Here is a 57,671-nt window from a genome sequence, read left to right as displayed (position 1 = left end):
AGCGCAAGTTAAGGGGCATTCATTAGGCTCTAAAGTGCCGGCAGGGAGTTCGAGTAACCACTTTTTTAATGAGGGGCGGTACTGGTCAACTAACACGATATGACCATCAGGGGTTATGGGTAAAATCACCGCTGCGCCGGGGTGTTGAATGTTGGTGTGTGTAATGGTTTTTCCATTGGGTAGGGTGACTTGCTCTTCTTCTAAGCGAATCGACTTCCATTGATGAATAAGGTGGCTCATGTCCTGTTGAACTCTTACTGCTAATGATGACTCGTTCAATGTATCTTCAATATTCAGTGAATTAAAGCTCGAAAATGAGATTTGGTCGTTGAATCAACGAATTGACCTCTATTAGATGAAATACTAGCCACAAGGTTGTTACCCTATCTATTCGTGACCCAAATCTCTTTCTTATCATTTTCTCAATCAAAGTTTTACTAGCACACAAATGACAGCACAATGTTATAACACAAGTAGTTATCTAACTTGTGCAACCCAGAGCTCTTAGTGCTTTCGGGTGCTTAGTCTACTTACTTGTGGCATGTCTATTCCTCGTCATCTTCACAAAAGCCCTAGGCTAACACTAAAGTTGTAATTACTTGGTTGCATTTGTGTATACAATGTTAAATATAAATAAAATGAAAACAACCTCTTAATCAAGGAATCTAGATGTTGAAGCCAGTATCTACATCTCACGCGAATAAAGCGTTGCTATCAGAGCGCATCAACAAGCTTTCTAAAGCACTATCCGACGGTGTTTATGAGCGTGAACGTACGATAAAAATGTGCTTGCTTGCGGCACTTTCTGGAGAAAGTGTATTTTTGCTTGGCCCTCCAGGCATCGCGAAGAGCCTGATTGCAAAACGCCTTATCCAAGCGTTTGAAGATTCCAGTTATTTTGAATATTTAATGACTCGCTTCTCAACACCTGAGGAGGTGTTCGGCCCACTAAGCATTCAAGAGCTCAAAGATAACGGCAAATATGTCCGCCTCACTCAAGGCTATCTACCCACTTCTCAAGTCGTTTTTCTTGATGAGATCTGGAAAGCAGGCCCAGCCATTCTCAATACGTTACTAACCGTGGTGAATGAAAAGACCTTCAAAAACGGGAGTGAAGTTGAACGTGTTCCTATGCGATTGTTGATATCGGCGTCGAATGAGCTGCCTGATGAAGACAGTGGCCTTGATGCCTTGTATGACCGAATGCTGGTTCGTATATTTGTGGATCGTATTCAGAACAAACATAACTTCCGCTCAATGTTAACAGTGGGAACGCCTCAGGAAGTTCAATTGCCTGAGGGTCTTGCAATCACTGATGATGAATATCACCAATGGCTGAAGGCGCTAGAAGAGATTCCTCTCGATGAGCGTACTTTCGATAAGCTATACACATTGAAAACCATGATTGAGGAGTCACCTGAAGCGCAGAAACTAGGCGATGAAGAGATGTATGTTTCAGATCGCCGTTGGAAGAAAGCCGTTAAATTATTGAAAGCAAGTGCTTTCTTTAATGGCCGTGATTCTATCAACCCGCTAGACCTTCTATTGCTCGAAGACTGTCTTTGGAACAGTCCGGGTTCACGTGATGTTGTACGCCAGATCATCAGAGACTTTGCCCTAAATTACACCTTCGACCAACGTGAAGTCGAGCTCCAAATCAACAGTTGTCGTGAAGATTTATCTGAAATCCAAACGGAACTGAACGAGCAGCTTAGTATGGCGTTAAGTCATGAGGTGGCATCGGGACTGCTAAAAAAATCAGGGATGTCGTATAACTTAAGTGCGGCCAAACTCTACAAAGTAGGGGTCATTGGGAACCTCGTTAAGCTCGTGCTTCTGCAAAGCAATATGTCGGTATCTGACGTTGATAAGGGCGACACCAAGTGGGTGTATGTTCCTAAAAATGATTTAGAAAAACTGATCAAAGATGGGGCGGGCGATATCTTTGGCTATGTGAATCAGAAATCACAAGTGACCAAGCTGCGTTTCGACTTGGATGCGGATGAAAGGCTCGTCATAAAAGATCTTGCCAACCGCTCGGTATTAGTGGGTTTGGCGACCGATACGGCACTAAAGGCTGACGTTCATGAAGGCTGGGTAAGCCGTTGTGCAGAGGTCGGTCAGCAGGTTAAAGATATGGAACATCATTTACGTCGCGTAAGCTCTGATTTCCACGGCGCTTTACCTCATAACTTCCTAGATCAAGATATCTTACTGGGTATGGAATCTGGGCTACAGACAATAACCGAACAAGTTGAAGCCTTTAGCCTTGAGTGTGAAAACACCGTCGCGAGAGTCAATGCGCTTGCAGAGTATTTTAGTTAAGGTGACCCATGCTAGGAGCTGATAGTGTAAACCTTGCCATTGCTGTCGCAGAATCAGGCATCATTGATACTGCGATTAATGACTTGATGGCTCGTTCACAAGTGATGATGATGTCTGAAAACCGAGGTGTATCAACCTCGGTTAAGAACCATCTATTGAAATGGCGTGGCACGGTAAAGAAACGCATTACTCGAGTATGTGAAACAGACCGTTTCAAACAAGAGCTTTCCTTGTACCAAGAAGTCATACATTGGGATGAAGCCTATTTTTTTGATCACATCGAAGATGTGGTAAAGAAGCTTGAATGGCATTCTGCTTTTTATGTCAAAGCGAGAAAGATGCTGAATGATAACAAAAGCCAGCACAACCCGATGTTTCCGCACTTTTTCTGTGACCAGTGGTATCAGCATTTAAAGACATCAATCAAGCAAGCGCAAGTCTCGGAATTAGAGGCAAACAAAGAAAAAGTACTGAGCGATCTCTATCACCGTATTGAAACGATCCAGGAGATGGACGGCATTACACAAGAGGGTGATGAAGAGAGCATGGGTCGCTTGTGGGACATGGCCTCTGCGCGATTGAAACGCAGTGACGTTACTCATTTAAAAGGCTACGCAGACTTCTTGAAGAAGCACCCGAAAATTCAGGAAATTGCGACACAACTTGGTCGTATGGCAGGGGAAGTGGATGATCCAAGTCTAACGACCATGCCCGATGAGCAGTTACAAGTCGTTGAAGAGAATACTGATGAAGTGGCTGACGATATTGTTGGTATCCACCAAAGCAACGATTTGAATCGTATGCTGCCTAACGAAACCATGTTCTTAGCGCACCCAGAATTGGAAGTGGTGTTTTACAAACACCTGGTCGACAAGCGTTTGATGAATTATCGCGTTAAGGGTAAATCACGCACAGTACGTAAAGTGGTTGCTCAAAAACCAGAGCATAAGTCAGGAGAGATCGAAAAAGGACCTTTTATTCTTTGTGTTGATGCTTCCGGGTCAATGAAAGGATTCCCAGAGAAGAGCGTTAAGGCGATGGCTTATGCTCTGATGCAAATTGCCCTTGCTGAAAATAGAGAGTGTTTTGTTATGCTCTATTCTACAGAGCAGATCACCTATGAGCTGACTAAGCAAGACGGTTTGCAAGAGGTAGCCGATTTTCTCAGCTACACTTTTTTCGGTGGAACGGATCTAGAACAAGCCCTGATCAATTCTATGGAGATGCTACAGACTGAACGCTATCGAAATGCTGATGTGTTGGTTCTCTCAGACTTTATCGCTCCGACTCAATCAAAAGAGCTTCAAAAGCAAGTGGATGAGTTGAAAAGTCGCCACTACCGCTTTCATGCGGTGTGTGTGTCGAAATACGGCAATCCAGAATTGACCGAGATGTTTGACCATTGCTGGCACTACTCACCTTCAATGTTTGAGCGCTTTACTAAGCGCCACTAACTCCTGGAATGTTTACTGCTCTAATTTTCAACGTGTGTGGTTGGTTTTTGTCGCACATTGTTTTGTGGTTGAGCATTTGAGCCAAAAGTCGCAAAAAACCATTGACTGTAAATGTGAGGACAGTAAAGTATCCACCATCGTTAGAGCAGAGATAAACATACTCAATGTTAAAGCGATGGCAAATCAAATGAGGCGTGTTGGCAGAGTGGCTATGCAGCGGATTGCAAATCCGTGGACCTCGGTTCGACTCCGGGACGCGCCTCCATTCTTTTGGAACTTCTTCCATTTTGTTCTTTTAAGCTTATCTTTCGTCGAAAAAGTCTTTGTTTCGAATGTACTTGCTCATTAGGTGATAGGAAAAAGGTCGCACGACCCAGCTCACGATTGAACGCCCAAACCTTATAATACTTGGTGTATTCTCGTAGATTTTCCCATTGTATAGCCAGAGCATTTTCCCACTGTGCCAATACAACAGCGGCAAAGGCGGCATAAAGGTCACGATATCTAAGTCACAACAAATGCGATAGGTCTTATGAGCGAGCTTATAGCGTCGTTTAAACTGCCAGTTGCCAATAGCAGGCTGACCAAATGTAACGATGCGCTTGATTGATTTAGGGTACTTTTGCTCAAAGTAATCGGCAAAAACACATCCTATCGCTCCGCCAGATGAATGACCCGTGATGGTAATTCGCTTACCTTGCTCTGTAAGAGGTATTAAACAAGTTTCTAGTCGTTCAAAGACACTCGCTCCCAGTTTGTCTTCGTTTCTCGTCGGTGCGCTCTCTTGAAACAACAGATGATAAAAACCGGCATGTATTCGATAGTAAAGACCTACCTTCTGACAACTGCGCGTCCATAATGCGAAATTGAGCAACCAGTCTGTGACGCTGTGGGACCCTTTGATCACCACAACGACTTCGTTACTATTTTTACTCCAAAGTACTCGGATCATCGTTTTACCAAACTGATTCTTTATGATCCGCTGTCCATTAGGGTCAAACCCATAACGTGTTTGCTTAAAAACGCGAGGATAGGCGAGGTTGCATAGAACAGCATAACGCTCATATTGATATCGTTTTAGTGGCTTCATAGCTGATATAGATGAACAAACGGCATTTATTCAGTGTATGAAATAGATATTGCAGTGAAGTTTCATACCGATGAATCGGTGCTAGCCAGTATTAAAAAACATCAATGTGCAGGTAATGCGATCAGATTGATGTGGTTTTAATCGTTTGATTATTTTATTTAAAATTTATTGTTGACGTGAAATCTCAATCCGTTAAAGTACGCCTCGTTCTCACGGCACAGGCCGAAAGAACAGATGGTGTCACCATCGCTTAATTGCGTTGCCCTGGTGGTGGAATTGGTAGACACAAGGGATTTAAAATCCCTCGACGTTCGCGTTGTGCCGGTTCAAGTCCGGCCCGGGGCACCATCAACTTGTATTAACTCATGTTAATCACCCAAAGGCGTGTTGGCAGAGTGGCTATGCAGCGGATTGCAAATCCGTGGACCTCGGTTCGACTCCGGGACGCGCCTCCATTCTCTTTTGCTTTATAGCAAATACAAAAATTAGATAATTAACCTCGTGTTAATCACTCAAAGGCGTGTTGGCAGAGTGGCTATGCAGCGGATTGCAAATCCGTGGACCTCGGTTCGACTCCGGGACGCGCCTCCATTTTCTCTTTTTCTCTTTCCATAATTCTAAGCAACCTATTTGCATCTTCGTTTTTCAACATTGAACGAAAAAAGCAGCCATGCTATTGACCGCTTTATATTGAATTTGACTAGTTCATCTAAGATTGTGATAGCCACTGCTCAAACTGTACTTTCGGCAGTGCACCATTAATTATGTTCACTCGCTCACCATTTTTGAACACCATAATCGTTGGGATGCTACGAATACCATATTGGGCGGCAAGTGCTTGTTGCGCTTCTGTATCGACTTTAATAAATCGAGCTTGAGATGACTGCTCGTTGGCAACTTGATCAAATACTGGTGCGAAATTAACGCAAGGCCCACACCAAGGCGCCCAGAAATCTACGACGACCGTTTTTTCACTGTTTAGTAGTGCATTAAAGTTGTCTGTAGTGCCTTCAACAGGTCGACCATCTAACAGCGGCTGTTGGCAACGACCACATTGGGCGGTTTCATTCAGTTTAGCTTGTGGAACGCGATTGACGCTATTGCAGTGTGGGCATCGGGTGTTGAACGTAGACATAGACTCTCTCTTATCTTGCTTAGACTCACCGCTGTTATTCAAAACAGTAGTTGCGTCATGCAAATTATTCTTGCTTGTGTATATACTTATTTGAGTCGCAAGCGAATTTCATCGCAAAGACCATCAAGTATAGCCTAGAGATTTTGGGCAATTAATCAATCGGCAAGTCAATGAAAAAACCGATTACAACAATAAGCAGGAACTATTGGATTATGCAGTATGCAGAGATCACTGGGTGGGGGAAGTGTTTGCCACCAGCCACTTTATCAAATGATGACTTAAGTACCTTTATGGAGACATCAGACGAATGGATCCGTTCTCGTACTGGTATTGAATCTCGCCGAATTAGCCACGTTAACACATCGGATCTTGCGACGGTCGCAGCGCAACGTGCGTTGGCCTGTGCAGGCATTGAGGCAGCGGACGTTGATCTGATTATCGTCGCAACGTGTTCGCCAGACTCTTTGATACCAAATACCGCTTCGCGTGTCGCACAGAATCTATCGATTCCGACAGCCGCCGCATTTGATTTGAATGCGGCTTGTACGGGCTTCCTCTATGGGTTAGAAACAGCGACTCGCATGATTCAGGCGGGGAGCTATGAAAATGCACTGATCATTGGTGCCGAGCGTTTATCATTCTTTATTGATTGGACTAAGCGCGATACAGCAGTGCTGTTTGGCGATGGCGCAGGTGCAGTTGTTGTATCAAAAACGGATCAGTGTGTTGGCCTGCAAAAAGCGAAGATCGGTTGTGATGCAAAAGGTCGTGATATTTTGGCGGTGCCTAAGTTCGGTACGTCGATGGATAGATTTGCGTCTGACAACGGACATTGGAGTTTCGAGTTTGTTGGTAAAGAGATTTTCAAACGTGCAGTAAAAGGCATGGGGGCGGCAACGGCAGAAGTCCTATCAACATCCGGTCTATCAAAAGAGGATATCGATGTCGTGGTACCGCATCAAGCGAACATACGCATCATCCAAACCTTGTGTGATTTATCTGGTATTCCTCAAGACAAAGCACTTGTAAATATTAACCATTACGGAAATACGTCTGCCGCGACAATCCCAATTGCTTTGTGTGAAGCCGTAGAGCAAGGTAAAGTTCAGCCTAACAATACATTACTATTGGCCGCTTTTGGCGCTGGCTTAACATGGGGAGCAGGCGTTATTAAATGGGGAGAGCGTGTCACGGCTAAACATAGCAGCGAGGCAGAACTGCCTACTTGTGATCAATCTGCATTAGAGTTACTTGAAAGAGCAATAAGTCACTGCAAGGCATATAACGAGGAGCGCTAGTCTCCTTTTAGTCTCCTCTCTTTTTATATCAGTGAAGCCCATGACATGCTCATGGGCTTTTTAGTTCAGCTTATCGAAAATAGGGGGCTACACACCAGATAGTAAAATGATTTGGTTAAATTATTGTAACTAAAATGGTTGTTTCAACCAATTTATCAACACCTTATGCGCTATTTTTGAGCTAAATGAATAATTAGTCGCAATGGCTGACTAAATGGTGATTGTGGTGTTTACAATATAAAAACATAAGTAAAACTAATCCGAAAATGGAATATTTGTCATTTTTCGAAGAGCAATTAATTGCCTATTATTTGTCTTAACAAAGTTACCGAATTTATAGAGAGATTAGTTATGGCACAAGCAATGCACATCGATACTATCGCAGTACCAACCTCTATGGACAAAAAAACCTACTCGGTTAGCTTCAAAGGATTGATCGCGCATCTTCTTGACATCTTGTTTGTTGACAACACTCCGCGCACTTACTATTCAAGCGATATGTCTGCTCACATGCAGAAGGACATAGGTCTATATCGTTAATAGGTCATAAAGAATTGATAAGAGCTCGCTTCGGCGAGCTTTTTTATTGCATGCAGATTCGTGTTTTAAGGGCACTGGTTTTTGAGAACATTCGTTTTCGAGGGCATTAAAAAAGCGCTAGAAAGCGCTTTTTTGGAATATCTTTTGGTTGCTGTAAAGCATTACTTTTTGCGACAGAACTCAGCAATAACATACATAGACTGACCACCGTTAGCTTTGCCAGAAACCAGTTTAGGGTCGCTGCCGATACTGATGCCGCGAATAACAGTGCCTTGTTTGATTACTTGGTTGGTACCTTTCACTGGAAGATCTTTAATAACTGTTACGTCGTCACCTTTTTTCAGTTCAACGCCGTTGCAGTCAAAAGGTTTGTCGTCTGCAGACATACCTTTCATTGCCCAAGTCTTCGTATCTTCTTCCATATACATCATGTCTAGCGCATCTTGTGCCCAAGATTCACTGTTTAAGCGAGTCAATTGACGCCATGCAAGTACCTGTACTTGCGGCACTTGGCTCCACATGCTGTCGTTTAGACAACGCCAGTGATTGATATCTTGTGGGTCTTCAATCTCTGCCAGACACTTGTCACACAGCATTGCCGCGTAGTCTACTGTAACCAGAGATTCAGGTGGGACAGGGTAAGCGTTTAGCTTGGTATCCGCTGCACATAGTTCACATTTTGAATCACAGCGTTCTAGTAGAGTTGCTTCTGTAGACATAATCAATTTACCTAACATTCAATTAAGGGACGAATTATAGCTGAAGCTGAACGATTTTGCTGAACAAAGTCGCACTTTCTAGCATAGAAATTGCCATGCATGTGACGCTGTAACCATGGTTTAACCCTTTTTATTACAGCGTCTTAACCTAGGTGTAACCAAATGTATTTAGCTGGGAGCTTTACAATTAGGCTTACCTGATTGAGCCTTTGGCACTCGCGGAATTTGATCTTGCAAATCCGAGATTCGAGTGTCGTGAGATGGGTGGGTGGAGAGCATTTCTGGCGGTTGTGCTCCTTTTGACGCCGCAGCCATGTTCATCCACAGAGCAACGCTAGCATTTGGATTGAAGCCTGCTTGGGCCATGAGATCTAATCCGATGATATCGGCTTCTGACTCTTGAGTTCGCCCATAAGGGAGAATGACACCGTACTGCACCCCTAAACCTAAAGCAGCCATGGTGGCTGAGCGATATTCAGCCGCGCCAGATGATGCCAGTGCGATATCAGTGATTTGCATCCCAACGTTGGCCAGCTGTGCTTGTGATAAACGCTCATTACTGTGGTCCGCCAGTACGTGAGCAATCTCGTGACCGATGACGGTCGCCAGTTGGTCTTGGTCGACAGCGACATTGAGCAACCCGGTATAAACACCAATTTTACCACCAGGTAGTGCAAAGGCGTTGACTTGTTCACTGTCAAATACAACCACTTCCCACTCATCGAACCCCGCTTGCGGTGGAACATGCGCGGTAACGGCATTGGATACACATTGAACGTAGGCGTTCAGGGCTTTATCGGTGCTGATTGGCTGTTCCTGCTTCATCTGCTCAAAAGACTGCGCCCCTAATGAACTCATATCAGAATCGGAAAAAAGAATGAGTTGGTTGCGCCCAGTCGGTGACGAGCTACAGGCGGCGACAATTAGAGCAGACGCTACAACAGAAAGACGACTCCAGTTTGACATTATCAATCTCCATATTGAGGTCAATCAGGTATATATTTTATTAACTTATTTTAATATTATGGCTAATGCCGAATCAATGGACAAGTTCTATGCCCATCAGACCCTTAGAAGAAAAAATGTCGCCTCAATCTATCTGGAAACGACCCATCAGTATTGAGGTTCTTAATAAAAGCTCAGCCAATACTCTGATTGAACATCTTCAAATTCAGTATACCGAGATCACAGAGACGACGATCAGTGCCACGATGCCGGTCTCAACGATTACTCATCAGCCGCTTGGTATGCTGCATGGTGGCGCATCTGTGGTTCTTGCCGAGACGCTTGGCTCAGTGGCGGCTAACTTTAGTGTAGAGTCACCAAGCTATTGTGTCGGCTTAGATATCAATGCGAATCATGTACGAGCAAAACGAAGTGGTGTCGTGACGGGTACGGCAAGCCCACTTCATTTGGGTCAGACGACTCAAGTTTGGGATATTCGTATCGAAGACGAGCAATCACGTCTGATTTGTACCAGTCGTTTAACGATCGCCGTGAAACAACGATAATTTTCCATTCCACCTTTAACTTAGCGTCGCAACTGTTAGCAACAACAGTGCACAACAACAGCGAATAAGAATAAAAAATGAGTAGTCCACGCTTAAGAGTACAGTTTGAGACCCTATTTGAACATTTTGATGGGCAGAACGCGCAGGTGCGTATTGAAGATATTACTGAAATACTGTTTTGTACGCGCCGTAACGCACGTATTGTTCTCAATAAAATGGATGAAGAGGGGTGGATAGAGTGGCACCCGGCGCCAGGACGTGGAAAGCTTTCTCAACTCAATTTCAAGCGTAGCCGGAGTGAGGTTAGCCAAAATATGGCACTTCGCTATCTTGAGGAAGGAAAAATCGAGCACGCACTGGGCGCGATGAATAACGATTCTGCCAAACTGGCCCAAGTCATTGAGGGCTACCTTGGGGTTCAGCATAGCGAAGGCGAACAGGTTATTAGGTTACCGTATTATCGACCGCTTTCTATGCTTAACCCGCGAATGCCAATGAGGCGTTCTGAGCAGCATATTGCCCACCAGATATTTAGTGGATTAACCAAGTTAGATGAGAAAGAGCAACTCACCGCAGACCTTGCCCATACTTGGGAAATGATTGACGAGCGTGTATGGCGGTTTTACTTGCGGCCTCATGTTCGTTTTCATAACGGCACCGTTTTAACGGTTAATCATGTTATTGAGAGTCTTGAAGATCTAAAGCAGCGCCCGCTGTTTGAAACAATAGAGCGAGTTGAGTCTCCATCGCCGCTCGTCGTAGACGTTTTTATGGTGACGCCAGATGCGCGTTTACCGCTCCTACTCGCCGAAACCTGCGCAAAGATACTTCCAACCAAAGAGGAGCGCAGCGATAATTTTGATGTTGTGCCCGTCGGTACAGGGCCGTATAAAATGGCTCGAAATGATGAACAGAAGCTGGTTCTTCATGCATTCGACAGCTACTTCGGCTACCGAGCTTTGGTAGACGTTGTTGAAGTGTGGGTCATTGATCAAGCACACTCTACACTGATTTATCCAAGTGTATCGAACCCGATGCAGCCGAAAAAGAGTGGTGTGGAGCAGGTAGAACTTGATCCTGGCTGTATATATTTGCTCCTTAATCAGAGAAGCGGAGTCGCAAAAGATCCCACTTGGGCCCACTATTTTTCTAACAAATTCAATGCACTCAGCGTCTTCAGGGATCTTCCATCGGACATAGTCACAAAGTTAGGTATCTTACCCGCGCACGGCCTAAAGCCCGGTTGGTTACACCATACGAACTGTAATTCAAATATAGCGCCGCCAAGTTATAGGACCATCACAGTGGCTTACCATGACAGGCATCCTACTTATCCCGATCTCGCAAGAGTACTGGAACAGCGCCTGAAAGAGGATGGTCTAACGGTTGAGTTGGTCGTGTTTGATATTGAACCAGACAATGTGGACGATATCGATATATGGATAAAGCCAATGGGCATTGCAAACCATCGAGAAGATGCTCTGGCTGGATGGCTACTGGACTCCGGTGACATTGAGAGACTCAGTAGCGAAGAACACTTTACCCAATACAAAGCCATTATTGCAAACTGGCGATCAAATGCAGAAACCTCATTTCCTTCGCACCAACTGGGCAAGGTGTTGACGGAGCAGAACCAGATTGTTCCCTTGTTCCATTGCTGGTTGGGAGTGAACAAAGAGCAATGTGGTTCTCTGCAAAACGCCCAGTGTAATGCGTTGGGCTGGTTTGATTTTTCTAATGTGTGGGTACGACCGGAAATTGACGGCTAAACTTAGCAACAGACTATTATTTAAAAGGAATTGATCATTGAGCAGCCCGATTACTTTAGAAGCGTTAACGATTTTAGATGCGATTGACCGCCGAGGTAGCTTTGCTGCAGCAGCCAATGAACTTGATCGTGCTCCTTCTTCTTTGAGCTATCAGATCCAAAAGCTAGAGCAAGATCTTGATATCAATATATTTGATCGCTCTGGTCACAAGGCGGCTTTTACTCAGGCGGGTAAGCTGATCCTTGAGCGAGGCAGATTAATGCTAGAACTGGCGGGTAGCATGGTCGAAGAGGCGAACATCATCGCCAATGGGTGGGAGTTAGACTTAACCATCGCCTTTGATGGGATCATCCCTTTATCCACCTTCTTCCCTATGGTTTCAGCTCTGGAGAAAGAGAGCCAAACACGGATCAAACTGCAAGAAGAGATTTTGGCAGGTTGTTGGGAGTCTTTGAATGATGATCGCAGCGATATTTTGATCTGTCCGCAAATTGATTCAATGTCTCAGGATCTAAAAATTGAAAAGATAGGGCAGCTGTCGATGATTTGGGTCGCCGCACCTGAACACTCAATACATAAGCGTAATGCTGACTTTAACGAAGAGACCCGTCAGAAACATCGTGTGATAGCGATATCAGATACTGCGAGAGAACAACCGACGATGAGCATTAACGTATTGGATAAGCAGTCTCGTTTAACCGTGACTAATTTCGCCGGGAAGGTTGAGGCGCTGAAGGCTGGTTTGGGCATTGGTACGCTTCCAGAGCACATCGCAATACAACTGGTTGAAGACGGTGTGCTGTCTTATATTGATGGCGCAGCTTCTCAACCACTCGATATTGTTATGGCATGGAAGCGAAATCAAATGGGCAAAGCTAAGTCTTGGGTCATCAAATATCTTACGAAACACTGGCTGCTGCGCTAGGGCTTCTAGCTCAAGTGAAGCCCTAAATTTATGAATCTGCTGTATAATTAAGAGCCGACAGCTTTAATACCATATCAGCGGTACCATCTTCAAAGTCAATCGCTGTCTTGAAACCCAGCCCTCGCGCTAGATTGAGCATGCCCTGATTGGAGGGCATCGTCATACCACTGATTTGTGATGTTTTCCGTTTGCGGCAATAGTCGATGACTTTCATCATTAGCTGCTTACCCAGCCCCATACCTTTTTGATCCGACCGAATCAACACAGCAAACTCGGCATCACTGTTATCTGGCGTGATCATCGCGCGTGCAACGCCAATGATGTCACCGGTGTTTTCTTGAGCAACAAATGCCATCTCACGGTCATAGTCGATTTGCGTAAAAGCGGCCAGCGCTTCATGGTTAAACTCACCGACATCAGTAAAGAAGCGTTTATAAAGATCTTCTTTGGAGACTTGGTGGATAAAATCTGCGTGTTTGGGCTCATCTTCCGGCCTAATTGGGCGGATTAATATTTCACGGCCATCCTTAGTCGTGGCGATTTGTTCAAGTTGGCTTGGATAGGGAGCGATGGCGAGCCTTTGAGCTGATTTCAGATTGGTTTGCTTAATCACTAAATCTGCATCAACGATTGTAATTTGGCGTCCTTTTACCATTACTGGATGGATGTCCAGTTCTTCAAGTTCAGGGTTGTCAACGACCATCTGTGACAGTGTCGCAAGAAAGTTTGCAAACGCATCAATATCGAAAGGTATTGGGCGCTTTTGCAATTTAACGACGCCCGCTTTTATCGCACGAATGATAAAGTATCTAGCCAACGCGCTATTTAATGGTGGCAACGCACACACTGAATCTGTCGCGGGATCCCATTCTGAGCCCCCTTGTCCCATTAGGAGTACAGGCCCAAACACCGAGTCACTGTGTATTTTTACACGTATCTCTTCTGCTCCAGCTGAATCGGCCATAGCTTGTACCAAAACGCCATCTATACGAGCGGAGGGAAAGGTGAGTTTTACACGGTCTAAAATGGCATTGGTTGCGCTAAAAACCTCTTCAGCAGTGCGCAGAGATAGCATGATTCCTTGAACATCTGACTTGTGGGGAATGTCATCCGAATGAAGCTTAACGGCGACAGGATAGCCAATGGTTTCGGCAATATGTGTGGCCTCACTGGCATCCGACGCTAACCATGTATCTAACATATCTAGGTTATAAAAAGCGAAAATATCACCCAAGTGGTAACTGTCCAAAGAGACCCGTTGATTGTCTTTTAGTTTGTTAGCAAACCACTGACGTGCTTGCTGCAATGAGACGTCACTGCGCATTTCGATAGACGTAGGTGTCTGCATCAGTTGTTTCTGATTTCGACGGTATTCCACCAAATGCATGAATGCAGTTACGGCACTTTCGGGAGTTCGGTAGGTTGGGATCTTGGCTTGAGTGAAAAGATCACGAGCTGGTTTCGCTGTTAATTCTCCGGTCCAGTTTGTGAATATATTGAGGCGGCGCAGTTTGTTCTTGTTTTGTTGGATAAGCCCGATTACCGCTTGTGCGGCTAATTCGCTGTCACAGGCGGCGGAGGGACTATGGATAATTAGAAGCGCATCAAGCTCGTGGCTATCGATGAGCACCTCAAGGACATTTTTTAAGCGCTGGACACTGGCGTCGCCGTGAATATCGATAGGATTGGCACCGTTCCATCCTGGAACATGCTTGTTCAAGCGTTCGACAATCGATGAATCGGTTATGTTTGCTAACTTACCACCAAGCAGCATGAGTTTGTCGGTTGCGATGATTGAAGGACCGCCGCTATTCGTTACGATGAGTAGTCTCTCTCCACGTAACGGAGTAGGGTGAGTGAGCGTTTCCACGGCAGCAAAAAGCTCGTGTGTACTATTCACGCGCAGCATGCCTGAGCGTTTGATAGCGGAGTCGTAAATGATATCTAATGATACATGCCCTTGGTTGTGGGCTTTAGCAAGCTCTAACCCTTCAGGCGTTTTTCCGCCTTTAAGAACCAGTATTCTACGGTTTCTTGAGGCCGCGCGAGCCGCAGAGATGAAACGGCGTGCATCAGTAATGCTATCGATATAGAGAATAATTGCCTGGGTTTTGCTATCAATCGACAGGGTATCAAGCAGTTCGTCAAATCCTATATCAGAGCCATTACCTAATGAGATAAATGCCGAAAATCCAATGGATTGTGCATTGGCCCAATCGAGAATCGTGGTACAAATCCCTGCAGATTGAGAGATAAATGCAATAGAGCCCCTTTGTGCTGGTATGGGGGAGAAGGACGCGTTGATGCCAAGCCAAGGTAGAATAATACCAAGGCTATTTGGACCAAGAACACGAATGTTATGTCGTTGAGTCTCTTTTTTAAGTGTCTCCACCAACGCTGAATCATTGTCATTAAAGCTGGTGGCCAGAATGACCATACACTTGGTGTTTTTTACTGCGAGTTTTGGGACAAGCTCTACGTTGATGCTGTTTTTTGTGCACATGATGGCGAGGTCAGGTTCAAAGGGCAGGTCGTCAATAGAGGAATAGGCGAGAACACCCTGCACAGATTTGTGCTTATTTGAAACCGGAAGAATAACGCCCTTAAATCCGGCTGAGAGCAGGTTACTCATAACAATATAACCAGCACGTCCTGGCGTGTTTGAAGCACCGATAACCGCAATGGTGTTTGGGCGTAATAAACTCTCCATTGAATGCATAATGACCTCTTATTTGCCCCATAGTTTGTATGAAGAATAAGCGCTAATGCGACCCCTCGCTATCATTACACTGAGCAATGTGTGTTAGTTCACAATCTATTGTTATTTAATAAAATAGTTTCCTTGATTCTGTCACGTTAGAGGGGCATGATTAGGGCACTGAAAAGGATAGTTATTCGAGTTTTCCCATGAAAAAAATTCTACTGATAAGTTTGACCTCTTTGCTAGCTGCGTGTGCATCTGATACTTATATGACGGATGTTAAGTCTGAGTCATTTAAAGAGGACTACACGGTATCCAAAGAAGTCGCGATCAAAGAAGTAGAAGCGAAGTCTGCCAACGAAGAGCGAGTGGTTAAAATGGCTCCGGCTCAGCAAGAGCAGAAGAAAGTTGTTAAAATGCAGCCTGAGCAGCAGAAAAAGCCAGTTGTGATTACAGCGCCAAGCGAAAAGCAAAAGGCGATGAACCCAAGATATGGTTTTACTATTCAAGTTGCAGCGGTGGGTACTCAGGCAAAAGTGGACGAATTTGCACGTCAACTTCCAGCAACGGGACAGCCTGTTTGGGAGAACTACAAAGTCGTAAACGGTACGAAGTGGTACACCGTGCTTTACGGTGACTACGCGACAAGAAAAGATGCAGCGAAAGCCGCGTCACAATTGCCGAGTGGTATTCGCTCACTAAAACCTTTCGTGAAAAGCATCGATGAGATTAAGAATTCCGCTTATCCGACATTGAACAAGTTAAACTGATACTGAGAGTTGAAAGATTAAGGGCCTGCGGGCCCTTTGTTGTATTTTAAGCCCGAGAAGTGGTGATAAAACAGCCACACTCTCAAGAGAGTTGGATTTTAATCACTATCTGACATACCTTTGGCCTAAAATCCCTATTATCATAGACGAACAATAGCATTGACTAGATTGAATTATGACTGAGCAGAAAACAATATTACTTTTATGCGGCGGTGACTCTTCGGAGCATGAGGTGTCGTTAGTTTCCGCAGCTTATCTTAAAGCACAGCTAAGCCAGAACGATAATTACACCATTTGTGTGGTAGAGATAAAAGATGGCGTTTGGATCAATGAGTCAAAAGAAATTGTCTATTTAGACACAGCAAACAAAACACTGGTGGGCGAGAATAAATGTTGGAACGTCGACTATGTCGTGCCATGTATTCACGGTTACCCAGGAGAAACGGGAGATATTCAGTCTCTATTTTCTATGGCAAACATTCCGTTCTTGGGTTGTGGCGCCGAAGCCAGCGCAAATAGTTTCAACAAAATCACCTCGAAATTGTGGTACGACGCATTAGGCGTACCAAACACACCCTATGTTTTCTTAACTGAAAATAGTGCCGATGCGGTGGAACATGCAGAGCAAGCATTTGACAAATGGGGCACTATCTTTGTCAAAGCCGCGTGCCAAGGTTCATCGATCGGATGTTACAAGGTAACATCAAGGCAAGAGGTGTCAAAGGCAGTTCAGGATGCATTCGGGTACTCGAAGCAGGTTTTGGTCGAGAAAGCGGTTAAACCTCGTGAGCTCGAAGTCGCCGCTTATGAATACAAGGGCGAGTTAGTGATCACAGTCCCTGGCGAGGTAAAAGCACCGAGCGATGTCTTCTACACTTACGAGGAAAAGTACGGTACTGATAGTCATTCGACCACAGATGTGGAAGCAACAGATCTTTCAAAGGATCAAATTGCAGCAATTAAAAAGTACTCTGCCACAGTATTTAAACATATGGGCCTAAGACACTTATCTAGAATCGATTTCTTTCTAACGGAAGATAATGAAATTTACCTCAATGAGGTCAACACGTTCCCAGGTATGACCCCAATTTCTATGTTCCCAAAAATGGTAGAACATTCAGGGGTGAGTTTTAGCGACTTTTTAACAGATTGCATTAATACTAGTTTTGCTTGAGTTGGGTAACCCATTGTTTCTTGAATGAGTAATCTTGGTCATTGAATTAGATGTCTCAAAACGGTAACAAAGAGGGCTATTTTCGCCGTTGAAAGGCTTCCATTTGGAGTTTGAGCTTGGTATAAACCTTGTTGGGAGCTATTTTGATCAAAATAGGTTGAAACTCTCCCTATAGTAGGGAGCAAGTGATAATAAAGCGGTGTTTTATGGCGTTTAGTAATTATCGAGGTTTTAATTTGAAACTCTTAAGTCGTGAGAACGATCAGTGGCAGGTTCAGATCAAGAATCGTGTTTTACAAGGCAAGCTTGCAGGAATAAAGAAGAGTGTTGATTGGTTTTGCGATACGGCCTCAATTATTGAACCATCCGAGTTTTCTTCGTTTGAGCCCAAACGACAAGTAGTAAAAGGCACAGCAGAGAAATTTAACGGATTTGTGATTCAAAATGATACAGGCGATGTTAACGGTTGGTATTGCATGTTTAATGGCCGGCTATTAAAAGGCGCGAAATCCGCAATTCAAAAACATATTGAGCAAACGTTGCTTGCGATGAAAAAGCATCAAGCAGCGCAGCAATTAAAGAAATAGATAATGACATTAGTATATTCAACAGAAACAGGTCGCATTAAACCTGAAGAAAAAAAAGTTGAACGCGTAAAAGGTGACGGCATCGTCCGTATCCAGCGAGAGACAAAAGGGCGTAAAGGTAAAGGTGTGTGTATTGTTAAAGGTTTAGATCTTGATGATGCGCCAATAAAGTTACTGGCCGCTGAACTTAAAAAAGTGTGTGGATGTGGTGGTTCTGTTAAAGATGGAATGATTGAAATTCAAGGTGATAATCGCGATAAAATCAAAGCACACCTTGAAAAGAAGGGAATGACTGTGAAGTTGGCTGGTGGTTAATCAACCGCAGCATTAAATGAAGAAAGCGACTTGTTATTCAAGTCGCTTTTTTATTTGGGCTAAAAGTTCTTTTATTGATGGTGTGCCGTTTGGACCCTGATGGCTTTGCATGATGTTTGATTATTGTTTGAGACTCAAGGTCCAAATTTAGGTTATATGCAGCTCAAAGAGTCTAGTCTGGTTTCAATATCAACGTGCGTTCAGGCCCAACTTAGTAAAAGTTCCATCGACTTTTTGTTATTGTGATCTGTATCACGCTAAGTTTTCGGGGAATGCTAAAAAGAGAAATAGTACGGATAATTAGTTAGTTAGAAAAAATTTCAACTGGCTTGCTAGAGTGAAATTGCATTTATTGACAAATTATTTACAAATGCCACATTTCTATTTTTCATATCACGACTAAGTTTAAGTTGTTCGTGGGTGTTTTAGTAATAATTACTAACACGGGCATGGCTTAACAACTAGTACGGATACAACATTATGAAAATAAAATTACTAACCTTAGCAGTGGCAACAACATTTGGCGCACCTTCCTTTGCAGTTCAAGTATATGAGGATAACTCTTCAACCTTTTCGATCGGTGGTTACGTTGATGTTGGTGTCGGTGAATATGGTGATAGCACTGAAGTTGAAGTTCATCAGGTTTCCCCAAGACTTAATATCGAAGGGACACACGATATCGGCAATGGTGTTACAGTCGATGCAAAGGGTGAATGGGCAATAAACTATTTGAATGGTGGCGATAATTCATTCACAACTCGATTAGGATATATCGGCGCAACACATGAAACTGCCGGTAGACTGGTGGTAGGTACGCAATGGACACCGTACTACGATATCTTAGGTGTGGCAGACCAGCCAATTGCATTTGCTAATGACTTTTTATATGCGAATCAGGGCAACCTTGGCGTAGCACGTGGTGACAAAATGGTCACTTATCGTAACGGGTTTAGCTTCGCCAACGATATGTCACTCGACTTTGGGTTGGGTTGGCAGGGTCAGAAAACTGACATGTTGGTTGATTATGACGACCGCGGGCAAATATCCATTGCTTTCTCAGCACTGGGAGCGACCTTAGGGTATGTATACAATGGCGGCGAAGTCGACAATGAAGATGCAGAATCACACGGCGTTGCACTGAGTTACGGTAAATATGCAGATGGAATATTTGGCGCACTTGTCTATGCAGACAATGATAACTTTTATCCTGGTTACTATGAATCTCAGCAATATGAAGCAATTATCGCTTACGGCCTAACTTCTGGTACAGTGTTCAGCGTTAACTATGAGTTTGTTGAAGGCAAGGTAACATCTGGGACACCGAAAACCACAGATTTCGAACAAAGCGCGATCCAAGTTGAACACAGTTTTACACAGAGATTTGTTGGGTTCGCAGGGTACCAGTTTGATATTGAAGATGATGATGACAAGTGGAGTATCGGTGGTCGTTTCTTCTTATAACATCGTTTCTTAGGTATCTCTCTAGATAACGAGAGTTATAGGTTAACTTAGTTCTCAATAGATCCACCCATTTACTACTAGTATTGGGTGGATTTTTTGTTTAAAGGTTTATGACTACAAAGTAGATAGTGTTTGAGACCATCATTAGACAATAAAATAAGCTTGCACCAAATCGTTTTCTGTTTAATAGGTAGAGTGACGATGTAGCTGATAATCAGTTAATGATCGTCAGATAATTAACTGATTATTAGGTATTTTATGGTAAATATAATTATGTTCAATCTGATTGAATGTCAGGGAAGGTTAGACACATCTTAGATGAATCCCCTGGTTTCAAAAAACTGGGTATTTAACATAACACATATAATGCGCACTGAATTTGTAAGAGCTATTTAGTAATGTCCGGTTTAGACCAGATTGAAATGTCCTCGTATTAAGTCTCGATGTTCGTTGCTGAGGACCTAAACCGATGTTAATCCCTATGAGTAACCAAGACCTAAACCGATTTAAAGTACTGCAAGATGTTCGTGATCGTCGTCTTCGTCAATCAGCCTCGTTATCGTAGAGATTGTTTTGGCGAACTGGTTCAAATTGACGGCTCTCATCATGACTGGTTTGAAGGACGCAGCGACAAGTGCTGCTTGCTTGTCTTCATTGATGATGCCGCGGGCCGCCTGATGAATCTCAGGTTCAGTGAGACCGAATCTGCGTTTGATTACATGGTCGCGACTCGAGAGTATGTGCGCGAGCACGGCAAGCCCGTGGCACTCTACAGTGATAAGCACTCGATATTTCGGGTCAATCAAGAGCAACGAAAACAAGTCGGACAAACGCAATATGGGCGTGTCTTACAGGAGCTGGGTATCGAACTGATTTGTGCGAACAGCTCGCAAGCCAAAGGCCGTGTTGAGCGAGCCAACTTAACGCTACAAGACCGCTTAGTCAAAGAGATGCGCTTGCAAGGGATCAGCACCATTGAAGAGGCCAATGCTTGGCTTCCCTACTTCATTGCTGACTTTAATCGACGCTTTGCCAAGCCGGCCAAATACCCGAAAGACATGCATCGAAACGTGCGAGAAACGGAGCAAGAGTTGGACGATATCTTTAGCTGGCAAGAGATCCGCAAGCTCTCAAAATCACTAACATTTCAATACGATAAAGTCATCTATATGATTGAAGATACGGAAGAAAATACCCGATTAATCCATGAAAATGTCAAGGTACTCGATTACCCCAATGGCGAGATTGCCATCCAATATGGGTATCGCAAACTCAACTTCAAAACCTTCGATAAGCTCGATAACGTCAACCAGGCTCAAGTGGTGGACAACAAGCGACTGGGCAATGTGTTGAAGTTCGCTCAGCAAAAACAGGAAGAATTTGAACAACAGCAGAAACGCACCCGAAGCAAAAAGGCCCCAAAACGCAAAGCCCAGCAACGCGCCCTGCAAGAGCAACTCCGAGCAATCAATCCTGTCCTCACCGACCCAGAATCATTTCAGTCATCCAGCTCGAAGACCTAACTCTCCTACTGTGTTAAGACACCCTTGAAAGGGACATTTCTACTTTGCTAAAGACAGGACACTTTTAACTGGGATTGACAGAGAGGCATAAGCGTTTGTACAAGCTAGTCGTATCTAAAATACTGAAAAAAGATGCGTTATTCGATTCGAACTTGGTTACTGGTTGCTTATATTTCATTCAGGCATCCATAACTAAAATGATCGGATTCAAGTCACAAAGCGGCTGTTATGGCACGCACCATAGATGAAAGTCATCCCTGCTGTTCAATTTAGTAAGCGAAACGTGAAATTGAATTTTGTTGAGCGATGCTCAGTCACGACTCGTAAAACTAGGAAGAGCTTTGACTTTCACTTTAAGCAATGAACCTGGTTGGGCCCAAACTTTAGCAAAAAGCGCCCAACCGATGCTTTGGTCCTAGAGAGATTCAACATCTGCATTCAAATTTCTTTTTTTGCTGGGGAATTTTGACTTTATCGTTTTTTACACAGAAACTTTGTGAAAACGCTCATAATTTAATCATCCTACGGTCTGACTTATGTAACCAATTGTGAAACATTGACAAACTAGACATTAACAAGTGACTTAAGTCACACCAACACAATGATAATTTGCGATATCAAACTACCCTAGCCTTTACACCTACATCCTATTCAATGTGTTGTTCTGTATAAATATCAATAACTTAACTTGAATGTAATCCATTACATTGATACCCTACATTTATCGACTCCAGTATGTAGTCGATATAGCCAACTGACGTTGTTAGTGAATACACTTGTTCACAGTATCTAGGGCCAGTCACTTTGATGTGATTGGTCTTTTTTTTAATGTAGGTGTATGGAATGCAGACTAGGGTCAGTTCAGCATATCAACGAGTTCACCTTCTGTCGGATGCGATGGGATTTATAGAGTTGGCAATTCAATCTAAGTTATTGATTAATAGTAAACGAACACAAGCGCTAACTCTTGGTATATGTCATGCTCTGATTAATCTGACCCTTATTAAGCCGAGGGTCACCTAGCCAATTGACGTTGTTAGTGAATTTTATTGTTCACACGTATAAGTCCCAGCCACACTGCTTTGTGGCTGGTTTTTTCTTTTTACAGTGAGGTAAACAAAACGATAGCTACAGAATGGCAGACCCTAAGTAGCAGGAACATTGGATTAATGTGGGCTGACAACGTATCCGTTGGTGTCACGTACTACGTAGTTTTTGGTCTTAGATGGGAGTTCTATGTTCGCCTCTTCGATATCATTTTCGCTAAGCATGATAGTAAGAGCTGACCCCATTAGGATCACATAGATAGCAAATATTGCTCGCGCCCAGCGCATCCAGATGTCCATATAGAGCCTTGTTAAAAAAGTTAAACTATTAAAATGAAGTTTAATCATCATACAATAGCATCATACCCCCCCTCAAACACGCGTCCAATAAGTGTGATCTACAGCAACTTTCTACCTATTTCATTACCCTGTAACTAATAGTCATAGTCCTTCCGAACGTAACTTGCCCTCACTTTCAACTTATTTGTGACAGCGTGCGTCGGTAGCATTAAACACCATCACTAATAGGTGCCAAGTTACAGTATGAGTTGGCGCATGTAATTTAATTACAAACCAAGACCTACTGAAAAGCTGCTAGATGAATTTACTAACATAAAGCATTGAAACATATGTGTATTATTGGTTTTCCTTTTATTTTGCCTAGGGCTAAATCTTGCTTTTCATTAAAAATAAAGTAACGTAAAAATTAAAAAACCAGCCGATTTTGTGCTGGTTTTTAGTGAGTGCTTACTTGATGCTTAAGGTACTGTGCTTATTGGTCTTCTCAGCTTTCGTATTCTTTGCGTATTTCATCAGCAACGATCTTTATCGCTTGTGCTGTACTGATACCCTGCTCCATCAACTTTTGAATTTTCTCGACTGCTTTCTGTTGCTCTTCGTGACTAAGTGGAGGTAATTGATCAAACATAAAAATGCCCCGTGGTTGAATGCGAGGCATTATAACGTCTATTTTACGTAATGAAATGTCTAATTCTATCGTGACGCTGTCACCTTAGTATGAGCTTAAGAAATTGAGGTAAACGCCCATTGCATTCTCATTAGTATAGCTAACACCAATGTCCATTTGTGTGATGTTTAATGGTGATATACCAAGGCCCGCTGTTACCGTACCTTCATCATCACTTGCGGCTAAGTTCGTGTAGTAACCTGCTCGGAATTTAAATTGGCGCATGAGATCAACTTCTCCACCAATTCGCAGCATTTGTTTATTATCATCAACGAAGGTGAAGTTTTTTGCTTCGTTTAGATCATAGTCTACGCTGACCTGCCAAAAATCCGCAATCAGGCCTGTACCTACCGTATATTGTGGGCGCATTTTATATGAATAATTGCCATCTGCTGTGGTAATGTCTCTCGACACCATGTTTTTTCCACTGAGACCTACTCTCAAGGGACCGTAGAACCAAAGTGCGCCTAAGTCATAATTGAAAGTAGTTTCAGCGTCTCCGTTGTCGCGAATGTCTGATAGGCTAAAGTCTTGCAGGCTTGAGCTGTAACTGTATGTATAAATCCGCTGAAGCTTTGGTGTTACACCAAATGACCAGTGATGGCCAAGTAACGTCATGTATTTTGCAATCGAGAGCCCCCCTTCTAGAACACCAATCGCGGCTCCCTCTATGGTTGAGTCATTGACGTTTGCTCCCACATTCGCCTGAGCGAAGCTTTCACTATACAATTTGCCGTATGCGTTCATTGAGACATATCGGTTAGGGATTGCAAACGCAGCAGCAGCACCAATAGTAACGCCTGCGGTATCACCATCAAGATCATCAAGTGCATCTTGTATATCACCGGGATCAGTAGCGCTAATCGCGCGATCGATATCATCCAGCATGTTATGTTGGTCGTTGTAGTTAAAACCGATGCTAGGTAAAAGCATACCCACATTATTACTACGTCGATAAATAGCGGTTAGCGCAGGGTTGTAAAAGGGTGCAGTAAGAAAGTCTCCTGAAACGACTCCCACTCCACCCATCGCGTCTCCTCGCGCGTCTATAGCATAGTTGCCTGCATGACTTGCGGTGGCAAAAAGAATTGCAATGGGTAGTAAGCGTAGCGTCGACGTTCTCATAGGTCATTTCCGTTGAAAATAGATTTACACGAAATATATCGACCAAGAATCTAAGGGCTTTAGGGAAAAGTTGCTTTATCGCTTACTCTTCAGTAAGTTGTCCTTCATCGGCAGAAACGTCGTAGGTTTTGGTAATGATCTGCGACTGCTCAATCATGATTGGACCTTGCCAACGTTGACTGTCTAAAGCAACGGACAGGACATATCGATCTGGTGGAATGTCGAGTTTATCCAATTTCGTCGGATAATTTGCTTGATAGGTACGTCCCCATATCTCTTTGTATTGCTCCTCTTGGTAGTTGTAGACACGGACCGAGAGTTTAGGTAGTGGGCAGAATTTATTGAGCAATTCATTCTTTTCTATACTCCACTGGTCTTTAGCAGACCAACGAACAATCTGTTTTGCCTTGTACTCCTCTATTATGACCCAAGTGGAATAACTTTGACTGTCTTTCGTTTCTACTTTGAGGTGGTATAGCCCCATAGGCAAGCGACTATTGAGGTTGTAGGTCTTACGATAATCTGAAGCCTGGTTAGCGTTTCGGGTTTTCTTGTCATTGATTTCGCCAAAAGCAGTATCTGCGGCGATATTTGAGCTAACCCAACGTTCTAGCGAGACATCTTTAAGAGGCTCAGCTGAGGTGACATCAACAAATAGACGATACGACTCTCTTCCGGGGCTTTGTATACTGGTCCTTTTAATAGAGACGTTGCGAAGCCACGCTGGTAGTGGATCATTGTGTAAGGATTTTCCACAATCAGCATCAAAGGACTGCACTAATAAATCGTTGATATGCTCTTTTAGTGCTTGATTTTGGTTACGCTGTAACACCTCAACCATTACAGAGTACATCTCAGACAAAGAGCCTTTCAGCAGGTGTTGGTGTGCTTGATTTAGAGGTGTCGTTTCCTCAAACCAATTGTCTGCGTGAGTTATGGGCGCTGTGATTAGCGCCCCCATCAATATCAGCGGGCGGATCATGCTTTCAGTTTGTACCCTACACCACGAAGCGTTTCTATTTCCAGTCCAGGAAGTTTTTGACGAAGTTGCAGAACGTGAGTGTCTACAGTTCTGGTTGTTGGGAAGTGGTTGTAGCCCCATACGTGGTCAAGCAGCTCGTCCCGAGTAAATACTCGTCCGATATTGCTCGCTAGGAATAGTAACAAGTCGAACTCAGTTCTTGTTAACGTGATTAACTCATCTTTGTATGTCACTTCACGTGTATTTTTATCGATACTCAGACATTCAGTGGTTACGATACTGTCGTCTTGGCCAGATGAGTCAGGAGTGCGCAGTTGAGCACGGATGCGAGCGAAAAGTTCCGCTTCAGCAAAGGGTTTGGTGAGATAATCGTCAGCGCCGGCATCAAGTCCCGTTACTTTGTCTTTCACTGTAACGAGTGCGGTTAGTGCGATCACAGGGACACTTTTGATCTGCTTCCACTCTGGCAGCATTGAGATTGAGTCGCCATCAGGTAGTTGGCGATCGAGAATAACGAGATCGGCTTGCTCCCATAACGGTGCAACGTCTGCGATCGTTTCAGAGTGTAAGCAGTCGTAGCCAGCCTGCTCTAAGCTAACCAGTAAGCCGTCAGCTAAGTTTTTGTCATCTTCAACGAGAAGCAGTGTCTGTTTCACAAGGTATCTCCAGTATAAATGTCGTCGGTGGACCAATAAGCTTCATAGAGCCGCCCATTCTAGCGACCATCGACTCTACAATTGTCAGCCCCAAGCCAAGACCTGCCTGGCTGACAAACGGTTTTCTGACATGGCTCCAGTCCTTGCTTGTCAGTTGGCCTTGGTCAATGACTCTGATGGTTAAACCAAGCTCGGTCGATTGAACATCAAGACTAACAGGAGCCACACCATACTTCAGTGCGTTGCGTATCAAATTGTCGATACAGCTACCTAACCAATATACGTTTAGTTTAGCAGCAACATCTTGGTTGAGTGTAAACTCAATAGGCTGAGAGAACTCCTCCTCGAGTTTAAAAGTAAGCCACTCCTCCACTGAAGGGACCCATTCAGTGGCGAGTGGTTGGTAGTCCGATTGCAGGTAGTCCTTACTTGCCTCTGCGAGCTGTCTTAAACGGCGTGAGTCTTGGCATAAGCGGCGGAACTCGTCGTAAACCGACTCTGGTAGGTTCTCAAACTCGCGTCTAAATCCCTCAACCGTTAAGGATAAACTAGCGATTGGCGTTCTAAGCTCATGAGTTAAAATTTGTAGGATGAGCATTCGGCTGCGCATCTCTTTACGTTTGCTATCCCAGCGGTAATAAAGCCAGCCAAGCACCAAGAGAATGTTGGCGATACCTAGACCAATCATGACACCACGCAGGATATCGCTGTGGTCTTGAAGCTCCCAGCAGATGTTGCCACGTTGAACCAGGCACTCGCCCCGTTTATCAGTGACTTGATAGGTTAAACCGGCTTTCTCTGCATTGCTTTTCCAAAGAGAAGGCGAAAATACGTAATAAACGTCGCCCTTTTTAAGCCACAGTTCATCTTCTTCTACCATCATCGATTCACCACGAATAAGTGAATGAACAACGGTGTGATTCATCGCTTGTATACGACCCAACAAGGTATCCGGATGGGCAAGCGGGCGCTCTTTGATGTGCATATAGCGCTCTAGCTGAAGATAGTATTCAGGATACTCTTTTGAATAACGGAACGCGTAACTACCACCGCCTGGGTGGATAAGGCTACTTCGTGCAAACCATCGCTCACTCAGTTGATTACCTTTACATAATGCCCTAACAAAGACCAATGGCTCAGTCACAAGTGGGCTCAGTGGTAGTGAGCCTCGACAGGTTTCAGCTAAACGATAGAGTTTTTGAATGTCTTTTAGCGGGTATGAAGACGTTTGCGGCAACATGTAGTCTGGATCAATCAGGCGATTTGGGAATTCACTTTGAATAATGCGAATGTCATACGATGCAGCAGTCTGGCTGAGATCGAACATCGCACTGAACTCCTCTAAGCGCTCGGGCAAAGAGTTTGCGTGGGCATTAAGGCTTACGAGGCTAGTGATCGATAGTAAAAGAGTTCGTAACAGCACGGTGTCTAAGTGTCAGTTTGCATGCGCTAACTATATAGCCTTTACATCTATTAATACACTCTCGCGTGTGAAATGTATGTCAAATTGGCCTAATTGATGCGCATCGCGATGTAATGGTCAGTTAAAAATTGTTTCCATAGTGTGAGTTGCAATTAACTTTAAATTAGCAAATGGGGTATTCAAAAACTTAAATGTTTTGGTAGTAATTTTTTGTCTTTTTTAACCTGTGTCCAATTTTGGATTAGTGTTTTGCTTTGTCGAAGCAGTTGGTTTTGAATTCACGTTAATAATGAACTTAATATGATTTCCAAAGGCTTATAATGACTTCTCGCAAACTCAAAATTGCTGTTGATGATGGCTCAACGAACGTAAAAGTGGCATGGCTAGAAAACAATGAAATTAAAACTATTGTTTCGCCAAACTCTTTTCGCAAAAACTGGAAAAGCGCAGCACTAAGAAAAGATAAAAAGATCTTCAACTACAGTATTGGCGACACCAAGTACACTTACGATGCGACCTCAGATAAAGCACTAGAAACAACGCATGTTGATTACCAATATGATGATTTGAATTTGCTAGCTGTACACCATGCTTTGCTGCAAACGGGTATTGCACCGCAGTCGGTCACTCTGGTTGTTACTCTGCCTATCACTGAATATTACAACCCTGAAGATTGCCAGAAGAATGAAATTAATATTGAGCGCAAACGACAGCATTTAATGCGCGACATCACTCTTAATAAGGGAGAGACGTTTGAGATTGTTGATGTCGAAGTCATGCCAGAAAGTTTACCAGCCGTTCTATCGACCTTGGTGAACTCAAATTGCAATGAGTTTACTCGCTCATTAGTGATCGATATCGGTGGTACAACTCTGGATATGGGCGTTGTCGTGGGCGAATTTGACGACGTATCTTCAATCTATGGTAACAACGAAATCGGTGTATCTATGGTGACAGATGCAGCCCGTAAAGCCCTCTCTTTCGCAGACAGTGATTCGAGCTATTTGGTGGCCAATGAGTTGATCAAGCGACGCAATGATGATCAGTTCATTTGTGATGTTGTGAACGATGAAAGCAAGATTGAGACTGTTAAAGAGAAGATTGAAGCGAAAATCGAAGAGCTTGGCGCACAAGTTGCTAATGAGGCGAAAAAGTTTGCCAAGAATCCAAACCGAGTTTACATCGTTGGTGGCGGTGCTCCATTGATCTACCCTGCTTTAAAGAAAGCTTATGATACGTTGGGCGAGCGAGTGGTTTTAGTCGAACAAGCGCAAGCAGCATTAGCAGAGGAGTTGTGTCTCTACTTTGCTGACGAGAGTGAGTCTATCGAAGCGGAAGTCGTCAATGGATAGTGCACTTAAAAAGGTCTCTTATTCGGTCTTTTTAGACCCAACGCAGAACGAGTCTGATTATTTTGCCTATAAGATCATGCAGCGTTGGGCACAGCAACAAAAGCAGTTTGCTCAAGACCCTAAAGCGGCGGTCCAATTGCATAATCAAATCCACGTTCATAAAGATATTTATCTGAGTGGATTGTATCTACATCAACTGAAACCCGAGCTAGCGAAAGCGTTGGCCTCTGGATTAACTCAGGACACGATCAATAACCAGACATTAACGTCGATGCTAGAAGCCCATCAAGTCATCGACCGTGCTCGACCACAGGCTGATAAGAGCGTTACAGATTCAGTTTCGATGATTACAGCGTCGGTTAATCGTCTTGACGAGATTTGTGGTGCAACAATAGAGCAAGTAGTGAAAGCAGAAGTCGATAGTGAGACGATCGTGAGCGCTTTGAAAACCGCTCTATCACCGCAGCATGACTCAATGATTTCCGAGCTACAAGGGCTAAGAGCACTCGTTAAAGATCAGCAAAAGCTTATTGAACAGCTTATCAACCAAGCGGGTTCTATTGAACACAAGCCAGTTGCTAATGTGAGCGAGATTAAACCCATCAGTGATGTCGATGCTCGAATGAGTAATGTACAGAAAGTGAAAAAGAAAGGCATTTTTTAGCCCTACTCGTCGTATTCAGCACAAAGAAAAGCCCGCAATATAAATGTATTGCGGGCTTTGACTTTTAAGCGTGTCTCTTACTGCTAAATACCGTTAAATTGCCTTGGAAATAGCATCAACGCTGTCTTTAGCATCACCGAACAACATAGATGTATTATCTTTGAAGAACAGTGGGTTTTGTACGCCAGCGTAGCCGGTGTTCATTGAACGTTTGAACACGATAACGTTCTTCGCATTCCAAACTTCAAGTACTGGCATACCAGCGATTGGGCTGTTTGGATCTTCTAGCGCTGCTGGGTTTACGGTGTCATTAGCACCGATAACCAAGACGGTATCTGTTTCAGGGAAGTCATCGTTCAACTCATCCATTTCCAGTACGATATCGTAAGGTACTTTGGCTTCGGCTAGAAGGACGTTCATATGCCCTGGAAGTCTACCCGCGACTGGGTGAATACCAAAGCGAACATCAATGCCTTTTGCTCGTAGTTTTTCTGTGATTTCATGCACAGGGTATTGAGCTTGCGCCACCGCCATGCCATATCCTGGAGTGATAATCACTGATTTTGACTCTTTGAGTAATTCAGCCACTTCTTCTGCGGTAATTTCGGTGTGTTCACCGTATTCAACGTCGGATGAAATCTCAACTTCTTGCCCGAAACCACCTGCAATCACACTGACAAATGAGCGGTTCATAGCTTTACACATGATGTACGACAGAATTGCGCCCGATGAACCGACTAATGCACCCGTCACAATCAATAGATCGTTCGCCAACATAAAACCGGCTGCTGCTGCTGCCCAACCAGAGTATGAGTTCAGCATTGAAACCACCACTGGCATATCAGCGCCACCAATTGATGCGACTAAGTGATAACCAAAGGCAAAGGCGATCAACGTCATCACAATCAGAGCAAACATGCTGCCATCAGCTTTAACGAAGTAAATCATCAACAGTGTAGATACAACCACAGCTGCGAGGTTCATTTTGTGCTTATGTGGCAGATTAAGTGGGGATGATGAGATAACGCCACGCAGTTTTCCGAAAGCAACCACTGAACCCGTGAAGGTGACAGCACCGATGAAGACGCCTAAAAAGACTTCAACTAAGTGGATCACGTGCTCTGCGTGTTGCTCTACTAGGTCAACAGATATTGGCGCTGGAGGCTCTATGTAGCTGTTATAGCCTACCAAGACGGCTGCCATACCCACAAAGCTGTGAAGGATCGCGACCAACTCTGGCATCTCTGTCATTTCTACTTTGCGAGCGTAGAAAATACCGATCGTACCACCAATCGCCATTGCAACAATGATCCAGCCAAAGCCTTGTGCTTCTGGGCTAAAGATCGTAGCGATCAAAGCGATCGCCATGCCGACGATACCGTAGTAGTTACCTTGACGTGCAGACTCTTGTTTAGAAAGACCCGCTAAGCTAAAGATGAAAAATATTGCAGCAATGATGTATGCCGCTTGTACTAGTCCTGCAGACATTATTAGCTCCCTATTATTTATCTTTACGGAACATCTCAAGCATACGCTTGGTCACGGTGAAGCCACCGAAGATGTTGATACTCGCGATGAGAATCGCGATGAATGCTAAGAATGACACGACACCATTCCCCTGTCCTACTTGCAGCAATGCGCCGACGATGATGATGCCGGAAATGGCGTTGGTCACAGACATGAGCGGAGTATGAAGTGCGTGTGTGACATTCCACACAACGTAGTAGCCCACAACACATGCAAGGACAAATACAGTAAAATGTGCTAGGAATGCAGCTGGCGCAACCGAAGCAATCCAACCAAAGGCAGCAAGGCCGGCACCAACAGCGACCAGTTTTTTAACTGGAGAGGTTGGTTCTTCAGGCTTTGGTTCCGCTTTTGGTTGAACTGGCTCAGGTTTCGCCTCTGGTTGTGCAGATACTTGGATTGGAGGTGCCGGCCAGGTGATTTCACCTTCTTTAACGACAGTGACCCCGCGCTGAACAACGTCTTCAAAATCAATATTGATATTACCGTCTTTCTCTTTACACAGCAGTTTTAGTAAGTTAACTAAATTGGTTGCGTAGAGTTGAGACGATTGAGTTGGTAGTCGCCCTACCATGTCGGTGTAACCGATGATCTTCACACCATTGTCAGTCGTGATGACTTGGTCAGCGACGGTGTACTCACAGTTACCGCCATTTGCAGCCGCGAGATCGACAATCACACTACCCGCTTTCATGCTGTCGACCATCTCTTTGGTCACCAGTTTTGGAGCAGGTCTACCAGGGATCAATGCAGTAGTGATGATGATATCAACGTCTTTTGCTTGTTCTGCGTAGAGTTCCGCCGCTTTTTTGTTGAACTCATCTGACATCTCTTTAGCATAACCGTCGCCTGAGCCTGAGTTCTCCTCAAAATCAAGTTTAAGGAAGTCAGCGCCCATTGATTCGACTTGCTCAGCTACCTCAGGACGTACGTCAAAGGCTCTAACGATCGCACCCAAGCTACCTGCAGCGCCAATCGCAGCAAGACCGGCTACACCTGCACCAGCAACAAACACTTTTGCTGGTGGTACTTTACCGGCAGCCGTGATTTGGCCAGTAAAGAAGCGACCAAACTCATGTGCGGCTTCGACCACTGCACGGTAACCGGCGATATTCGCCATAGAAGAAAGCGCGTCCAGAGCTTGAGCTCGAGAAATTCGAGGTACTGAATCCATCGCGAGAACGTTGATGTTCTTGGTCGCAAGTTTCTCCATTAGCTCTGGATTCTGTGCCGGCCAGATGAAGCTAATAAGCGTTGCTCCATCCTTGAGAAGTGAGAACTCGTCAATACTGCGTTCAGAGTCAACGATTGGGGCGTTCACTTTAAGAATGACTTCAGAGTTCCATACATCGTCTAGCGACGATATTTTTGCGCCAGAGGCTTCAAATGCCGAGTCTTCAAAACTTGCGAGAGAACCTGCTCCCGACTCCACTACGACATCAAAGCCTAGTTTGATGAGCTGTTCCACCGATTTGGGTGAAGCAGCGACTCGCGATTCTCCTGCGAGCGTTTCTCTAGGTACACCTATCTGCATTTAGCTATTCCTTAACTTATTGCATTATTATTCTGAACCCTACCAATGACTTAACAGCGAAAAGTCTGATAGATGATCTGCTCGTACAAATCCTTGGTTGAGCTCTATTCAATATCTACTACACGATTGTTAACACCTAATGCATCATAATCCATAGTGATGAAACCTTTATAACGAAAAGTGTCAAAGTTAGAGGTCGAACCACCGGGATAAAATGACTGTGATGACAATGAGTTATCCGTATAGAAAGAAAAAGAGCTATCAGCATAACGGCTGATAGCTCTTTATTAAATTGACAATAATCAAAGGTTATCGATTCTAGCCAAAAATGTTATCACCCATCTGATCGATAAACATTTTTGCCTTGTTCAGCATCAGTTCATCGGCGTCATCTTTGCTAGCCACGACATCAGAGCGAATGAAGCGATGCTCCTTTAACTCGCCATCGAAATCTTTGGTTATGCGACCTGCGATACGATACTGGCCGCCTTCTTTAACTGGCTCTTGGTAGATGTTGAATCCTTTGTATTCAACCGCTTCTACTTGGACTGGATCTTCGGTCGTAGATTTTCCGCCAAACAAACGAGAAAAAAATCCCACAATAATGCTCCTAATTGTTTATTTTGGCTCGAGACAGAATTGGTTTCTCAAACCATTCGAGTTCTTGGTCTTCGTCAGCATAACGTGAAACGCAGTGCGCAGGTAGATCAGAGACATCTCTTTCGAGACGTCGATCATTGATGATGAACTCAACTGCGTTATTTATCGCCACTTCTGTGCTAGTCGATAGTGCAATCATTCGCTCCTCAGCTAGTGAAGACAAGAAATCAATATCATGGCGAATATAAAGCGGTTTCAACTGACCGAGTGCGATGCACGCTATATCTGCAAGTTGGTCATCGTTAAACTTTTGATCTAGCTCCATCTGTAAGAAGGCTTTTCCGACCAAGGTTTCCATATAATTATGTACATCAACACTGATTTTCATTTCAATTCCCTTTACACAGCAAGTTTGTTGATTTGCTTCAGATTAAAACTGAAGATTTTGTGAAGACAACTTAATGTACCTTAATTTTATGCCGTTAAGTATACAGAGCTTCAATAATTGATTACCTAAGTACCATAAATGAATGAAATCACTTGGCATAATACTAAATTTGCGTATCCTATTGCATTCGAATTCTGTCGTTAAGTTGTTGGCAAAGTAGAACTTTTATGTCGTCCTCTTTTATCTCTTCTAGCTGGTTTAAGATCGGCCTGCCGATTTTTTTCTTAACGATCGTCTCATTCACTATGAGTGGCATTATTAAGGCAACCGGCGCTAACTTAGGCGTTGCAGTTAATTTACCTTACGTCTTATTTATCTCTGCCATTGCGATTTCTCATGCGTTCAAACAAAGCCGTAGTGCGATGATCGCGACGGCAATGCTGGTGGCTTATTACTTTATTCAAGCGCGCCTGCAATCTCCCTTAACGTCGGGCACTACCCTTTTAGAACTGTCACTTTTAAGCTTCTTGTTACCTGTTGCTTGTTTAATGATTTATGTGTTTTCTGATTCACGAGTAACAAGCGTCTCATTTGCAGTTTATTCTGGGTTAATCGCCATGTTCGTCATATGGTGTTATCTCATATTGACTCATTTTTATGAGGGTGGCTTTGAAGACATTAGCGACACGTTTTTGTTTTCGGTTGATCAGCTCTCGCGCCTTCCCTTCGTGCTCTTGATGTATCAGCTAGCATTGATCGGGTCGACAGCAATGTTAGTGATCCACAATAATCGCAATGTTGATGCTATCGTATACAGCTCCATTTTAATGACGAGCGCAGCATTTACCTTTTTCCATGTCCCGTATATCTCAAGCACACTGTTTTCTATCGGAGGGATATTCCTACTCTTCTATATTGCCTCTTCAAGTTACCAACTGGCCTTCAACGACGGTTTAACGGGGATCCCTGGAAGACATGCTCTCGAAATGGATTTGAAGCAATTAAGTCGACGTTACTCTATCGCGATGCTCGATATCGATCATTTCAAATCGTTCAATGATACTTATGGCCATGATACTGGTGATGATGTTTTGAAACTCGTTGCAAGTCGGATGACTCGCGTAAAGGGTAATGCCAAGGTTTACCGTTATGGTGGTGAAGAGTTCACTGTGCTTTATAACCGTAAATATGCAAAACAGACTCACGAATACCTAGAGTTATTAAGAGAAGACATTGCTAACTACGAAATGAAGTTGCGCGACACAGACAATCGTCCGAATGACGACAAAGTCGGCTCGAAGCAACGTAAAGGTAAAAAGAACAAATCAGATGTGGTAAAAGTGACCATCAGTATTGGTGTTGCAGACTCAACGTGTGCTAAAAAGCCGGTTGATGTCATTAAAGCGGCGGATGATGCACTATACAAAGCGAAGAAGAAAGGTCGAAACCGCGTCGAAATTGCAAAGCCAACGCACTAATTGCGTTGTGGCTGTCTATCGATATTAAGGATCAATTGTCTCAATTACGTAGCTCGCTCTGCCATTTTTCTTGGCCTGATATAATAGCTTATCAGCCTGCTCATACAGAGAATCAACAGATTCATTGCCATGAGGGATAAACGTTATACCTCCTTGTGACACTGTCACTATATCACTCACTAGACTACCACTATTTTCAATATTTAGCTCGACAATTGCTTTGTGGATCCTTCCACAGGCCTGTTCGAGCTTGTCTAGGTCGGTGTTTGCCAATAAAACGACAAACTCTTCACCACCATAACGGCCAACGTACTCTTCAGTTCGGGTGAATAGATTATTGATGGCGTTTGAAATCTTAATCAAACATTTGTCTCCTTCAATATGACCATAGTTGTCATTGTAAGGTTTAAAGTGGTCGACATCGAATAAGATAAGGGAGAAAGGAATTTCATGGCGTCCATGAAAATTAACGATTTTTTGTAGCTGCTCGTCCATGAAGCGGCGATTAAAGAGTTTAGTTAGACCATCTTCATTGACTTGCTTCATCAATCGATAGTTTACACGCTCTAGCTCTGAAGACGTTGATTGGAGCTCGCGCCTCATCATTGCGATTCTTTGCATGGCTGTCAGCTTGGCCGTAAGAACCACCCGGTCGACGGGTTTAATCAAATAATCGTCACCACCAGCATCAATCGCCTTAGAGATAAAGTGAGGTTCTTCATGGCTGCTAAGGAAAATGATCGGACGCCAATCGTCATCTTGTTCACGAATTCGCTGTGCAACTTCGAATCCATCCATCTCTGGCATAGTAATGTCTAACAACACCAGCTCGGGGTCGAAATCATAGAAAACTTCGAGGGCCTCTCTACCACCCGAAACCGCTTCAACATTGTGGCCTTGCTGTTTGAGTCTTATTGCAAGCTGCATTCGATCAAGCTGCACGTCATCAACAAGTAAGATACGCATTGAAGCGTTATTTTCCATCATACAAACTACCCACTTCCAATTTCTGTGTGGAATTAACTATTTAGATAATTATTTATCCACTTTTTAACGAGTATATGAAAGATATTTTCAATATCCAACTTAATCGGTCTATTTGTTGACTTTTTCCTTTGAACACATAGGATCTACAGTGATTTAAACCGATATAGAAGTATGAATATGTCTGATACTCAAGCGAACGAGCAAGCAACACAGAAAGTTGATCTATCCACTGTTTCAGCGGAACTTCGTCAAGTCATTGAATTTGATGAAGTGCCAGAAGGTATGCACAACATGGTAGTGTCAATTCACGAAGTTTCTGAGGAAGCCGTTCGTGAATCATGGAATGAGCTACCAGCCAGCGCACAAAATATTGTAGATAACTTTGAACAGTTTCATGCGTTAGTATCGGTGAGCCAGGCTTTCGCTGGTGTAAACCTTATGGAAGAGTTTCCAACGCTTGATCTGCCAAAAGATATGACAGAAGAGCAACAAGAAGCTTACCGTGCAGAGCTACTGAATGAAGTGCTAATGAAGTGCGTTAAAGATATGTGTAAGCAGATGAAGAAAGCGCGCCGCGATCCACTGCTAAAGAAAGACTTTAAAGACGTATTTGCGCGTTAATCTAACGTGAGAGGGTTTATTGCCCTCTCTAGTTAGAGTGATAAATCGTTTATTGGGGTAAGTGAGGATGCGAGATATCTCGTTGACTGATACTTACCCCTTTTATTTGAGCGTATACCTCTTTCCCCTTCTCTAGCTTCAGTTCATCGTGTGCCCAGCGGGTAATATTGGCACTTAAGGTATTAACGTCATCAATTTTTAGCTCGACGATAACACTTTGTCGATCAGGTGCTTGCTGGCAGTGTTCAATTGAGGTGATCGTTGTCTTGAGAATGTTCCGAATTGAAGTATCACTTGGTTGCGTCAAAGTCAAAGAGACGTCACTCGAACGAATTTGCAGTCTCAATTTTTCACCCATCGGTGCATTGTAATATTGTGTCCAAAGCGTATGGTTGTTTGAAAGAGCCACTTGAGTCAGACCATATTGAGTGTTGTGCTCTAGTACCGTCGCTTCAAACAGAGAGCTTTGATCGGTGAAGGACTGCCAAGGGCGCATTGCATGTGATTGCCATACTTTTGTTAGTTCACCGTTTTCAATAATATGCCCTTTATCTAACATCACGATGTGTTGTGCTAGGCGTACGATTTCAGACAAGCTGTGTGTCACGTAGAGAATTGGGATATTGATGCTTTCAGCTAATTGCTCCAGATATGGCATCACCTCCCTTTTACGTGGCAAGTCTAGCGATGCAAGTGGTTCGTCCATTAAAAGTAGATCAGGCTCTGAGAGTAAGGCTCGACCGATGGCGACACGCTGTTTTTCCCCTCCCGATAACTCACGAGGATAGCGTGCTAGCAGATGTTGAATATCGAGTAACTGGCAAATCTCTTCCAGCTTGCTCTTCGATACCCTTTTTCGCCCATATTTTAAATTGCCAACAACGGTGTAGTGTGGGAATAGCCGAGAATCTTGAAATACGTAACCGACATTGCGCTTATGAACAGGTAGGTTCGTACGAGACGAGCTATCGAACAAGACCCGGTCTCGGATAGAAATATGGCCATCTCTTGGTTTTACCAAACCTGCAACCATGTTGATAAGGGTGGTCTTACCCGCGCCTGAGCGCCCGAAAATGGCGGTAATGCCTCTATTAGGAAGAGTCAGGTTTACATTGAATTCAATATCACCGAGTTGCTTTGTCGCTTTAATCGTAAACGCTGACATTCTATACCCCTAACCTTCTTGTCGAGTAACGTTGCATATACTCTGAAATGAGCAGCGACAATAGCGCAATAACAATAGATATTGCGCAAAGGCGAGCGGCTTCCACTTCTGCGCCCGGTGTTTCAATAAAACTGTACATGGCGAGTGGTAGAGTTTGGGTTTCGCCGGGAATGTTAGATACAAAACTAATAGTTGCACCAAACTCGCCTAAGCTACGGGCGAATGCGAGCATAGCTCCGGTAATAATACCCGGTAGCATGAGTGGCAGTGTAATCGTAAAAAACACTTTGAGTGGTGAAGCACCGAGCGTCGCGGCGGCAAGCTCAATTTTTCGGTCGATATTATCGAGACTCAAACGTATTGAGCGGACCATTAGAGGCAGTGCTACAACGATACAAGCGAGAACAGCCCCTTTCCAGTCGAAACTAAATACCAAGTTAAAGTGTTGGTATAGCCAACCTCCAATTGCCCCTTGACGGCCCATACTGATGAGCAGCAAATAACCAATGACGACCGGTGGTAACACTAATGGTAAATGGACAAGACTGTCGAGAATCGTCTTGCCCCAAAATTCTTTACGACTAAGAATCCACGCAAGTGCTATGCCTAACGGCACTAGCCAAACAAGCGCGTAGCCCGCCACTTTTAGACTCAACAGCAGTGCTTGAAGCTCATAATCAGTCAACAAGACCACGCTCCTCTGAAGCTACTGTTCGCTTAGAAAGCTGCGGCCAGATTGAAGACAGGTCGAGATGTTCCTCAATAGCATCGGCAATTTGATTGATGGCGTTTTCCTGAACCTGGTCATGATCGATAGACTTGAGCTTTTCACCTGTCGCCCAATAGATAAGCTGCTCTGATACGTCCGGCGAGTCAAACAAACCGTGGAGATAAGTGCCTAATACTTGATCGTCTTGACTGATGGCACCGTCGAAACGCTCGTCTGCCAATTTAATAGGTTGCGCCTCATTACCATAGGTTTCCCCGACATGAATCTCATACCCCTTCACTGTGACAGCGTCACCGTTAAGCAACAAAGTCCCAGTCACATTGGTCAGCGTTTTTTCTTGTTGTAACACTGTGGTTTGATTGAGTAGGTTCAGACCTGAGCTAGTTCCGCTCTCTCCCTCGATACCCTCAGGGTCGTCGATAGATTGCCCTAGCATTTGGTACCCACCACAAATACCAATCACCTTGCCGCCGAAGCGCAGGTGGCGCTTTATCTCTTGCTCCCAACCCTGCTCTTTGAGAAAAGCGAGGTCAGCACGCACCGATTTACTTCCCGGTAAAATGATGAGGTCTGCACCTGCCAAGCTGCCACCTTTGCCGATATATTGAAAATCGATTTCTGGGTGTAGGCGCAACGGATCAAAATCGGTGTGGTTGCTGATCCGCGGCAGTACCGGAACAACAACTTTCATTTTGTGGTGTTGGGTCGTCTCTGGCTGAGAAACAATCGCGTCTTCCGCTTCAAGGTTAAAACCGTGCAAGTATGGCAGTACACCCAACACGGGCTTTCCGGTCTTTTTTTCTAACCAATCTAAACCGGGCTTGAGTAGCTCTATGTCACCACGAAAGCGATTGATAACAAAACCCTTAACTCGTGCTTGTTCTGTTTCCGATAGCAGGGCCAAGGTTCCATACAAATGGGCAAATACACCACCTTTATCGATGTCAGCGATAATAATGACGGGCACATCGGCTTCTTCGGCGAAACCCATATTGGCAATATCATTTTCACGTAAGTTAATTTCCGCTGGGCTGCCAGCGCCTTCGACGATCACGGATTGATATTGGCGTGCGAGACGATGAAACGATTCTAGAACTTTGGGTAGTGCAAAAGATTTGTAGTCACTGAAGCCGATTGCTTGCATGTTGCCTACCGCTTTACCCTGAACAATCACTTGCGCACCTGTGTCGGTGCAAGGTTTAAGCAAGATAGGATTCATATCTGTATGAGGCAACAATTTGGCGGCTCGCGCTTGAACCGCTTGAGCACGACCTATCTCCCCACCCTCTGGTGTCACTGCGCTATTGAGCGCCATATTCTGTGGCTTAAACGGCGCGATGTTGAAACCATGCCGATTTAAGACACGGCAAAGCCCTGCCACTAGGACACTTTTTCCGGCATCCGATGTCGTGCCTTGCACCATTAGAGGAGTGAGTTTAGAAGATTGCGCAGGAATTGAAGTCATCTATCGTCCGTTTAACATTGATTATGCTCTGCTAATCAATAGTCTATCACTAATAACGTGCTTAATAACTGAATGATGACAAATAATTGGTTTTCATTAAATTTTAGTGGCGTATAATTTGCATCCTTTTGAAATACAGAGTTCGTCAAAAAATTGTCCATAGGAGTGACTGTTACCCATGTTTAACGTTAAGCCAAAAGCCGTATTTCTGGCTGTGAGTCTATTAGCCGTATCCTCTATTGCTTCAGCAACAAACAACTTTAGCTATAACTACATTGAAGCACGCAGTGGTTTGAGTCCACTAACCATGGGACTTGAAGGCGGAACGCAAATTATGGATAACCTGCACCTTGTAGGACGTATAGATTCTAAGCTGGAGAGCGATTGGGATTTAGCGGGTGGTATCGGTTTCAACGGCCCTCTTAATCAGTTCGCCGACATTTATGGTCAAATGCTCATTCATAACATCAGCGAAAAGAACAAAAGCGGTACGGATTTTAAACCCGAGCTGAATGTTGGCCTTCGCGTTTGGTTAACGAACCAGATGGAAGCGACGGGTCGTATTGGCGTGTTAAAAGACAAAACGATTTTCCACGGTGGTATCAAATTCCACTCAACAGAGACCTTGGTTCTTTCTGCGGATATCCGCAACAATGGCGTTTATGGTGTTCAACCGACACTCGGTGTTCGTTTCCAGTTCTAATTCCCTCAAATTTTTGACGAATTCGTTTGACTCCCTGACGCTGGGAGTCAATATATTCACACCATAAATTGTTCTAGCTCAAATCAATGCTATTACTCCCACCCTATTCTAACCCCGTCTCTTTTATTGCGTTTTTTCCTGCGTACAATTTCAGCACACCCTAGGGAATAAGAAGAACAATGAAATTAGAGGATATTAAAATATTCGCCAAAGTGGTTGAGTTGGGTAGCTTTACTTCCGCTGCACAGGCCTTTGATATTCCGCGAGGAAAAGTCAGCCGCAAAGTCAGTGAACTGGAACAGCAGTTAAATACCAAGCTGTTTCATCGTACGACACGTTCAATCTCTCTCACCAATCATGGAGAGACTTACTACAAACAGATCATCAAGGCTATTGATATCATTGATAGTGCTGGTGAGCGTGTTAGCCGTGATAACCAATCCTTGACGGGGCGAGTAAAGATCGGCTTGTTGCCTTCTACTTATACCCATGTTCAGCACATACTCTTTCGTTTTCAAGATGCTTACCCAGAAGTACAACTTGATATCAGAACCATCACCAATGGATTAGTCGATCTGTTTGATTACGGTTTAGACATCGCATTTCATAGTGGTACACTCAGAAACACGAATCTTATAGCCAAACATCTTCTTTCTATTGAACGCTGTGCCGTGGCTTCACCAGACTATATTCAGCGTCGAGGTACACCTGCTGATGACTCACAGCTGTTCTCTCATGATGCCATTTGTTTTCGACACCCATCTGGCCATATCGAAGAAGAGTGGCCGATGAATGATACGTTAGTGCCAGTTACGCCAAGAATCATTTGTGACAGCATCGGTTTCGTTAAGAGTGCGACGTTGCAAGGTCGAGGTATTAGTTACTTACCGAGGGTAATGATTTTAGAAGAAGTGGCAAACGGCCAGTTAATTGAGTTACTTCCGACTGAAACCCCGTACAGCGAAGATGGTTGGTTGTTATATCCACCGAGACAAACGCTAAACCCTGCAAGTCGTGCGGCGCTCCGGGGGTAACCGCAAGCGATTTTGATGATCTGTTTAGTAGCGACTCTTTCGGATGGGCGGGATCGGTTGGTGTGCATTGGAATGTATTTGACGGTGGACGATCGGAAGCATTAGTAGAGATGAATGAAGCTAGATTTGAAGCGGCCGCATTGAACTATCAGTTGGTGGTCGATTCTGCAATTAAAGAAGTCGATACCACCCTCTTTGCTTATGGACGCAGTCAGGAGAATCAAGTCCAGATCGACAAGGCGGTGTTCGCAGCACAAAATGCCGTATCTAAAGCGCAGTCTTTGTATAAGGCTGGCCTCATTGATTACTTGTCCGTACTAGATGCCCAGAGACAAGAGCGTCTGTTGCGAGATAGACAAATCGCAGCACGCTTGCAGTCAGCGCAAGCCACGGTTGCTGTGCAAAAGGCGATTGGGGGCAACTAGGTGGTTGATGAAGCCGTTGATCAGGAAGGGGTGAGTGTAGCGTTTGTAAACTGAATTAACCGAGTAGTTTAACTAAACCGTAAGAGTGAAGCCCTTAGTCGTGCTATATGGGCTTTGCTCTTTATTATATTGTCATTCATTGAAACTCATTGTTTGTCTTAAACCCATAACCCCAAAAACAACCTTCGTACGCTTTGATATTTTATGATATTGCATTTACGCACCGAAGCTATAGGCGGGCTTGCACTATCTTGTCGCAACGATGATGTAATGCACTGTTATGGTGAAGTCCATTGTTGAGTATTATCCAAAGCGATAGCTTGGTCACGTAAACTCAATTCATTTCACGACATTTAGCGTCAATATCCTAAATTCTATAGAGATACACGTTTTGGCTTGTTTCTTGTTACAGACTTATTAATGCATCGGTACTCTCGTACGCATTCAAATGGATTTTGCAATGGAACTATGACTGCTCAATGAACTGCCCCCCCCCAGCGTGATTGAGCTCGAGGTAGTCTTTTGTACACACAATAAGGATAGAGGATATGGAAGATACAATCGCCATCGTTTTAGCAGGTGGCATGGGTTCTCGGTTAAGTCCCCTGACTGATGACCGCTCAAAGCCAGCGGTCCCGTTTGGCGGTAAATATCGAATTATTGACTTCACTTTAACCAATTGCCTTCACTCTGGTATACGTAAGATATTGGTACTGACCCAATACAAGTCTCACTCACTGCACAAACACTTACGTGACGGCTGGTCTATCTTCAATCCTGAATTAGGTGAGTTCATCACTGTCGTACCGCCTCAAATGCGAAAAGGCGAAAACTGGTATGAAGGGACAGCGGACGCCATTTATCACAATTTGTGGCTGCTTGAACGCAGTACATCAAAATATGTGGTGGTGTTGTCTGGTGATCATATTTATCGAATGGATTATGCAGCGATGCTAGCAGAGCACATCGAGAATAATGCTGAATTGTCTATAGCGTGTATCCCGGTTCCAACACCAGAAGCCAGTGCGTTTGGGGTGATGACAGTGGACGGTGACAACAAGATTACCCAATTCGACGAAAAGCCAGAGTCTCCCTCTTCAATGCCGGGTGATCCAGAAAACAGCTTGGCTTCAATGGGTATCTATATCTTTAACATTGATACCCTGATTGGGGTGTTAAACGAAGATGCAAACAATGAAGGGTCTTCACATGATTTTGGTCATGACATCATACCTAAGCTGATAGAGAAGAACTCAGTGTTCGCCTATAACTTCTGTAACGATAAAGGGCGCGTTGCTAAAGACTGCTACTGGCGAGACGTTGGGACGATTGACTCCCTTTACCAAGCGAATATGGACCTGTTAGAGCCTGTACCCCCGATGAACGTCTATCAGTCGAACTGGGCTGTACGAACCTATGAGCGTCAGCTACCACCTGCAAGAACGGTGTCATCAGCAACTGGCAATGAGGGCATATTTATTAACTCAATTGTTTCTTCGGGTGTGATTAACTCAGGAGGCTCTGTCCACCACTCTGTGATTTCGTCAAACGTCAAAATAGACGATGGCGCGACGGTGACAGATAGTATTATTTTCGATCATGTTGAAGTCGGTGAAGGTTGCCAGCTGAAGAACTGTATCATCGATAAAAAGGTCAAAATTCCGCCTCACACGACGATCGGTTTCAATGCGGTTGAAGATGCAAAGCGTTTCAAAATATCGGATAAAGGTATTGTCGTGGTTCCCGAGGAATATCAGTTCTCTGATTAGACAAGACAAATCAAGAAAGAATGGGCGCTGAAATCAGCGCCCATTTTAGTAAACATGCGAAGGGTTAAAGACGGTGGTTGGTTTCTATAGTATTCACACTTTGTTTGCATGATGTGGGCTGCCTTACCAGTCTTTTTGAGGAAAATCGGGGTGAGTAATTAAGTCGGTTGCATCGAAACTCCTTCACACTAATTAAATTAATTCGACATTTTGCTGGTGTATAGATTGATCTTTATAAATAGCGTTCGCATATTGATAAGGTCACTGGAATATTCGTTGCAAAAAACTATCACAAGGTTGGTGCGATGAATGAGCAGAACACATAGTGTTCAAAAGGAAATAACAATGAAATTTAGCTACTCGAATCCTACACAAATTCATTTCGGGCAAGGTCAGATTGCTGCTGTCGCTGGTGCTATTCCAAAAGATAGCCATGTATTGGTGATTTACGGCGGAGGCTCTATCAAGCGTAACGGTGTGTACGAACAGATTGAATCAGCGTTAAGCGAGCATCGTTGGTCTGAATTCTCTGGCGTTGAACCGAACCCAACTAAAGAGACACTGGATAAAGCTGTTGCGAAAATTAAGCAAGAAGGCATCGACTACATCTTAGCTGTCGGTGGTGGCTCTGTGATTGATGGCTCTAAATACGTCGCTGCTGCCGCTCTCTATGACGGTGACGGCTGGGATATTTTGATTGGCAAATACATTGTTGATAAAGCCTTGCCTTTAGGGGCAATTCTCACGCTGCCAGCAACGGGGTCTGAGTCTAACTCAGGTGCCGTCATCACTAAGGCTGAGACACAAGACAAACTTCCGTTCCTTAGCCCATTTGTCCAACCAAAGTTTGCCGTACTGGATCCAGACACAATGAAAACATTGCCTGAACGTCAGTTAATCAATGGCGTCGTGGACGCTTGGGTTCATGTTTGTGAGCAGTATCTAACGACTGCGACGGACGCCTGGGTTCAAGAGGGTTATGCGGAAGCGCTATTGCGTAACTTAAAACGTTTGGGCGAAGGCTATGCAGAGCGTGATAGTGATGAGTGGCGCGCTAACCTAATGTGGACCGCTAACCAAGCGCTGAATGGCCTGATTGGTAGCGGCGTTCCACAAGACTGGGCAACGCATATGATTGGACATGAATTTACGGCTCTTTGGGGTGTTGATCACGCGCGTTCACTCGCGATTGTGCAGCCTTCCCTACTTCGTAATCAAATCGAGGCGAAGCGTAGTAAACTAGAGCAGATGGGTAAGAATGTATTTGGTCTAGATGCATCGGCGGACTTGGCAGAGCGTACGATTGATTCAATCGAACTCTTCTATCACCACTTAGAGGTTGCGACTGTCTTTAAAGAGCACGGTGAAACTAAAGACGCAGCCGTTAAACAGGTGTTGTCGCAGCTTGAACAACACGGCATGGTTGCACTGGGTGAAAACCAAGCGATCTCCTTAGAAACGAGTCAGCAAATTCTTGAGCAAGCTATTGCTTAACCGACACTATTGAGTGATCATTCAACAGCGCACCTCTCGGGGTGCGTTTTTGTTTACAATTCGCCAACAATGATTTGCTTTACATCACGAAAAATCCTCGTATTATGCTCACGCAAACGTTTTCCTTGGTCAAAATTGCTAGTTAAAGAGATATTATGCTGCCAGATATTGAGATTTGTCGTCAGACAGAACTGTTGTCAATTAACCAGGTTGCTAAAGAGTTTGGATTACTCGATGATGAGTTCCAAGCACTTGGTAAACATAAAGCTAAAGTGTCACTCTCAAGCCTTAAAAGGACTAAAGGCAATAAAACAGGGAAGCTGATTTTTGTCACAGCCATTACACCCACTCCATTGGGTGAAGGCAAGACCGTAACAACGATCGGTCTATCGCAAGGTTTAAAGAAAATCGGTCTAAATGCTGCGGCATGTATCCGCCAGCCCTCTATGGGTCCGGTTTTTGGCGTTAAAGGCGGCGCTGCGGGCGGTGGTTTTTCTCAAGTTGCGCCAATGGAAGAGCTCAATCTTCATCTAACCGGCGATATCCACTCCGTAACGGCGGCACACAACCTCGCTTCTGCGGCGATTGATGCGCGTATTTATCATGAGCAGCGTCAGGGTTACGATGCGTTTGAAGAGCGTACAGGTCTGAAAGCATTGCGTATCGATCCTAAAAATGTCGTGTGGAAGCGTGTCATTGACCACAACGATCGCTCTTTGCGCATGATTACAGTGGGTAAGAACGAACACAACAAAACGATTAATGGTTTTGAGCGTGAAGACGGCTTCGATATTTCTGCCGCTTCTGAGTTGATGGCGATCCTTGCTCTTGCAGACGATCTGCAAGACCTACGTAAACGTATCGGTCGCATTGTTGTGGCGTATAACTTGGACGGTGAACCAGTAACGGCTGAAGATCTTGATGTTGCAGGAGCAATGACGGTTAGCATGAAAGATGCGATTGAGCCAACGTTGATGCAAACGCTGGAAGGTGTCCCTACGCTTATTCACGCAGGTCCTTTTGCCAACATTGCCCATGGTAACTCTTCAATTATTGCCGATCGCGTTGCCACTCACCTAGCCGATTATACCGTGACTGAAGGTGGTTTTGGTTCTGATATGGGCTTTGAAAAGGCATGTAACATTAAAGCGCAAGCGTCTCAACAAGCGCCTGACTGTGCTGTAATTGTCGCAACTTTGCGTGGCCTAAAAGCCAACTCTGGCCTGTATGACCTCAAACCAGGTCAGCCAATTCCTGAGTCAATGTTTGATGCTGATGAGAAAGCACTCGTAGCGGGTTTTGAGAACCTAAAATGGCATATTAATAATGTCAGTAAATACGGTGTGCCTGCGGTGGTTGCGATCAACCGCTTCCCTCAAGACTCTCAGCAAGAGCTTGATGCACTGAAAGCGATGATCGAAGCACTGCCAAATGGTGTTGAAGTTGCAATTAGTGAAGCGTTTGGTAAAGGCGGTGAAGGCGCCGTTGAGCTTGCAAACAAAGTTGTCGCACAATGTGAAAAAGAGAATAATTTTAAGCCTCTTTATTCAGTCGACGATTCACTAGAATCTAAGCTATCTACGATTGCGGAAGTCGGTTACGGCGGTAGCGTGGTAATGAGCTATAAGGCTCAACAACACCTAACTGCTCTGAAAAAGCATGGCTTTGACAATCTAGCAGTGTGCTTTGCGAAAACACCAATGTCGATCACAACAGATGGCTCGGTAAAAGGCGCTCCTTCTGGCTTCGATGTGCCTATCCGTGAACTTAAACTGTGTGCGGGTGCGGGTTTCATCTATGCACTGAGTGGTAGCGTAATGACGATGCCAGGTCTTCCTGACAAACCAGCGTTCATGAACTTGGATATTGATGAAGACGGCAATATTGTTGGCTTGAGCTAACAAAATACCTTCTCTGATTTTGAAGCTCAGCCTCGGCTGAGCTTTTTTCGTTTTATTTAACCAATCTTGCAAATCAACAACGTATAAAAGTTTTTGAAATGAAATCCCTTGTGGCTCGTTCTTATCAGTAGAGCCAATGTGAAGGAGTGACACAATGAAACGAATATACGCCCTACTCGCCTTCTGTACTTTAGCGTTAAGTAGCGTGCTGCTAAACGTTAACGCTGATGATGATATGAAAGCCCCCTCCAATGGTAAAGTTGAGATTGCGACACTCGCTGGTGGTTGTTTTTGGTGTACTGAATCAGACTTAGAGAAACTGCCGGGCGTCATTGATGTCGTGTCTGGCTATGCGGGTGGCCAGTTAGAAAACCCTACCTACAAGCAAGTCTCTTCGGGTAAAACTGAGCATATTGAAGTTATACAGGTCACTTACGACCCTAATAAAGTCAGTTATGAACAGGTATTGGATCAGCTATTTAGACATATCGATCCAACCGATGATCAAGGTTCGTTTGTGGATAGAGGCCGCCATTACCGCCCTGCTGTCTTCTATCACAATGAAGAACAGAAACAGATCGCTCAGTCGTTTATGCAGGAAATTGATGCATTGGGTGTGTTTCCCAAGCCGCTTAAAACCGAGCTAATTGCTTACACCGACTTTTATGAGGCTGAGGACTATCATCAAGACTATTACAAGAGAAATAAACTCCGCTACAAATACTACCGCAACGCCTCTGGTCGTGACCGCTACCTAGATGAAGTGTTCGGTGAAGATCGTGAAGACAACCCTGTGACGCTGCGTCAGATGATCGATGAGAGTAATGGCGTGACAAGAATGCGTTACTCTCGCCCGAGTGACTCGATCATTAAAGAGCAGTTGACAGAGTTGCAGTACTACGTGACACAAGAAGATGGCACAGAGCGCGCCTTCAACAACGAGTATTGGGACAACAAACAAGAAGGCATTTATATCGATATTGTCTCTGGTGAGCCGCTATTTTCCTCAACTGATAAATATAAGTCTGGCACTGGGTGGCCGAGCTTTACCAAACCCATAGATGAACATTACGTTGTCACAAAAACCGATTACAAATTAATATACCCACGCACAGAAGTGCGCAGTAAATATGGTGATTCGCACCTTGGGCATGTGTTTAAAGACGGCCCTGCGCCTACTGGGTTACGTTACTGCATGAACTCGGCAGCCATGAAGTTTGTCGCTAAAAAGGATATGGAGAAGATGGGTTACGGCCAATACCTTTTCTTGTTCAACGGCTAAACTGTTAATTGCTTAATGTCTTTAAGCCTGAGTTTCTTGATAAAGCGCTATCTAGGAATTTAGGCTTTTTGTTTTTCTGGAACAACTCGCATCTACAAGTCGCTTAGGTATATAATACAGCGCGATTTTCACCTACTACAATGTGTGCTCCAACACGTTGTCTTACGATAATAGAGACCTATGATTTCAAAAAACCAACTCAAACTGTTACGTGCCCTCGGTCAGAAAAAACAGCGTAAAGCTCATGGCCTTTTTCTGGTTGAAGGCGAGAAAAACGTTCTAGAGTTACTAGAGACCAGTTTGGTGGTGAAACAGGTGTTTGCGACAGGTGAGTTTTTATCAGAGTACCAAACAAAGCTAGCAGCGTATGAGTGTGTAGAGGCTTCACTTGATGATTTGACTAAAGCAAGTAGCTTAGTCAGTAATAATGCTGCGGTTGCTGTGGTAGAAATGCCGAAAAATCATACACCGAAGGCGCAAGGTTTAATGATTGCTCTTGATGGCGTTTCTGATCCCGGCAACCTAGGTACCATTATTCGCTTAGCTGACTGGTATGGCATTAAACATATTGTCGCGAGCCGTGATTGTGCTGACCCTTATAACCCTAAGACGATTCGCGCCACCATGGGCAGTTTTGCTCGTGTTACGGTTTCCCTATTGGATTTGCCAGAGTATTTAGACCAAGCGAATATTCCAGTCTATGGCGCATTTCTTGAAGGTGAAAGCGTTCACAAAACCAAATTCTCTCCACAAGGGATTTTACTGATGGGCAGCGAGTCTCACGGAGTTCGCAAAGAAGCTGAGCAGTTTGTGACGGATAAGATCACGATACCGGCCTTTGGCGGGGCTGAATCGCTAAACGTGGCGATGGCAACGGGGATTATATTGGATAACTTGCGCCGTCAGCATAGTGACGTATAGAGCGAGAAGGTTGATACAAAAAAGCGCAGTTTCTATATGGACTGCGCTTTTTTAATGTTTGGTTAGGAGCTTAACGTTCCAACATATCAATCTTATTCGGCACACCGTTCCACTTTTCAGCCTCTTCCATAGCAGGCTTCACTTCGGTTAATACTGGCCACTCTTCAGCAAGCTCGGCATTAAGTTCGATGAATACTTGCTGATCGTCCGTTAACTCATCTTCTTGGAAGATGGCTTGCGCATCACACTCAGGCTCACATAGACCACAGTCAATACACTCAATTGGGTTGATTACCATGAAGTTCGGGCCTTCATGAAAAGCATCGGCTGGGCATACTGCTACGCAGTCGGTGTACTTACACTGTATACAATTATCGGTTACGACAAACGCCATGGTCATCAACTCTTGGTTAGCTAAAATTGTGGATGGGCGATATTACTGATTCAGCGGCAAATTTCAATATGCGCCAAGCCTTTATCTCCCTTCCCTTGCTAATTAAGTATGACAGACAATTCAAGTTAACGTAAAATGCGCGCCATTGTGAGCGGTAATCTCTTCTTTCTATTCATTCTGATATGGGGAGAAGGACGGTTGTTGCTAAGACACCAAGTAAAACACGAGACATCCTCTATGATACGTTTAACCGAAATTAAGCTGCCTCTTGATCACGAAGAAGGCGCAATCCTTGATGCTATTGCCAAAAAACTAGGTATAGCCGCTGAAGAAGTCCTTTCATTTAATATGTTTAAACGTGGCTATGATGCTCGTAAGAAAACCAAGATCCTTCTTATTTACACATTAGACGTAGTAGTGGATAACGAAGCTGAACTTCTAGAGAAATTTGCTAATGACCCTCATGTACGCGAAACACCGGACATGGAATACAAGTTTGTAGCAAAAGCACCTGAGAATCTGACTGAGCGCCCAGTGGTGATCGGTTTTGGTCCTTGTGGTCTGTTTGCTGCGTTGGTGCTTGCTCAGATGGGATTCAAGCCTATCGTTCTTGAGCGTGGCAAAGAAGTGCGTGAGCGTACCAAAGATACGTTCGGCTTTTGGCGTAAGCGTGCCCTGAACCCAGAGTCGAATGTTCAGTTTGGTGAAGGCGGCGCTGGTACATTCTCTGATGGCAAGCTGTACAGCCAAGTTAAAGATCCAAAACACTACGGACGTAAAGTGATTGAAGAGTTTGTCGCCTCTGGCGCTCCTGAAGAAATTCGCTATGTGAGCAAACCACATATCGGTACCTTCAAGCTAGTGACAATGATTGAAAAGATGCGTGCAAAGATCATTGAGCTTGGCGGTGAAATCCGTTTCAGTACTCGTGTTGACGATATTCATATGGAAGACGGCCAAATCACAGGTCTTACACTTTCTAACGGTGAAGAGATTAAATCGCGTCACGTTGTACTTGCTGTTGGTCACAGTGCTCGTGATACCTTTGAAATGCTGCACGAGCGTGGCGTCTACATGGAAGCGAAACCATTCTCCGTCGGTTTCCGTGTTGAGCACAAGCAGTCAGTGATTGACGAAGCTCGCTTTGGTCCAAACGCTGGTAACCCTATTCTGGGTGCAGCGGATTACAAACTGGTCCACCACTGTAAGAATGGTCGTACAGTATACAGCTTCTGTATGTGCCCTGGTGGTACGGTTGTGGCGGCAACCTCTGAAGAAGGTCAAGTTGTGACTAACGGTATGAGCCAATACTCTCGTGCAGAGCGTAATGCAAACAGTGCTATCGTGGTTGGTATTTCGCCTGAGACGGATTACCCGGGTGATGTACTCGCAGGTATCCGCTTGCAGCGTGAGCTCGAAAAAGGCGCTTACGTGTTGGGTGGCGAAAACTATGATGCGCCAGCACAGAAGATTGGCGACTTCCTAAAAGGCAGTGATCCAAGTGCGCTTGGTGATGTAGAGCCTTCTTTCACTCCGGGTATCAAGCTGACCGATCTTTCTAAAGCACTACCTGATTTCGCGATTGAAGCAATTCGTGAAGCAATCCCAGCGTTTGATAAGAAGATCAAAGGTTTTGCTGATGCAGATGGTCTACTGACTGGTGTTGAGACACGTACGTCTTCCCCTGTGTCTATTAAGCGTGGCAAAGACTACCAGAGTGTTAACTTAAAAGGCTTCTTCCCTGCGGGTGAAGGTGCAGGTTATGCTGGCGGGATTTTGTCTGCGGGTATTGATGGCATTAAAGTCGCTGAGGCGCTGGCTCTATCAATGGTTGAGCAGGCAGAGAATGCGTAAAGCCGTTTCTTTCGGATAAATGTTCAAGGGGCGTTAGTGAAAACACTAACGCCCCTTTTTGCATTATCAAAAGTTCTTGTTTTGGAATGAAATTATACGCTAGATTTCATCACTCGAGCCTTGAACTGACGTCCTTTCATCTTGCCATTTTGCAGCTGTTTCAATGCTGGTTTAACGACATCATGCTCAACGGCAACATAAGACACCATCGCAAGGATATTGATCTTACCGATGCGTTTGCCATCAATACCTGCCTGTTTGGTAAGAGCGCCAAGAATATCGCCTGCTCGCACCTTCTGCTTTTTACCACCAAGGATCTGAATGGTTTGCATTTTCGGATAGAAAGGTCGTTCTACCGGTTTCTCTGGTAGTTCTGAAGCGGTAATTGCAATGTCCATGTACTCATCAATACGAGCAACGCGGTATTCTTCTTTCTCACTGTAGAAACTAAACGCACAGCCTTTTGAGCCAGCACGGCCAGTACGACCGATACGGTGCACGTGAACTTCAGGGTCGCGTGATAGTTCAAAGTTAAATACAGCGTCTAGGTTATCAACATCCAAACCACGTGCAGCTACATCTGTTGCCACTAGGATAGAGATGCTCTTGTTGGCGAACATGGTTAATGCACGTTCGCGCTCACGTTGCTCCATATCACCATGCAGTTCAATAACACTGAAACCGCGGTGCATCAATTCGTCAGTGACATTTTGCACTTCTTTTTTGGTGTTACAGAATACAACCGATGATTCAGGTTTATGAGTAAGCAGCAGTGTTTCCAGCGCGTCGTCACGATCTTGTGTAGTCTCTAAGCGATAGAAACGCTGCTCGATGGTAGAGCCTTGATGCGTGGATTCTACTTTCACCATTTGAGGGTCTTTCAGAACCTTGCCAGAGAGAGCTTCAATATTTTCTGGGAACGTCGCACTGAATAGCAGTGTTTGACGATCTTGTGGTGCTTGTTCAATGATCGCATCAATCGCGTCTTCAAAGCCCATATCAAGCATACGGTCGGCTTCATCTAATACGAGCGTGTTTAGCTCATCCAAATTGATACGACCTTTCGTTAGGTGGTCAAGAATACGTCCCGGAGTACCGACTAAAATGTGCGCGCCGTGCTCTAGCGAGCCGATTTGAGGACCCATTGGCATTCCGCCGCACAGAGTGAGCACTTTGATATTGTGGATACCGCGTGCAAGAGTACGGATCTCTTTCGCGACTTGGTCTGCCAGCTCACGCGTCGGGCAAAGCACTAATGTTTGTACACGAAAGCGTTTCACGTTTAGGTTAGACAGTAAGCCTAGTGAGAAGGTTGCTGTTTTACCTGAGCCGGTTTTGCCCTGCCCAATCACATCCTTGCCTGCCAACACTTGAGGTAGTGCTTGCTGCTGGATTGGAGTCATATCGGTGTAACCAAGAGAGTCAAGCGTTTCAAGAAGCTCTGGGCGAAGATTCAATGTTTTGAATGAAGTGCTCAAAATCAGTTCCTTTAAGGAAAACCAAGTTAATGCATTTTAACTTAGCATAGAAATCAAAAACCGCTTCAATGGAAGCGGCTTGAAAGTTGAATAGGTTTACGAACTCGCTTAGCGCAAACCGTGTAAAAATTCATGTCGCGTTGCGGAGTTTGACTTAAAAATCCCCCCCAGCGCAGTCGTTGTCGTTGCGCTAGTCGCGTCCATCACTCCGCGAGATTTCACGCAGTAATGTGTGGCATCAATGGTGACAGCGACATCATCAGACTCAAGTAGAGTCTGCAGCGCAACAAGAATTTGCTGTGTCATGCGCTCTTGTACTTGTGGGCGCTGTGCGAAGAACCTCACGATACGGTTGATCTTGGAAAGGCCAATAATTTTGCCGCGTGGAATATACGCAACTGCTGCCGTGCCATCAATCGTAACCAAGTGGTGTTCACAAGTGCTGGTGAGCGTAATATCTTTAACACGAACCATCTCGCTTACGTTCATCTTGTTTTCGATGACCGTAATCTTTGGAAAGTTGTGGTAATCAAGTCCAGAGAAGATCTCATCAACGTACATTTTTGCAATGCGATGAGGTGTTTCCTCTAAAGAGTCGTCAGTAAGATCAAGTTCAAGCAGTGACAAAATCTCGCGCATATGATGTTGGATTTTTTCTTTCTTCTCATCACGGCTGAAAGAATTGGCACTCATTGGTGTTTCTAGCCCTCTCTCTTCTAGAGCTGCTTTTACGAGTTTTGCCGATTCACTTAGACCTGTCATTCCACTACCTCTTGATATTACCCCTTTCGGATGGCTGACAAGAATACTTGGATTTTCCCATAATTACACCCACAAATTGCCTGTGGTGATGCTTTCTTTGTGCTAAATGAAGCCGAGTGGTAAAGTTGTCGCCAATATAACTAGAAAATAGGATTTCCAATGGGATGCTGTGATGCCCCTGGCCTTATGCCAATTGAAGACGCGCTATTCAAAATGCTTGAGTCTGTAACCCCAATAACGACAACACTTAGCTTATCTTTGCCAGACGCGCTAGGCTATGTACTTGCAGACGAAATCACCTCTCCTATCTTTGTGCCTCCTTTCGACAACTCCGCGATGGATGGTTATGCCGTTCGATTAGCAGATTTATCTAACACCGATACGTTGCCCGTCGCCGGTAAATCCTTTGCAGGGCAGCCTTTTGAGGGTGATTGGCCGCAAGGCACCTGCATTCGCATTATGACGGGTGCAAAGATTCCGCAAGACTGTGATGCGGTGATCATGCAAGAGCAAACTAAGGTCACAGAGAATGGTGTCCAATTTCTAGCAGACAAGATTAAGCCAAATCAGAATATTCGCCCGACTGGCGATGATATTAAGCAAGGCGCTCAGGTGCTGCCAAAAGGCGCACGTTTGACGCCTCGTGATATTCCAATGATTGCTTCATTGGGCATTGCAGAAGTGACAGTGTATCGTAAGCCAAAGGTAGCGTTCTTCTCTACAGGTGATGAGCTTCGTTCTTTGGGTGAGCCACTTGGCGCTGGTGATATTTATGATAGTAACCGCTATGGTATCGCCGCATTGATCGAAAACTTTGGTTGTGAGCCGTTCGATTTAGGCATTATCCCTGATTGCCCTGAAACGTTGAAAGCCACATTTGAACAAGCCCAGTCGATGTCAGATGTCGTGGTTACGTCAGGCGGTGTGAGTGTCGGTGAAGCTGATTACACCAAAGACATTCTCGAGCAGCTCGGTCAAATAGGCTTTTGGAAGTTAGCGATTAAACCGGGTAAACCGTTTGCATATGGTCAACTTGATTCTGCCCTATTCTGTGGTTTGCCGGGCAATCCTGTATCGGCAATGTTGACGATGTACGTTCTTGTACAGCCTTTGCTTGCTAAACTTGCCGGTTGCACTGAATGGAAACCTGAACCGATGATTCCTGCCGTTACCAAGCAAGGTTTCAAAAAATCACCAGGTCGTACTGACTACCAACGCGGGATTTACAGCATTGAAAATGGTCAGTTCGTCGTAGAAAGCACCGGAAATCAAAGCTCCGGTGCTTTCCGTTCTATGAGCCTTGCTAACTGTTTCGTGGTCTTGGAGCGCGAGCGTGGGCGTGTTGAGGCTGGTGAGACTGTACAGATTCAGCTATTTAACAACACACTTTACTAGGACGTCTGTGTGGATATTCTTTCAAACCAAGAAATGATGCGTTACAACCGTCAAATTGTGTTGCGAGACTTCGACTTTGAAGGTCAAGAAGCACTAAAGCAGAGCTCAGTCTTAGTGCTGGGCGCTGGCGGTTTAGGTTGCGCATCTTCTCAATACCTTGCAACCGCGGGTGTTGGTAAAATGACTTTGATTGATGACGATGTTGTCGAACTATCGAATCTACAACGTCAGGTGTTACACCATGACCGAGACGTTGGCCGTGCAAAAGTCGACTCAGCCTCAGAAGCACTTCGCGAGCTGAACCCTCATATTGAAGTTAACACGATTAAAGGTCGTCTTAATGACCAAGAACTTGAAGCCTATGTGAGTTCTCATACACTAGTATTAGACGCCTCTGATAATGTTGAAACGCGCAACCAGCTCAATCGGTTGTGTTTTCAACACAAGATTCCACTGGTATCTGGTGCGGCGATCCGTATGGAAGGCCAGATCAGTGTGTTTACTTATCAAGATGAAAGTCAGCCTTGTTATCAGTGCTTAAGTGCTCTATTTGGCGATACCACCCTCAGTTGTGTTGAGGCGGGTGTTATGGCGCCAGTAGTGGGTATTGTTGGGGCGGTGCAAGCCATGGAAGCGATTAAAGTGATCGCTCAATACGGGCAACCTAAACAAGGAAAAATACTGATTCTTGATGCACTGAGTATGTCTTGGCGTGAAATGAAGCTGATGAAGATGCCTCAATGCCCGGTTTGCGGCTGATCTAGCTGGATAGCCCTTAGATTTCGTACTGAAGGCTATCAATAAAGAGCGAATGGTAAATGGATAAACCGAAAGTATTTATTATTGCACTGATTTTGATGGGTTTAGTCTTGCTCGTTTTGTTGATGGTGAGTCAGCGGTCTGAGCAGACAATGACTTTCCCTATCGTTGGTCAAACATCCACTCAGTCACTTGATGGTAATCGCCGTTTTTTGACCTTGTTTGATGATCAAGGTGAACCTTTCGTTGTCCCTATTCCTATGGCAAAAGATTGCAGTCACGCTAGCCACGCACAAATCATCAAGGGCGTGAGCAATTCAAATCGCCCTCACTATCAATTCGTTTCTTGTCGATAATTAACACAAAGGAAAGTGTCATGAACAGTCCACTCGTTTCCGCAGCCTGGTTATATGAGCATAGCGAAGCGCCAAATTTGGTGATTTTAGATGCCAGCATTGAGTTTCAAATACCCGCAGAAACAGACAAAGACACGGAAAACCTTATTCCCGGAAGTCAGCGCTTTGATTACGACAAGATTGTTTGTGATCAGAGCTCAGCTCTGCCCCATATGATGCCAACCGACGCTGAGTTTAATCAACGCGTACAAGCGCTTGGTATTAACCAAGACTCGATTATCGTGGTTTATGATAACTCGGGAACGTTTGCCTCACCTCGTGCTTATTGGATGTTTAAAGCGATGGGTCATCAGCAAGTCTACATACTTGACGGTGGTTTAACGGAATGGAAACTCTGCGGATATCCGGTGGTTCAAAGCTACGAAGTGGCTAAGCAGCTTGGCAATTTCACCGGCGTATTAAATCCAAGTTATTTTGTCGATGCTGACTTTGTAGAGCGCCAGATAGGTAATACCTCAAATCTCACCATTGATGCTAGAGGGCTAGCGCGATTCTTAGCACAAGTTCCTGAGCCTAGGCCAGGTGTAAGAAGCGGTCATATTCCTAGTTCTGTGTGTTTACCTTTTGCTACTTTGATGGATGGTCATCGAATCAAACCCATTGAAGCGCTAAATGATGTCGTGAAAGCCGTCCTTGGTGAACAACACAGCCAATACATATTTTCGTGTGGCTCGGGAGTGACGGCTTGTATCCTTGCCTTAGCCGCTGAGTTGTGTGGATATCACAACCTGTCGGTCTATGATGGCTCTTGGACTGAGTGGGGACAAGATACCAATAGACCGATTTCCATAGGTTAGGTGTAAGGGGCTGGGCCTGAATCTATATCTAGTGATAAAGATTTCCCCAGCCTTTAACTTTTCATTTGCTCATCAAGGTTAAGCACAGTTAATGCGTTACTTACACTTGTCGCGATAACATCAATGGCTCCGGTACGAAGTGCGCCAAGCATAGCAAGTGGTTTACTGTTTTCGGCAGCAATTGCGATGACTTCAGAGATAGACGTATATTCTTCAATACCCAACCCAATAACGCGATCATTCATCACCGTATCGGCAATTTGGCCATCGATAGTGAAGA

52 protein-coding genes, 4 tRNA genes and 2 pseudogenes (2 of these 58 running past the window's edge) are annotated in these 57,671 nt (G+C 44.5%); 34 read left to right on the top strand and 24 right to left on the bottom strand.

Annotation, left to right across the window (positions count from 1 at the left end; genetic code table 11):
• A protein-coding gene (locus GT360_RS17175; protein WP_164650183.1) for an NUDIX hydrolase crosses the window boundary here: on the bottom strand, nt 1–240 show its beginning. It extends 276 nt beyond the left edge of the window; the window shows 240 of its 516 coding nt (coding positions 1–240); it begins with the start codon at nt 238–240; its stop codon lies off the left edge, out of view.
• 429 nt (nt 241–669) lie between these two features.
• Between GT360_RS17175 and GT360_RS17170 the strand changes: the two genes are divergently transcribed.
• The 3 genes from GT360_RS17170 (at nt 670) to GT360_RS17160 (ending at nt 4,044) form a co-directional block, all read left to right on the top strand.
• Nucleotides 670–2,325 carry an ATPase RavA domain-containing protein gene (locus GT360_RS17170; protein ID WP_164650182.1) on the top strand — a complete coding sequence of 552 codons (1,656 nt, stop codon included), beginning with the start codon at nt 670–672 and terminating at the stop codon, nt 2,323–2,325.
• 8 nt (nt 2,326–2,333) lie between these two features.
• Nucleotides 2,334–3,779 (top strand): ATPase RavA stimulator ViaA, encoded by a 1,446-nt coding sequence (viaA, locus tag GT360_RS17165; RefSeq protein WP_164650181.1) that lies wholly within the window; start codon nt 2,334–2,336, stop codon nt 3,777–3,779.
• A 191-nt stretch (nt 3,780–3,970) separates the two neighbouring features.
• Nucleotides 3,971–4,044 (top strand) — tRNA-Cys (locus GT360_RS17160).
• A gap of 36 nt (nt 4,045–4,080) precedes the next feature.
• Here the strand turns inward: GT360_RS17160 and GT360_RS17155 are convergent.
• Nucleotides 4,081–4,869 (bottom strand): lipase family protein, encoded by a 789-nt coding sequence (locus GT360_RS17155; protein ID WP_164650180.1) that lies wholly within the window; start codon nt 4,867–4,869, stop codon nt 4,081–4,083.
• A 261-nt stretch (nt 4,870–5,130) separates the two neighbouring features.
• Here GT360_RS17155 and GT360_RS17150 point away from each other — a divergent pair.
• The 3 genes from GT360_RS17150 to GT360_RS17140 all read left to right on the top strand — a co-directional run bounded on the left by GT360_RS17150 (nt 5,131) and on the right by GT360_RS17140 (nt 5,460).
• Nucleotides 5,131–5,217 (top strand) — tRNA-Leu (locus GT360_RS17150).
• Between the two features lie 33 nt (nt 5,218–5,250).
• Nucleotides 5,251–5,324: transfer RNA gene (locus tag GT360_RS17145), tRNA-Cys, on the top strand.
• Between the two features lie 62 nt (nt 5,325–5,386).
• Nucleotides 5,387–5,460: transfer RNA gene (locus GT360_RS17140), tRNA-Cys, on the top strand.
• 118 nt (nt 5,461–5,578) lie between these two features.
• Here the strand turns inward: GT360_RS17140 and trxC are convergent.
• Complete coding sequence (gene trxC, locus GT360_RS17135) at nt 5,579–6,004, bottom strand: thioredoxin TrxC (protein WP_164650179.1); 426 nt, start codon at nt 6,002–6,004, stop codon at nt 5,579–5,581.
• A gap of 212 nt (nt 6,005–6,216) precedes the next feature.
• Between trxC and GT360_RS17130 the strand changes: the two genes are divergently transcribed.
• Nucleotides 6,217–7,302: a ketoacyl-ACP synthase III gene (locus tag GT360_RS17130; RefSeq protein ID WP_164650178.1), complete on the top strand. Its 1,086-nt coding sequence runs from the start codon at nt 6,217–6,219 to the stop codon at nt 7,300–7,302.
• 351 nt (nt 7,303–7,653) lie between these two features.
• Entirely contained in the window at nt 7,654–7,842 is a 189-nt protein-coding gene (locus GT360_RS17125; protein WP_164650177.1) for a hypothetical protein, read from the top strand.
• Between the two features lie 161 nt (nt 7,843–8,003).
• Here GT360_RS17125 and GT360_RS17120 read toward each other — a convergent pair whose 3' ends face one another.
• Nucleotides 8,004–8,561 (bottom strand): PhnA domain-containing protein, encoded by a 558-nt coding sequence (locus GT360_RS17120; protein ID WP_164650176.1) that lies wholly within the window; start codon nt 8,559–8,561, stop codon nt 8,004–8,006.
• 168 nt (nt 8,562–8,729) lie between these two features.
• A complete protein-coding gene (locus GT360_RS17115; RefSeq protein ID WP_164650175.1) occupies nt 8,730–9,527 on the bottom strand; it encodes a M48 family metallopeptidase in 798 nt (265 codons plus the stop codon).
• Between the two features lie 116 nt (nt 9,528–9,643).
• Here GT360_RS17115 and GT360_RS17110 point away from each other — a divergent pair, with 116 nt between their 5' ends.
• The 3 genes from GT360_RS17110 to GT360_RS17100 all read left to right on the top strand — a co-directional run bounded on the left by GT360_RS17110 (nt 9,644) and on the right by GT360_RS17100 (nt 12,766).
• The gene (locus GT360_RS17110; RefSeq protein ID WP_164651141.1) at nt 9,644–10,072 is read left to right on the top strand and encodes a hotdog fold thioesterase; all 429 of its coding nucleotides are present in this window, start codon (nt 9,644–9,646) and stop codon (nt 10,070–10,072) included.
• 77 nt (nt 10,073–10,149) lie between these two features.
• Nucleotides 10,150–11,841 (top strand): SgrR family transcriptional regulator, encoded by a 1,692-nt coding sequence (locus GT360_RS17105; protein ID WP_164650174.1) that lies wholly within the window; start codon nt 10,150–10,152, stop codon nt 11,839–11,841.
• Between the two features lie 37 nt (nt 11,842–11,878).
• On the top strand, nt 11,879–12,766 hold the full coding sequence (locus GT360_RS17100) for a LysR family transcriptional regulator (RefSeq protein ID WP_164650173.1): 888 nt from the start codon (nt 11,879–11,881) through the stop codon (nt 12,764–12,766).
• Nucleotides 12,767–12,794: 28 nt separating this feature from the next.
• On the opposite strand, the gene GT360_RS17095 is transcribed toward GT360_RS17100, so the two are convergent.
• On the bottom strand, nt 12,795–15,485 hold the full coding sequence (locus GT360_RS17095) for a bifunctional acetate--CoA ligase family protein/GNAT family N-acetyltransferase (protein WP_164650172.1): 2,691 nt from the start codon (nt 15,483–15,485) through the stop codon (nt 12,795–12,797).
• A gap of 188 nt (nt 15,486–15,673) precedes the next feature.
• Here GT360_RS17095 and GT360_RS17090 point away from each other — a divergent pair, with 188 nt between their 5' ends.
• From GT360_RS17090 to GT360_RS17065, 6 genes and pseudogenes are all read left to right on the top strand, one after another.
• On the top strand, nt 15,674–16,237 hold the full coding sequence (locus tag GT360_RS17090; RefSeq protein ID WP_164650171.1) for an SPOR domain-containing protein: 564 nt from the start codon (nt 15,674–15,676) through the stop codon (nt 16,235–16,237).
• Between the two features lie 175 nt (nt 16,238–16,412).
• The gene (locus tag GT360_RS17085; protein ID WP_164650170.1) at nt 16,413–17,411 is read left to right on the top strand and encodes a D-alanine--D-alanine ligase; all 999 of its coding nucleotides are present in this window, start codon (nt 16,413–16,415) and stop codon (nt 17,409–17,411) included.
• A 206-nt stretch (nt 17,412–17,617) separates the two neighbouring features.
• Nucleotides 17,618–17,998: a DUF3319 domain-containing protein gene (locus GT360_RS17080; protein WP_164650169.1), complete on the top strand. Its 381-nt coding sequence runs from the start codon at nt 17,618–17,620 to the stop codon at nt 17,996–17,998.
• 3 nt (nt 17,999–18,001) lie between these two features.
• Nucleotides 18,002–18,313, top strand: coding sequence for a stress response translation initiation inhibitor YciH (yciH, locus tag GT360_RS17075; protein ID WP_164650168.1), 312 nt, complete (start codon nt 18,002–18,004; stop codon nt 18,311–18,313).
• Nucleotides 18,314–18,793: 480 nt separating this feature from the next.
• Nucleotides 18,794–19,774 carry a porin gene (locus tag GT360_RS17070; RefSeq protein WP_164650167.1) on the top strand — a complete coding sequence of 327 codons (981 nt, stop codon included), beginning with the start codon at nt 18,794–18,796 and terminating at the stop codon, nt 19,772–19,774.
• Between the two features lie 542 nt (nt 19,775–20,316).
• A pseudogene (locus GT360_RS17065) lies at nt 20,317–21,297 on the top strand (ISNCY family transposase); the annotation flags it as partial.
• Nucleotides 21,298–22,463: 1,166 nt separating this feature from the next.
• Here the strand turns inward: GT360_RS17065 and GT360_RS17060 are convergent.
• From GT360_RS17060 to vxrA, 6 genes are all read right to left on the bottom strand, one after another.
• Nucleotides 22,464–22,643, bottom strand: a complete 180-nt coding sequence (locus tag GT360_RS17060) for a hypothetical protein (RefSeq protein ID WP_164650166.1) — start codon at nt 22,641–22,643, stop codon at nt 22,464–22,466.
• 484 nt (nt 22,644–23,127) lie between these two features.
• Nucleotides 23,128–23,271 (bottom strand): YoaH family protein, encoded by a 144-nt coding sequence (locus GT360_RS17055; RefSeq protein ID WP_164650165.1) that lies wholly within the window; start codon nt 23,269–23,271, stop codon nt 23,128–23,130.
• Nucleotides 23,272–23,355: 84 nt separating this feature from the next.
• Entirely contained in the window at nt 23,356–24,435 is a 1,080-nt protein-coding gene (locus GT360_RS17050; RefSeq protein WP_164650164.1) for a conjugal transfer protein TraF, read from the bottom strand.
• A gap of 82 nt (nt 24,436–24,517) precedes the next feature.
• Entirely contained in the window at nt 24,518–25,417 is a 900-nt protein-coding gene (locus GT360_RS17045) for a DUF2861 family protein (protein ID WP_164650163.1), read from the bottom strand.
• Complete coding sequence (vxrB, locus tag GT360_RS17040; protein ID WP_164650162.1) at nt 25,414–26,073, bottom strand: response regulator transcription factor VxrB; 660 nt, start codon at nt 26,071–26,073, stop codon at nt 25,414–25,416. The genes GT360_RS17045 and vxrB overlap by 4 nt, the downstream gene beginning before the upstream one ends.
• The gene (gene vxrA / locus GT360_RS17035; protein WP_164651140.1) at nt 26,048–27,493 is read right to left on the bottom strand and encodes a sensor histidine kinase VxrA; all 1,446 of its coding nucleotides are present in this window, start codon (nt 27,491–27,493) and stop codon (nt 26,048–26,050) included. The genes vxrB and vxrA overlap by 26 nt, the downstream gene beginning before the upstream one ends.
• Before the next feature lie 323 nt (nt 27,494–27,816).
• Here vxrA and parM point away from each other — a divergent pair, with 323 nt between their 5' ends.
• Nucleotides 27,817–28,848: a plasmid segregation protein ParM domain-containing protein gene (gene parM, locus GT360_RS17030; RefSeq protein ID WP_164650161.1), complete on the top strand. Its 1,032-nt coding sequence runs from the start codon at nt 27,817–27,819 to the stop codon at nt 28,846–28,848.
• Nucleotides 28,841–29,512 (top strand): hypothetical protein, encoded by a 672-nt coding sequence (locus GT360_RS17025; RefSeq protein WP_164650160.1) that lies wholly within the window; start codon nt 28,841–28,843, stop codon nt 29,510–29,512. The genes parM and GT360_RS17025 overlap by 8 nt, the downstream gene beginning before the upstream one ends.
• A gap of 93 nt (nt 29,513–29,605) precedes the next feature.
• On the opposite strand, the gene pntB is transcribed toward GT360_RS17025, so the two are convergent.
• From pntB to GT360_RS17005, 4 genes are all read right to left on the bottom strand, one after another.
• Nucleotides 29,606–31,000 (bottom strand): Re/Si-specific NAD(P)(+) transhydrogenase subunit beta, encoded by a 1,395-nt coding sequence (gene pntB / locus GT360_RS17020; protein ID WP_164650159.1) that lies wholly within the window; start codon nt 30,998–31,000, stop codon nt 29,606–29,608.
• 13 nt (nt 31,001–31,013) lie between these two features.
• Nucleotides 31,014–32,573, bottom strand: a complete 1,560-nt coding sequence (locus GT360_RS17015; RefSeq protein ID WP_164650158.1) for a Re/Si-specific NAD(P)(+) transhydrogenase subunit alpha — start codon at nt 32,571–32,573, stop codon at nt 31,014–31,016.
• Nucleotides 32,574–32,891: 318 nt separating this feature from the next.
• Nucleotides 32,892–33,173: an HlyU family transcriptional regulator gene (locus GT360_RS17010; RefSeq protein ID WP_164650157.1), complete on the bottom strand. Its 282-nt coding sequence runs from the start codon at nt 33,171–33,173 to the stop codon at nt 32,892–32,894.
• Between the two features lie 10 nt (nt 33,174–33,183).
• Nucleotides 33,184–33,561 carry a late competence development ComFB family protein gene (locus tag GT360_RS17005; protein ID WP_164650156.1) on the bottom strand — a complete coding sequence of 126 codons (378 nt, stop codon included), beginning with the start codon at nt 33,559–33,561 and terminating at the stop codon, nt 33,184–33,186.
• A gap of 227 nt (nt 33,562–33,788) precedes the next feature.
• Here GT360_RS17005 and GT360_RS17000 point away from each other — a divergent pair, with 227 nt between their 5' ends.
• Nucleotides 33,789–35,039, top strand: a complete 1,251-nt coding sequence (locus GT360_RS17000; protein ID WP_164650155.1) for a GGDEF domain-containing protein — start codon at nt 33,789–33,791, stop codon at nt 35,037–35,039.
• A gap of 24 nt (nt 35,040–35,063) precedes the next feature.
• Here GT360_RS17000 and GT360_RS16995 read toward each other — a convergent pair whose 3' ends face one another.
• Nucleotides 35,064–36,026 carry a GGDEF domain-containing response regulator gene (locus GT360_RS16995; RefSeq protein ID WP_164650154.1) on the bottom strand — a complete coding sequence of 321 codons (963 nt, stop codon included), beginning with the start codon at nt 36,024–36,026 and terminating at the stop codon, nt 35,064–35,066.
• A 177-nt stretch (nt 36,027–36,203) separates the two neighbouring features.
• Here GT360_RS16995 and GT360_RS16990 point away from each other — a divergent pair, with 177 nt between their 5' ends.
• Nucleotides 36,204–36,647, top strand: coding sequence for a DUF3069 domain-containing protein (locus GT360_RS16990; protein ID WP_164650153.1), 444 nt, complete (start codon nt 36,204–36,206; stop codon nt 36,645–36,647).
• 49 nt (nt 36,648–36,696) lie between these two features.
• Here GT360_RS16990 and modC read toward each other — a convergent pair whose 3' ends face one another.
• From modC to GT360_RS16975, 3 genes are read right to left on the bottom strand one after another with little or no spacing between them, the layout of a single operon-like run.
• On the bottom strand, nt 36,697–37,812 hold the full coding sequence (gene modC / locus GT360_RS16985; RefSeq protein ID WP_164650152.1) for a molybdenum ABC transporter ATP-binding protein ModC: 1,116 nt from the start codon (nt 37,810–37,812) through the stop codon (nt 36,697–36,699).
• A gap of 1 nt (nt 37,813) precedes the next feature.
• Nucleotides 37,814–38,497: a molybdate ABC transporter permease subunit gene (gene modB, locus GT360_RS16980; protein WP_164651139.1), complete on the bottom strand. Its 684-nt coding sequence runs from the start codon at nt 38,495–38,497 to the stop codon at nt 37,814–37,816.
• Nucleotides 38,490–40,007 carry a cobyric acid synthase gene (locus tag GT360_RS16975; RefSeq protein ID WP_164650151.1) on the bottom strand — a complete coding sequence of 506 codons (1,518 nt, stop codon included), beginning with the start codon at nt 40,005–40,007 and terminating at the stop codon, nt 38,490–38,492. Before GT360_RS16975 ends, modB begins: the two co-directional genes overlap by 8 nt.
• 178 nt (nt 40,008–40,185) lie before the next feature.
• On the opposite strand from GT360_RS16975, the gene GT360_RS16970 reads away from it, so the two are divergent.
• The 8 genes and pseudogenes from GT360_RS16970 to GT360_RS16935 all read left to right on the top strand — a co-directional run bounded on the left by GT360_RS16970 (nt 40,186) and on the right by GT360_RS16935 (nt 49,536).
• The gene (locus GT360_RS16970; protein WP_164650150.1) at nt 40,186–40,710 is read left to right on the top strand and encodes a hypothetical protein; all 525 of its coding nucleotides are present in this window, start codon (nt 40,186–40,188) and stop codon (nt 40,708–40,710) included.
• A 179-nt stretch (nt 40,711–40,889) separates the two neighbouring features.
• The gene (locus GT360_RS16965) at nt 40,890–41,744 is read left to right on the top strand and encodes a LysR family transcriptional regulator (protein WP_164650149.1); all 855 of its coding nucleotides are present in this window, start codon (nt 40,890–40,892) and stop codon (nt 41,742–41,744) included.
• Nucleotides 41,729–42,169, top strand: a pseudogene (locus tag GT360_RS16960) (TolC family protein); the annotation flags it as partial. The gene GT360_RS16965 and the pseudogene GT360_RS16960, both read left to right, overlap by 16 nt.
• 548 nt (nt 42,170–42,717) lie before the next feature.
• Complete coding sequence (glgC, locus tag GT360_RS16955) at nt 42,718–43,938, top strand: glucose-1-phosphate adenylyltransferase (protein WP_164650147.1); 1,221 nt, start codon at nt 42,718–42,720, stop codon at nt 43,936–43,938.
• 345 nt (nt 43,939–44,283) lie between these two features.
• Nucleotides 44,284–45,432: an iron-containing alcohol dehydrogenase gene (locus GT360_RS16950; RefSeq protein ID WP_164650146.1), complete on the top strand. Its 1,149-nt coding sequence runs from the start codon at nt 44,284–44,286 to the stop codon at nt 45,430–45,432.
• A gap of 155 nt (nt 45,433–45,587) precedes the next feature.
• Nucleotides 45,588–47,333 (top strand): formate--tetrahydrofolate ligase, encoded by a 1,746-nt coding sequence (locus GT360_RS16945; protein WP_164650145.1) that lies wholly within the window; start codon nt 45,588–45,590, stop codon nt 47,331–47,333.
• A 154-nt stretch (nt 47,334–47,487) separates the two neighbouring features.
• Nucleotides 47,488–48,615: a peptide-methionine (R)-S-oxide reductase MsrB gene (gene msrB, locus GT360_RS16940; RefSeq protein WP_164650144.1), complete on the top strand. Its 1,128-nt coding sequence runs from the start codon at nt 47,488–47,490 to the stop codon at nt 48,613–48,615.
• Nucleotides 48,616–48,795: 180 nt separating this feature from the next.
• Nucleotides 48,796–49,536, top strand: coding sequence for an RNA methyltransferase (locus GT360_RS16935; RefSeq protein ID WP_164650143.1), 741 nt, complete (start codon nt 48,796–48,798; stop codon nt 49,534–49,536).
• 70 nt (nt 49,537–49,606) lie between these two features.
• Here the strand turns inward: GT360_RS16935 and fdxA are convergent, their stop codons facing one another.
• The gene (gene fdxA / locus GT360_RS16930) at nt 49,607–49,930 is read right to left on the bottom strand and encodes a ferredoxin FdxA (protein ID WP_164650142.1); all 324 of its coding nucleotides are present in this window, start codon (nt 49,928–49,930) and stop codon (nt 49,607–49,609) included.
• A gap of 237 nt (nt 49,931–50,167) precedes the next feature.
• Here fdxA and GT360_RS16925 point away from each other — a divergent pair, with 237 nt between their 5' ends.
• Complete coding sequence (locus GT360_RS16925; protein ID WP_164650141.1) at nt 50,168–51,784, top strand: NAD(P)/FAD-dependent oxidoreductase; 1,617 nt, start codon at nt 50,168–50,170, stop codon at nt 51,782–51,784.
• Nucleotides 51,785–51,876: 92 nt separating this feature from the next.
• Here GT360_RS16925 and dbpA read toward each other — a convergent pair whose 3' ends face one another.
• Nucleotides 51,877–53,262, bottom strand: a complete 1,386-nt coding sequence (gene dbpA / locus GT360_RS16920) for an ATP-dependent RNA helicase DbpA (protein ID WP_164650140.1) — start codon at nt 53,260–53,262, stop codon at nt 51,877–51,879.
• A gap of 108 nt (nt 53,263–53,370) precedes the next feature.
• Nucleotides 53,371–54,024 (bottom strand): GTP cyclohydrolase I FolE, encoded by a 654-nt coding sequence (folE, locus tag GT360_RS16915; protein ID WP_164650139.1) that lies wholly within the window; start codon nt 54,022–54,024, stop codon nt 53,371–53,373.
• 159 nt (nt 54,025–54,183) lie between these two features.
• Here folE and moeA point away from each other — a divergent pair, with 159 nt between their 5' ends.
• From moeA to GT360_RS16895, 4 genes are read left to right on the top strand one after another with little or no spacing between them, the layout of a single operon-like run.
• A complete protein-coding gene (moeA, locus tag GT360_RS16910) occupies nt 54,184–55,419 on the top strand; it encodes a molybdopterin molybdotransferase MoeA (protein WP_164650138.1) in 1,236 nt (411 codons plus the stop codon).
• Between the two features lie 9 nt (nt 55,420–55,428).
• A complete protein-coding gene (moeB, locus tag GT360_RS16905) occupies nt 55,429–56,178 on the top strand; it encodes a molybdopterin-synthase adenylyltransferase MoeB (protein ID WP_164650137.1) in 750 nt (249 codons plus the stop codon).
• 59 nt (nt 56,179–56,237) lie between these two features.
• Nucleotides 56,238–56,534, top strand: a complete 297-nt coding sequence (locus tag GT360_RS16900) for a hypothetical protein (RefSeq protein WP_164650136.1) — start codon at nt 56,238–56,240, stop codon at nt 56,532–56,534.
• Between the two features lie 20 nt (nt 56,535–56,554).
• On the top strand, nt 56,555–57,391 hold the full coding sequence (locus tag GT360_RS16895; RefSeq protein ID WP_164650135.1) for a sulfurtransferase: 837 nt from the start codon (nt 56,555–56,557) through the stop codon (nt 57,389–57,391).
• Between the two features lie 53 nt (nt 57,392–57,444).
• Here GT360_RS16895 and GT360_RS16890 read toward each other — a convergent pair whose 3' ends face one another.
• Nucleotides 57,445–57,671 carry the 3' portion of a sugar-binding transcriptional regulator gene (locus tag GT360_RS16890; protein WP_164650134.1) on the bottom strand. It continues 745 nt past the right edge of the window, so only the last 227 of its 972 coding nucleotides appear in the window; the start codon falls outside the window, past its right edge — the gene reads right to left on this strand; it ends in the stop codon at nt 57,445–57,447.

It is taken from the genome of Vibrio astriarenae, assembly GCF_010587385.1.
Classification (GTDB): domain Bacteria; phylum Pseudomonadota; class Gammaproteobacteria; order Enterobacterales; family Vibrionaceae; genus Vibrio; species Vibrio astriarenae.
This window is presented reverse-complemented; position numbering and strand designations above follow the sequence as displayed.

What these genes read in the sequence shown, in the direction of transcription:
- GT360_RS16925 (WP_164650141.1), top strand. Translation starts at nt 50,168, where the DNA reads ATGATACGTTTAACCGAAATTAAGCTGCCTCTTGATCACGAAGAAGGC.
- moeA (WP_164650138.1), top strand. Translation starts at nt 54,184, where the DNA reads ATGGGATGCTGTGATGCCCCTGGCCTTATGCCAATTGAAGACGCGCTA.
- GT360_RS17120 (WP_164650176.1), bottom strand. Translation starts at nt 8,561, where the DNA reads ATGTCTACAGAAGCAACTCTACTAGAACGCTGTGATTCAAAATGTGAA.
- GT360_RS16965 (WP_164650149.1), top strand. Translation starts at nt 40,890, where the DNA reads ATGAAATTAGAGGATATTAAAATATTCGCCAAAGTGGTTGAGTTGGGT.
- modC (WP_164650152.1), bottom strand. Translation starts at nt 37,812, where the DNA reads ATGTCAGCGTTTACGATTAAAGCGACAAAGCAACTCGGTGATATTGAA.
- GT360_RS17060 (WP_164650166.1), bottom strand. Translation starts at nt 22,643, where the DNA reads ATGGACATCTGGATGCGCTGGGCGCGAGCAATATTTGCTATCTATGTG.
- parM (WP_164650161.1), top strand. Translation starts at nt 27,817, where the DNA reads ATGACTTCTCGCAAACTCAAAATTGCTGTTGATGATGGCTCAACGAAC.
- glgC (WP_164650147.1), top strand. Translation starts at nt 42,718, where the DNA reads ATGGAAGATACAATCGCCATCGTTTTAGCAGGTGGCATGGGTTCTCGG.
- GT360_RS17095 (WP_164650172.1), bottom strand. Translation starts at nt 15,485, where the DNA reads ATGCATTCAATGGAGAGTTTATTACGCCCAAACACCATTGCGGTTATC.
- GT360_RS17115 (WP_164650175.1), bottom strand. Translation starts at nt 9,527, where the DNA reads ATGTCAAACTGGAGTCGTCTTTCTGTTGTAGCGTCTGCTCTAATTGTC.
- GT360_RS17045 (WP_164650163.1), bottom strand. Translation starts at nt 25,417, where the DNA reads ATGATCCGCCCGCTGATATTGATGGGGGCGCTAATCACAGCGCCCATA.
- GT360_RS17005 (WP_164650156.1), bottom strand. Translation starts at nt 33,561, where the DNA reads ATGAAAATCAGTGTTGATGTACATAATTATATGGAAACCTTGGTCGGA.
- msrB (WP_164650144.1), top strand. Translation starts at nt 47,488, where the DNA reads ATGAAACGAATATACGCCCTACTCGCCTTCTGTACTTTAGCGTTAAGT.
- GT360_RS16935 (WP_164650143.1), top strand. Translation starts at nt 48,796, where the DNA reads ATGATTTCAAAAAACCAACTCAAACTGTTACGTGCCCTCGGTCAGAAA.
- GT360_RS16945 (WP_164650145.1), top strand. Translation starts at nt 45,588, where the DNA reads ATGCTGCCAGATATTGAGATTTGTCGTCAGACAGAACTGTTGTCAATT.
- GT360_RS17090 (WP_164650171.1), top strand. Translation starts at nt 15,674, where the DNA reads ATGAAAAAAATTCTACTGATAAGTTTGACCTCTTTGCTAGCTGCGTGT.
- GT360_RS17050 (WP_164650164.1), bottom strand. Translation starts at nt 24,435, where the DNA reads ATGAGAACGTCGACGCTACGCTTACTACCCATTGCAATTCTTTTTGCC.
- GT360_RS17130 (WP_164650178.1), top strand. Translation starts at nt 6,217, where the DNA reads ATGCAGTATGCAGAGATCACTGGGTGGGGGAAGTGTTTGCCACCAGCC.
- pntB (WP_164650159.1), bottom strand. Translation starts at nt 31,000, where the DNA reads ATGTCTGCAGGACTAGTACAAGCGGCATACATCATTGCTGCAATATTT.
- GT360_RS16995 (WP_164650154.1), bottom strand. Translation starts at nt 36,026, where the DNA reads ATGATGGAAAATAACGCTTCAATGCGTATCTTACTTGTTGATGACGTG.
- GT360_RS17000 (WP_164650155.1), top strand. Translation starts at nt 33,789, where the DNA reads ATGTCGTCCTCTTTTATCTCTTCTAGCTGGTTTAAGATCGGCCTGCCG.
- GT360_RS17125 (WP_164650177.1), top strand. Translation starts at nt 7,654, where the DNA reads ATGGCACAAGCAATGCACATCGATACTATCGCAGTACCAACCTCTATG.
- GT360_RS17025 (WP_164650160.1), top strand. Translation starts at nt 28,841, where the DNA reads ATGGATAGTGCACTTAAAAAGGTCTCTTATTCGGTCTTTTTAGACCCA.
- GT360_RS16970 (WP_164650150.1), top strand. Translation starts at nt 40,186, where the DNA reads ATGTTTAACGTTAAGCCAAAAGCCGTATTTCTGGCTGTGAGTCTATTA.
- GT360_RS17080 (WP_164650169.1), top strand. Translation starts at nt 17,618, where the DNA reads ATGGCGTTTAGTAATTATCGAGGTTTTAATTTGAAACTCTTAAGTCGT.
- GT360_RS16900 (WP_164650136.1), top strand. Translation starts at nt 56,238, where the DNA reads ATGGATAAACCGAAAGTATTTATTATTGCACTGATTTTGATGGGTTTA.
- GT360_RS16975 (WP_164650151.1), bottom strand. Translation starts at nt 40,007, where the DNA reads ATGACTTCAATTCCTGCGCAATCTTCTAAACTCACTCCTCTAATGGTG.
- trxC (WP_164650179.1), bottom strand. Translation starts at nt 6,004, where the DNA reads ATGTCTACGTTCAACACCCGATGCCCACACTGCAATAGCGTCAATCGC.
- GT360_RS17105 (WP_164650174.1), top strand. Translation starts at nt 10,150, where the DNA reads ATGAGTAGTCCACGCTTAAGAGTACAGTTTGAGACCCTATTTGAACAT.
- GT360_RS17015 (WP_164650158.1), bottom strand. Translation starts at nt 32,573, where the DNA reads ATGCAGATAGGTGTACCTAGAGAAACGCTCGCAGGAGAATCGCGAGTC.
- GT360_RS17170 (WP_164650182.1), top strand. Translation starts at nt 670, where the DNA reads ATGTTGAAGCCAGTATCTACATCTCACGCGAATAAAGCGTTGCTATCA.
- GT360_RS17085 (WP_164650170.1), top strand. Translation starts at nt 16,413, where the DNA reads ATGACTGAGCAGAAAACAATATTACTTTTATGCGGCGGTGACTCTTCG.
- yciH (WP_164650168.1), top strand. Translation starts at nt 18,002, where the DNA reads ATGACATTAGTATATTCAACAGAAACAGGTCGCATTAAACCTGAAGAA.
- GT360_RS17155 (WP_164650180.1), bottom strand. Translation starts at nt 4,869, where the DNA reads ATGAAGCCACTAAAACGATATCAATATGAGCGTTATGCTGTTCTATGC.
- GT360_RS17110 (WP_164651141.1), top strand. Translation starts at nt 9,644, where the DNA reads ATGTCGCCTCAATCTATCTGGAAACGACCCATCAGTATTGAGGTTCTT.
- viaA (WP_164650181.1), top strand. Translation starts at nt 2,334, where the DNA reads ATGCTAGGAGCTGATAGTGTAAACCTTGCCATTGCTGTCGCAGAATCA.
- folE (WP_164650139.1), bottom strand. Translation starts at nt 54,024, where the DNA reads ATGACAGGTCTAAGTGAATCGGCAAAACTCGTAAAAGCAGCTCTAGAA.
- GT360_RS16950 (WP_164650146.1), top strand. Translation starts at nt 44,284, where the DNA reads ATGAAATTTAGCTACTCGAATCCTACACAAATTCATTTCGGGCAAGGT.
- GT360_RS16895 (WP_164650135.1), top strand. Translation starts at nt 56,555, where the DNA reads ATGAACAGTCCACTCGTTTCCGCAGCCTGGTTATATGAGCATAGCGAA.
- GT360_RS16990 (WP_164650153.1), top strand. Translation starts at nt 36,204, where the DNA reads ATGTCTGATACTCAAGCGAACGAGCAAGCAACACAGAAAGTTGATCTA.
- GT360_RS17070 (WP_164650167.1), top strand. Translation starts at nt 18,794, where the DNA reads ATGAAAATAAAATTACTAACCTTAGCAGTGGCAACAACATTTGGCGCA.
- GT360_RS17055 (WP_164650165.1), bottom strand. Translation starts at nt 23,271, where the DNA reads ATGTTTGATCAATTACCTCCACTTAGTCACGAAGAGCAACAGAAAGCA.
- fdxA (WP_164650142.1), bottom strand. Translation starts at nt 49,930, where the DNA reads ATGGCGTTTGTCGTAACCGATAATTGTATACAGTGTAAGTACACCGAC.